General features: G+C 38.6%; 51 protein-coding genes and 1 other RNA gene (2 of these 52 only partly in view). 23 read left to right on the plus strand and 29 right to left on the minus strand.

The window, feature by feature from the left end; genetic code table 11:
- The 8 genes from rbsK to xseB form a co-directional block, all read right to left on the minus strand.
- Positions 1 to 750: the 5' portion of a ribokinase gene (gene rbsK, locus JEP71_RS07270; protein ID WP_198625999.1), read on the minus strand. It extends 177 nt beyond the left edge of the window; the window shows 750 of its 927 coding nt (coding positions 1–750); its start codon is at positions 748 to 750; its stop codon lies off the left edge, out of view.
- Between the two features lie 78 nt (positions 751 to 828).
- Entirely contained in the window at positions 829 to 1,719 is an 891-nt protein-coding gene (gene rbsB / locus JEP71_RS07275) for a ribose ABC transporter substrate-binding protein RbsB (protein ID WP_196735402.1), read from the minus strand.
- A 42-nt stretch (positions 1,720 to 1,761) separates the two neighbouring features.
- Complete coding sequence (gene rbsC, locus JEP71_RS07280) at positions 1,762 to 2,727, minus strand: ribose ABC transporter permease (RefSeq protein WP_069368591.1); 966 nt, start codon at positions 2,725 to 2,727, stop codon at positions 1,762 to 1,764.
- A gap of 1 nt (position 2,728) precedes the next feature.
- Positions 2,729 to 4,237: a ribose ABC transporter ATP-binding protein RbsA gene (gene rbsA, locus JEP71_RS07285; protein WP_198626001.1), complete on the minus strand. Its 1,509-nt coding sequence runs from the start codon at positions 4,235 to 4,237 to the stop codon at positions 2,729 to 2,731.
- Positions 4,238 to 4,244: 7 nt separating this feature from the next.
- Positions 4,245 to 4,664 (minus strand): D-ribose pyranase, encoded by a 420-nt coding sequence (gene rbsD, locus JEP71_RS07290; RefSeq protein WP_198619348.1) that lies wholly within the window; start codon positions 4,662 to 4,664, stop codon positions 4,245 to 4,247.
- A gap of 350 nt (positions 4,665 to 5,014) precedes the next feature.
- Entirely contained in the window at positions 5,015 to 6,880 is a 1,866-nt protein-coding gene (dxs, locus tag JEP71_RS07295) for a 1-deoxy-D-xylulose-5-phosphate synthase (RefSeq protein WP_198619349.1), read from the minus strand.
- A 66-nt stretch (positions 6,881 to 6,946) separates the two neighbouring features.
- Positions 6,947 to 7,870, minus strand: a complete 924-nt coding sequence (gene ispA, locus JEP71_RS07300; RefSeq protein ID WP_198619350.1) for a (2E,6E)-farnesyl diphosphate synthase — start codon at positions 7,868 to 7,870, stop codon at positions 6,947 to 6,949.
- Complete coding sequence (gene xseB, locus JEP71_RS07305; RefSeq protein WP_023580876.1) at positions 7,871 to 8,134, minus strand: exodeoxyribonuclease VII small subunit; 264 nt, start codon at positions 8,132 to 8,134, stop codon at positions 7,871 to 7,873. It abuts the gene before it with no gap.
- Between the two features lie 201 nt (positions 8,135 to 8,335).
- Here xseB and thiI point away from each other — a divergent pair, with 201 nt between their 5' ends.
- Positions 8,336 to 9,787 carry a tRNA uracil 4-sulfurtransferase ThiI gene (gene thiI, locus JEP71_RS07310; RefSeq protein ID WP_109371728.1) on the plus strand — a complete coding sequence of 484 codons (1,452 nt, stop codon included), beginning with the start codon at positions 8,336 to 8,338 and terminating at the stop codon, positions 9,785 to 9,787.
- 73 nt (positions 9,788 to 9,860) lie between these two features.
- Here the strand turns inward: thiI and JEP71_RS07315 are convergent, their stop codons facing one another.
- The 4 genes from JEP71_RS07315 to panE form a co-directional block, all read right to left on the minus strand.
- A complete protein-coding gene (locus tag JEP71_RS07315) occupies positions 9,861 to 10,241 on the minus strand; it encodes a type II toxin-antitoxin system YafO family toxin (protein WP_198626003.1) in 381 nt (126 codons plus the stop codon).
- 6 nt (positions 10,242 to 10,247) lie between these two features.
- Positions 10,248 to 10,829 (minus strand): hypothetical protein, encoded by a 582-nt coding sequence (locus tag JEP71_RS07320; RefSeq protein WP_198626005.1) that lies wholly within the window; start codon positions 10,827 to 10,829, stop codon positions 10,248 to 10,250.
- Between the two features lie 181 nt (positions 10,830 to 11,010).
- Positions 11,011 to 11,628: a protein deglycase YajL gene (yajL, locus tag JEP71_RS07325; RefSeq protein ID WP_160229993.1), complete on the minus strand. Its 618-nt coding sequence runs from the start codon at positions 11,626 to 11,628 to the stop codon at positions 11,011 to 11,013.
- Positions 11,597 to 12,517 (minus strand): 2-dehydropantoate 2-reductase, encoded by a 921-nt coding sequence (panE, locus tag JEP71_RS07330; RefSeq protein WP_198619351.1) that lies wholly within the window; start codon positions 12,515 to 12,517, stop codon positions 11,597 to 11,599. Before panE ends, yajL begins: the two co-directional genes overlap by 32 nt.
- A 225-nt stretch (positions 12,518 to 12,742) precedes the next feature.
- Here panE and JEP71_RS07335 point away from each other — a divergent pair, with 225 nt between their 5' ends.
- Entirely contained in the window at positions 12,743 to 13,234 is a 492-nt protein-coding gene (locus JEP71_RS07335) for a YajQ family cyclic di-GMP-binding protein (RefSeq protein WP_109371718.1), read from the plus strand.
- Positions 13,235 to 13,305: 71 nt separating this feature from the next.
- On the opposite strand, the gene JEP71_RS07340 is transcribed toward JEP71_RS07335, so the two are convergent.
- The 7 genes from JEP71_RS07340 to JEP71_RS07370 form a co-directional block, all read right to left on the minus strand.
- Positions 13,306 to 14,676, minus strand: a complete 1,371-nt coding sequence (locus JEP71_RS07340) for an MFS transporter (RefSeq protein ID WP_198626007.1) — start codon at positions 14,674 to 14,676, stop codon at positions 13,306 to 13,308.
- A 174-nt stretch (positions 14,677 to 14,850) separates the two neighbouring features.
- Complete coding sequence (cyoE, locus tag JEP71_RS07345; protein ID WP_100159245.1) at positions 14,851 to 15,735, minus strand: heme o synthase; 885 nt, start codon at positions 15,733 to 15,735, stop codon at positions 14,851 to 14,853.
- 11 nt (positions 15,736 to 15,746) lie between these two features.
- Complete coding sequence (locus JEP71_RS07350; RefSeq protein WP_006535101.1) at positions 15,747 to 16,079, minus strand: cytochrome o ubiquinol oxidase subunit IV; 333 nt, start codon at positions 16,077 to 16,079, stop codon at positions 15,747 to 15,749.
- Complete coding sequence (locus JEP71_RS07355; RefSeq protein WP_036932890.1) at positions 16,079 to 16,690, minus strand: cytochrome o ubiquinol oxidase subunit III; 612 nt, start codon at positions 16,688 to 16,690, stop codon at positions 16,079 to 16,081. The genes JEP71_RS07350 and JEP71_RS07355 overlap by 1 nt, the downstream gene beginning before the upstream one ends.
- A complete protein-coding gene (cyoB, locus tag JEP71_RS07360; RefSeq protein WP_198619353.1) occupies positions 16,690 to 18,672 on the minus strand; it encodes a cytochrome o ubiquinol oxidase subunit I in 1,983 nt (660 codons plus the stop codon). Before cyoB ends, JEP71_RS07355 begins: the two co-directional genes overlap by 1 nt.
- A gap of 4 nt (positions 18,673 to 18,676) precedes the next feature.
- Complete coding sequence (gene cyoA, locus JEP71_RS07365) at positions 18,677 to 19,627, minus strand: cytochrome o ubiquinol oxidase subunit II (RefSeq protein ID WP_109371710.1); 951 nt, start codon at positions 19,625 to 19,627, stop codon at positions 18,677 to 18,679.
- A gap of 495 nt (positions 19,628 to 20,122) precedes the next feature.
- On the minus strand, positions 20,123 to 20,896 hold the full coding sequence (locus JEP71_RS07370) for a nucleoside-specific channel-forming Tsx family protein (protein WP_442958806.1): 774 nt from the start codon (positions 20,894 to 20,896) through the stop codon (positions 20,123 to 20,125).
- 352 nt (positions 20,897 to 21,248) lie between these two features.
- Here JEP71_RS07370 and dbpA point away from each other — a divergent pair, with 352 nt between their 5' ends.
- Positions 21,249 to 22,622: an ATP-dependent RNA helicase DbpA gene (dbpA, locus tag JEP71_RS07375; RefSeq protein ID WP_198626011.1), complete on the plus strand. Its 1,374-nt coding sequence runs from the start codon at positions 21,249 to 21,251 to the stop codon at positions 22,620 to 22,622.
- Between the two features lie 107 nt (positions 22,623 to 22,729).
- Here dbpA and ampG read toward each other — a convergent pair whose 3' ends face one another.
- Both ampG and JEP71_RS07385 read right to left on the minus strand, forming a co-directional pair.
- Positions 22,730 to 24,250, minus strand: coding sequence for a muropeptide MFS transporter AmpG (ampG, locus tag JEP71_RS07380; protein WP_198626013.1), 1,521 nt, complete (start codon positions 24,248 to 24,250; stop codon positions 22,730 to 22,732).
- 56 nt (positions 24,251 to 24,306) lie between these two features.
- Entirely contained in the window at positions 24,307 to 24,885 is a 579-nt protein-coding gene (locus tag JEP71_RS07385) for a YajG family lipoprotein (protein WP_198619357.1), read from the minus strand.
- Between the two features lie 340 nt (positions 24,886 to 25,225).
- On the opposite strand from JEP71_RS07385, the gene bolA reads away from it, so the two are divergent.
- From bolA to JEP71_RS07430, 9 genes are all read left to right on the plus strand, one after another.
- The gene (gene bolA, locus JEP71_RS07390) at positions 25,226 to 25,540 is read left to right on the plus strand and encodes a transcriptional regulator BolA (RefSeq protein WP_109371700.1); all 315 of its coding nucleotides are present in this window, start codon (positions 25,226 to 25,228) and stop codon (positions 25,538 to 25,540) included.
- A gap of 321 nt (positions 25,541 to 25,861) precedes the next feature.
- Positions 25,862 to 27,166, plus strand: a complete 1,305-nt coding sequence (gene tig, locus JEP71_RS07395) for a trigger factor (protein ID WP_023580863.1) — start codon at positions 25,862 to 25,864, stop codon at positions 27,164 to 27,166.
- A gap of 257 nt (positions 27,167 to 27,423) precedes the next feature.
- Positions 27,424 to 28,047 carry an ATP-dependent Clp endopeptidase proteolytic subunit ClpP gene (gene clpP / locus JEP71_RS07400; protein WP_100159251.1) on the plus strand — a complete coding sequence of 208 codons (624 nt, stop codon included), beginning with the start codon at positions 27,424 to 27,426 and terminating at the stop codon, positions 28,045 to 28,047.
- A 146-nt stretch (positions 28,048 to 28,193) separates the two neighbouring features.
- A complete protein-coding gene (gene clpX, locus JEP71_RS07405; protein ID WP_023580862.1) occupies positions 28,194 to 29,465 on the plus strand; it encodes an ATP-dependent protease ATP-binding subunit ClpX in 1,272 nt (423 codons plus the stop codon).
- A gap of 259 nt (positions 29,466 to 29,724) precedes the next feature.
- Positions 29,725 to 32,085, plus strand: a complete 2,361-nt coding sequence (gene lon / locus JEP71_RS07410) for an endopeptidase La (RefSeq protein WP_198619358.1) — start codon at positions 29,725 to 29,727, stop codon at positions 32,083 to 32,085.
- A gap of 214 nt (positions 32,086 to 32,299) precedes the next feature.
- Complete coding sequence (gene hupB, locus JEP71_RS07415; protein ID WP_036911695.1) at positions 32,300 to 32,575, plus strand: nucleoid-associated protein HU-beta; 276 nt, start codon at positions 32,300 to 32,302, stop codon at positions 32,573 to 32,575.
- A gap of 476 nt (positions 32,576 to 33,051) precedes the next feature.
- Complete coding sequence (ppiD, locus tag JEP71_RS07420; RefSeq protein WP_198619359.1) at positions 33,052 to 34,929, plus strand: peptidylprolyl isomerase; 1,878 nt, start codon at positions 33,052 to 33,054, stop codon at positions 34,927 to 34,929.
- A gap of 289 nt (positions 34,930 to 35,218) precedes the next feature.
- Entirely contained in the window at positions 35,219 to 35,590 is a 372-nt protein-coding gene (locus JEP71_RS07425; RefSeq protein ID WP_232797552.1) for a ComEA family DNA-binding protein, read from the plus strand.
- A 251-nt stretch (positions 35,591 to 35,841) separates the two neighbouring features.
- Entirely contained in the window at positions 35,842 to 36,246 is a 405-nt protein-coding gene (locus JEP71_RS07430; RefSeq protein WP_099074223.1) for an acyl-CoA thioesterase, read from the plus strand.
- A gap of 149 nt (positions 36,247 to 36,395) precedes the next feature.
- Here JEP71_RS07430 and queC read toward each other — a convergent pair whose 3' ends face one another.
- Positions 36,396 to 37,094 carry a 7-cyano-7-deazaguanine synthase QueC gene (gene queC / locus JEP71_RS07435; RefSeq protein ID WP_198626017.1) on the minus strand — a complete coding sequence of 233 codons (699 nt, stop codon included), beginning with the start codon at positions 37,092 to 37,094 and terminating at the stop codon, positions 36,396 to 36,398.
- A 158-nt stretch (positions 37,095 to 37,252) separates the two neighbouring features.
- Here queC and JEP71_RS07440 point away from each other — a divergent pair, with 158 nt between their 5' ends.
- The 5 genes from JEP71_RS07440 to amtB all read left to right on the plus strand — a co-directional run bounded on the left by JEP71_RS07440 (position 37,253) and on the right by amtB (position 43,177).
- On the plus strand, positions 37,253 to 37,714 hold the full coding sequence (locus tag JEP71_RS07440; RefSeq protein WP_036911686.1) for an Lrp/AsnC family transcriptional regulator: 462 nt from the start codon (positions 37,253 to 37,255) through the stop codon (positions 37,712 to 37,714).
- Positions 37,715 to 37,770: 56 nt separating this feature from the next.
- Positions 37,771 to 39,516 (plus strand): SmdA family multidrug ABC transporter permease/ATP-binding protein, encoded by a 1,746-nt coding sequence (locus tag JEP71_RS07445; protein WP_198626019.1) that lies wholly within the window; start codon positions 37,771 to 37,773, stop codon positions 39,514 to 39,516.
- Positions 39,503 to 41,290, plus strand: a complete 1,788-nt coding sequence (locus JEP71_RS07450) for a SmdB family multidrug efflux ABC transporter permease/ATP-binding protein (protein ID WP_269812633.1) — start codon at positions 39,503 to 39,505, stop codon at positions 41,288 to 41,290. Before JEP71_RS07445 ends, JEP71_RS07450 begins: the two co-directional genes overlap by 14 nt.
- Positions 41,291 to 41,533: 243 nt before the next feature.
- Entirely contained in the window at positions 41,534 to 41,872 is a 339-nt protein-coding gene (glnK, locus tag JEP71_RS07455; protein WP_198626021.1) for a P-II family nitrogen regulator, read from the plus strand.
- Positions 41,873 to 41,884: 12 nt separating this feature from the next.
- Positions 41,885 to 43,177 carry an ammonium transporter AmtB gene (gene amtB, locus JEP71_RS07460; RefSeq protein ID WP_198626023.1) on the plus strand — a complete coding sequence of 431 codons (1,293 nt, stop codon included), beginning with the start codon at positions 41,885 to 41,887 and terminating at the stop codon, positions 43,175 to 43,177.
- A 42-nt stretch (positions 43,178 to 43,219) separates the two neighbouring features.
- Here the strand turns inward: amtB and tesB are convergent, their stop codons facing one another.
- Entirely contained in the window at positions 43,220 to 44,095 is an 876-nt protein-coding gene (gene tesB, locus JEP71_RS07465) for an acyl-CoA thioesterase II (protein WP_100159258.1), read from the minus strand.
- A gap of 322 nt (positions 44,096 to 44,417) precedes the next feature.
- Here tesB and ffs point away from each other — a divergent pair.
- Positions 44,418 to 44,514, plus strand: an RNA gene (gene ffs / locus JEP71_RS07470) — signal recognition particle sRNA small type.
- Between the two features lie 391 nt (positions 44,515 to 44,905).
- On the opposite strand, the gene JEP71_RS07475 is transcribed toward ffs, so the two are convergent.
- The 4 genes from JEP71_RS07475 to JEP71_RS07490 all read right to left on the minus strand — a co-directional run bounded on the left by JEP71_RS07475 (position 44,906) and on the right by JEP71_RS07490 (position 50,531).
- Entirely contained in the window at positions 44,906 to 45,109 is a 204-nt protein-coding gene (locus JEP71_RS07475; RefSeq protein WP_006535062.1) for an HHA domain-containing protein, read from the minus strand.
- Positions 45,110 to 45,154: 45 nt separating this feature from the next.
- Positions 45,155 to 45,517 (minus strand): Hha toxicity modulator TomB, encoded by a 363-nt coding sequence (gene tomB / locus JEP71_RS07480; protein WP_198619365.1) that lies wholly within the window; start codon positions 45,515 to 45,517, stop codon positions 45,155 to 45,157.
- Positions 45,518 to 46,173: 656 nt separating this feature from the next.
- A complete protein-coding gene (locus tag JEP71_RS07485) occupies positions 46,174 to 49,323 on the minus strand; it encodes an efflux RND transporter permease subunit (RefSeq protein ID WP_198619366.1) in 3,150 nt (1,049 codons plus the stop codon).
- Positions 49,324 to 49,337: 14 nt separating this feature from the next.
- Positions 49,338 to 50,531: an efflux RND transporter periplasmic adaptor subunit gene (locus tag JEP71_RS07490; protein ID WP_198626025.1), complete on the minus strand. Its 1,194-nt coding sequence runs from the start codon at positions 50,529 to 50,531 to the stop codon at positions 49,338 to 49,340.
- Between the two features lie 124 nt (positions 50,532 to 50,655).
- Here JEP71_RS07490 and acrR point away from each other — a divergent pair, with 124 nt between their 5' ends.
- The 3 genes from acrR (at position 50,656) to mscK (ending at position 55,231) form a co-directional block, all read left to right on the plus strand.
- Complete coding sequence (gene acrR, locus JEP71_RS07495; RefSeq protein ID WP_109371675.1) at positions 50,656 to 51,300, plus strand: multidrug efflux transporter transcriptional repressor AcrR; 645 nt, start codon at positions 50,656 to 50,658, stop codon at positions 51,298 to 51,300.
- 28 nt (positions 51,301 to 51,328) lie between these two features.
- Positions 51,329 to 51,682, plus strand: a complete 354-nt coding sequence (locus JEP71_RS07500; RefSeq protein WP_072069368.1) for a DsrE/DsrF/TusD sulfur relay family protein — start codon at positions 51,329 to 51,331, stop codon at positions 51,680 to 51,682.
- 126 nt (positions 51,683 to 51,808) lie between these two features.
- A complete protein-coding gene (mscK, locus tag JEP71_RS07505) occupies positions 51,809 to 55,231 on the plus strand; it encodes a mechanosensitive channel MscK (RefSeq protein WP_198626027.1) in 3,423 nt (1,140 codons plus the stop codon).
- On the opposite strand, the gene rsmS is transcribed toward mscK, so the two are convergent.
- Entirely contained in the window at positions 55,232 to 55,396 is a 165-nt protein-coding gene (rsmS, locus tag JEP71_RS07510) for a pleiotropic regulatory protein RsmS (protein WP_198619369.1), read from the minus strand.
- Between the two features lie 11 nt (positions 55,397 to 55,407).
- Positions 55,408 to 55,950: a primosomal replication protein PriC gene (priC, locus tag JEP71_RS07515; protein ID WP_109371671.1), complete on the minus strand. Its 543-nt coding sequence runs from the start codon at positions 55,948 to 55,950 to the stop codon at positions 55,408 to 55,410.
- Positions 55,951 to 56,087: 137 nt separating this feature from the next.
- On the opposite strand from priC, the gene apt reads away from it, so the two are divergent.
- Both apt and dnaX read left to right on the plus strand, forming a co-directional pair.
- A complete protein-coding gene (gene apt / locus JEP71_RS07520; RefSeq protein ID WP_036911661.1) occupies positions 56,088 to 56,639 on the plus strand; it encodes an adenine phosphoribosyltransferase in 552 nt (183 codons plus the stop codon).
- Positions 56,640 to 56,893: 254 nt separating this feature from the next.
- Positions 56,894 to 57,671 carry the beginning of a DNA polymerase III subunit gamma/tau gene (gene dnaX / locus JEP71_RS07525; protein ID WP_198626028.1) on the plus strand. 1,196 nt of this gene lie beyond the right edge of the window, so the window shows 778 of its 1,974 coding nt (coding positions 1–778); it begins with the start codon at positions 56,894 to 56,896; its stop codon lies beyond the right edge, outside the window.

The raw sequence follows: 57,671 nt of genomic DNA on the forward strand, positions 1-57,671 counted from the left end.
AATGGTATCAACTGCTTCGACACGAAAACTGGGAATTATCATGCCTTTTCCTTGTTCACTAAACCATACGCCACGGCTACCCAAAGTGATAAGCACTTGTTTGATACCTTTACGATGTAAGATTTCAGCAGCTTTTGCTGCACCCGCTTCATCATGCACAGAAACGCCTGTTAATATTTCGGCTTCCGTCTCATTTGGAGTGATAACATCAATAAAACTCAGAAATTCATCAGATAAAGGCACTGCTGGAGCAGGATTTAAAATAACTTTCGTGTGATGTGACTTTGCCAGTTTTGCTGCTTCAAAGACTGTCTCTAATGGTGATTCTAATTGCATCAGTAAGGCATCAGCATGCTCAACAACATGATGATATTGCTGAAAATGTGTTGGCGTTAGTGCGCCATTCGCACCTGCAACGATGCTAATTACGTTTTCACCTTGTTCATTAACAAGGATCATCGCGACACCTGTTGGTATCTGCGGAATAATACTAATTGCATCAATATGAATATTATCTGTTTTCAGTTGAGCTATGATTTCACTACCAATTGCATCATCACCGACACAAGCAATAAAGGTAATATCGGCGCCACTACGACCGCAAGCGACAGCTTGATTTGCACCTTTACCACCAAAGGCTACTTTGTATTGATGACCAATAATGGTTTCACCAGGTTTTGGAAATTGTGAAATATTCATAATGTGGTCAACATTGATGCTACCTAGAACAGCAAGGCGAGGTGTCGTCATAGCCTTTATCCTTGTGAAAACGTGTTTTAATGATTAAAGCCACCACGGAGCAATATCACTCCGTGGTATTTGTTGTTGTTATTTTTTTATAACTAACTCAAGCTCGACAGGGATTGTTGCATCCACTTTCTCGCCTTTGAGAATTTTATCTGCAGTTTGAATGCCGATAATACCAATTTGATCTGGGCGTTGAGCAATGGTTGCACCTAACATGCCACGGTTTACCGCTTTGATCCCATCATCTGTACCATCGAAACCAATCACTAATACATCGGTACGACCAGCAGTTTGTAATGCACGTAATGCACCTAATGCCATTTCATCATTTTGTGCAAAAACAGCTTGAACAGCAGGATACGCAGTTAACAGATTTTGCATCACGTTGAGACCTTTGGTGCGGTCAAAATCAGCGGGTTGGCTTGCAAGTACATTCAGTTTATGGGTATCAACGGCTTGTTTAAAACCTTCACCACGTTCACGAGATGCAGATGTTCCTGTGATCCCTTCTAGTTGAATGACTTTGGCGTCATTAGCGACTTTTTCAGCAATATAATCACCTGCCATTTTACCGCCAAGGCGATTATCTGAAGCAACGTGGCTGACGACTTCACCTTTGTTTGCAACACGATCTAAGGTGATAACTGGGATTTTAGCTTTATTGGCTAAAATAACTGCATTCCCCACAGCATCTGAATCTGTCGGATTAATAAGCATTAAACGTGTGCCTTTTACGGTGAGATCTTGCACGTTAGCAAGCTCTTTCGCTGGGTTGTCCATAGAATCTAGAACAACAAGGTCGTAACCTAATCTATTTGCCTCTTTCTGTGCACTGTCTTTCATTGTGACAAAGAAAGGGTTGTTTAGTGTTGAGATAACAAGCGCGATTGATTCTTTTGCCAATGCGTTAGCGCTGATTGTGGCGCTTAATGCAACAACAGAAAGAAGAGTTGCCATTTTTTTGAGTTTCATAATATAAGTTCCTGTCGGGGTTCGGATTAAGAGAATAGAGAGTTATTTTTTGTTATCTACCAAAACAGCAAGTAAGATGACCACCGCTTTTACTATCATTTGATAGTTTGATGATATTCCTAATAAATTCAGTGCATTATTTAAGAATCCTAGAATAAGTGCACCAATTAATGTACCGATAATACGACCTTTACCGCCTGCAAGACTGGTACCACCGAGAACAACGGCAGCAATCGCATCTAGTTCATAACCATTACCTGCCATTGGTTGTGCTGATGAAAGTCGAGCAACTTCAATGACACTCGCAAGGGCGGCTAATAAACCACATAATGAATAAACGATGATTTTGATTTTATCGACGCTAATACCCGATAAGCGAGTGGCTGATTCATTACCCCCTAGTGCATAGATATAGCGACCTAAACGGGTATGATGTAATAAATACCATGCACTCAAAAAGACAATCATCATGAGCCAAATTGGCGTTGGAATGCCAAATGGGCGACCAATACCAAACCAACTAAACAGATCGGCATTATCACTAAATCCGGTATTAATAGGGCTACCGTCGGTATAGACGCGAGTAACACCGCGCAGTAATAACATCATGACTAACGTAGCAATAAAGGCTTGAACTTTACCTTTAGCAACGATAATTCCTGTTACACCACCAATAGCGGCACCTAATGCCAATGCGCCAACAACAGCAACAAGCGCATTAACATCCGCACCCACCATAGAAGCGGCAACGGCACCTGTTAATGCAAGCAATGAACCAACAGATAAATCGATACCAGATGTTAAAATAACTAGCGTCATTCCAACCGCCATAATGGCGTTAACCGATGTTTGTTGGAGAATGTTGAAAATATTGTTTAAGGTAAAAAAATTAGGGCTGAGTGTGGAAACCACAACAATCAGAAGTAGCAATGCAATCAGCGATTTTTGCTCTAATAGCCAAGCTTTTGAGAACCAACGTTTTGACGCTGGAATTGAATTCGTGCTCATATCAAACTCCTACTTTAGCGTCATATTGTTTACCAACAGCCGCTGCCATTAGCATTTCTTGTGTGACATTGTGAGCGGAAAACTCACCACTAATACGACCTTCATGCATAACCAGAATACGGTCACTCATTCCCATTACCTCAGGCATTTCAGAAGAAATTAAAATGATGCTTAATCCTTCTTGTTTAAATTTATTAATTAACTGATAAATTTCTTTTTTAGCGCCCACATCAACGCCACGAGTGGGTTCATCAAGAATAAGCACTTTAGGGCGAGTCATTAGGCCTCTTGCGATAGCCACTTTTTGTTGATTTCCCCCAGATAAAAAGCCAATCGTTTGATCCATTGAAGGGGTTTTTATATTGAATAATTTAATAAAATCACCGACAGTGAGTTGCTCTTCTTTATGATTAAGCACACCCATACCGCGGCTAAAATAGCGAAGGGCTGTCAGAGACATATTTTCTTTTACCGACATGCCAAGCACTAAACCATCACGCTTTCTATCTTCAGAAATGTAAACAATGCCTTGTTCCAATCCTTCAACCGGCTTTTTGATTTGGCAGGGTTTACCATCTAATTCAACAGTGCCATTGGTTTTAGGTAATGCGCCGTAGATAATTTTCATTAACTCAGTACGACCCGCGCCCATTAATCCAGAAATGCCCAGAATTTCGCTTTCATGTAATGAGAAACTGACATCATGAACATCTTCGCCACTGAGGTTAATGACGTTAAGTTTGGTTTTTCCTTGAGGGATATTAATACGAGGGTATTGGTCTTCTAACTTACGCCCCACCATCATTTCAATCAGAGTGTCTTCTTTTAATGAGGCGACAGGTTTTTCACCAATAAACTGGCCGTCTCGCAGTACAGTCACGTCATCACAAATCTCAAAGATCTCTTTTAGACGATGTGAGATATAAACAATGCCACAACCTTGATCTCTTAGTTCACGAATAACGCTAAATAGAGATTCGGTTTCAGTATCGGTTAACGCATCTGTTGGCTCATCCATGATGATGACTTTTGAGCCAAAGCTAAGAACCTTTGCGATTTCTACCATTTGCTGATCACCAATCGATAATTCAGACACTAAACGGTGACTACTGTAAGCAAGGTTTAATCGGGCTAATAACTTATCAGCCTCTGCATACATTTTCTTCCAATCGATAGCGCCAAAAGCACGAGTAAACTCACGACCTAAGAAGATATTTTCTGCGATGGTTAATTCTGGAATAAGGTTAAGCTCTTGGTGAATAATGCCTATTCCTGCTTCTTGGGAAGATTTGGGACCATTGAAAGCACAGCTTTTGCCTTGATAAATGACTTCACCCGCATCTTTTTTATAGATCCCAGTCAGCACTTTCATTAGTGTTGATTTGCCTGCCCCGTTTTCACCTACGAGTGCCATTACTCTACCGGGATAAATTCGAAGTGTGGCACCTGATAGTGCTTTTACACCAGGGAATGACTTATCAATATCTTTAAGTTCAAGTAAAGGTTCCATATTGCCCTCAAAAAGTCACACCAGAAAACAACACAATATTGGCATAAGGCGTACATTCACCGGTTCTAATAACAGCTTTATTTTCAGTAAGTTGCTTTTTGAATGCTTCATGTGAAACATACATTATTTGAATAGGTTTCTTCTGCTCTTGTTCTAATAAATTGAGATAAGAGAGGATTTCATTAAACAGAGAGGGATTGATGGTTTTAATTTCTTCCGCCAGCATCACCGCTTCGATTTGCATTTCATGGGTAACGGTTTGTAAGACTGACATAAAGTCAGGAATATCTTGAGTGAGAGCAAGATCAATTCGTTCAACAGAGGAGGGAATTGGTAATCCAGCATCTGCAATAGTGATTTTGTCAGTGTGTCCTAAACGTGAAATTACACTCGAAATAGGACTATTAAGTAATACACCTTTTTTCATGTTTCCTCCTCAGCGAAACGTTTCGCTGTCTACATAGTAGAAAAGAAAGGTGGGAAAACAAGTTTGATTTATTCATATTGTGAGCGTGATCGAAACGTTTCGTTGGCAAACAAAAAGAAAGAAAAATCTAACTGATTGAATAAATTAACGCTGAATGGATTCAAGAAGGAAAGAGGTTATTTTCAGTGAATTTCATAAAAATGTGATGATGGACAAGGTTGTAATAAGGGCGACAATATGGGGTGTGGAAATGTAAACCAGTATGATAAAAGTAGATAAATCACAGCCTAGAAATACATTAACCTCTCCTGTGGTTAATTAGGAGAGGTTTTTTAATCATTTTAATTCAATTAGTTAGCTTGATAAGCCTTAATTGATTTCTCAATACCTTCTGCATCTAATCCTAAGTCAGATCTGATCTCTTCTTGTCCACCTTGTGGTACAAACAGATCAGGTATACCTAAGTTTAGGACAGGTATTAAGCAACGTTCTTGCATGAGTAACTCGTTTACGCCACTGCCAGCACCACCCATAATGGCATTTTCTTCTAGCGTTACCAACATATCATGCTGTTCAGCCAGAGAAAGGATAAGTGATTTATCAAGAGGCTTGATAAAACGCATATCAGCCACAGTTGCATCAAGTTTTTCAGCAACTTCTAACGCTTCTGGTAGTAATGTACCAAAGTTTAAAATCGCAATACCTTTGCCTTGGCGACGAATAATACCTTTACCCATAGGTAGTGGACTAAGTGGTTGCAATTGTGCACCAACACTAGAGCCTCTTGGATAGCGTACGGCAACAGGACCATCTTGATAGTGATAACCTGTGTGAAGCATTTGGCGACACTCATTTTCATCACTTGGCGCCATAATGACCATATTAGGAATGCAGCGTAAGAATGAGAGGTCAAAAGCACCTTGGTGAGTTTGACCATCTGCTCCCACAATACCACCACGATCAATAGCAAATAAAACAGGCAGTTTTTGAATGGCAATGTCGTGGATCACTTGGTCGTAAGCGCGTTGTAAGAATGTTGAGTAGATAGCAACAATCGGCTTATAACCCCCAATTGCTAAACCTGCTGCAAAGGTAACGGCATGTTGTTCTGCGATCGCAACATCAAAGTATTGTGAAGGGTATTCCTTTGAGAAACGCACCATACCAGAGCCTTCACGCATAGCTGGGGTAATTGCCATGAGTTTTGGATCGGTTGAGGCTTCTTCACATAACCAGTCACCAAAAATTTTGGAAAATGTAGGTCGTGCATTAGGGCTTTTAGGTAATGTCCCAGTTTGAGGATCAAATTTAGGGACTGCGTGCCAGCTAATTGGATCACGCTCAGCAGGCGCATATCCACGACCTTTTTTAGTCATAATATGCAGAAGCTGAGGGCCTTTTAGATCACGCATGTTAGTTAATGTCTGTACTAATGCAATAACATCGTGGCCATCAACAGGACCGATATAGTTGAAGCCCAACTCTTCAAACATGGTGCCTGGGACAACCATGCCTTTGATATGTTCCTCTGTCTTTTTAAGTAATTCTTTAATGGGTGGAATACCTGAAAAGACTTTTTTTCCACCTTCACGCAAGGTGGTATACAGTTTGCCAGATAACAATTGCGCAAGGTGATTATTCAATGCACCAACGTTTTCTGAAATCGACATCTCATTGTCATTAAGTACAACGAGCATATCTGGTTCAATATCTCCTGCGTGATTCATTGCTTCAAAAGCCATACCCGCAGTAATTGCCCCATCACCGATCACACAAACTGTTTTTCTGTTCAGCTTTTCTTGTTCAGCGGCGACAGCCATACCTAAACCTGCACTGATAGAGGTTGAAGAGTGACCGACACAAAGTTTGTCGTATTCACTCTCTTCTCGCCAAGGGAAGGGGTGTAACCCATTCTTTTGACGGATAGTATCAATGCGGTCACGGCGACCCGTTAAGATCTTATGAGGATAGGCCTGATGACCAACATCCCAAATCAGGTTATCAAAAGGGGTTTTATAGACGTAATGAAGAGCAACCGTTAACTCAATAGCACCTAAACCTGAGGCGAAGTGACCACTTGAGCGGCTGACACTGTTAAGAAGAAATAGCCTTAGCTCATCACAGAGTTTAGGTAAACTCTCTTTTGGTAATAGGCGCAAATCTTCTGGTGTTTCAACCAACGCCAATGTGGGATATTTTTCGATATCAATGCTCATGTGATGCCTATTAATTAATCACTTGTAATAGGGAAAGAACAGGTAAGCTGCTCTCTTTATTTTTTATTAGTTTTTCCGTTCGACGATAAAACTCGCTAATTGTTTAAGCGTGGTTGTATCGTACTCGTATTGCTCAAGAAACGCTAAGGCATCCAGTGCTTCGTTATACAATTCCTGTGCTTTCTTTTGAGCTTGCTCTAATCCAAGGAGGGCTGGATACGTGCTTTTTCCTGACTCTTGGTCGCTACCTTGACGTTTCCCAGTTTCTTCCGTACTGCCAATGACATCTAAAATGTCATCTTGTACTTGAAATGCAAGGCCAATAGAGTGGGCATATTTATCTAGTGCGGGTAATACATCATGGCCTTTTGAGCCAGCACTAAATGCGCCTAAGCGAACAGCTGCACGAATTAATGCACCTGTTTTGTGTAAATGGATTTTTTCAAGAGATGCGAGGTCAATCGATTTATCTTCGGCTTCAAGATCAAGTGCCTGACCGCCACACATACCTGCAAGCCCGCTGGCTGTTGCTAATTCAGAAATCATTGCAACACGATCAGCCATTGCAACATCAGGCATTGGGTTTTTTGCTAAGATCTCAAAGGCGAGTGTTTGTAATGCATCACCCGCTAAAATTGCGTTGGCTTCACCAAATTCAATATGACATGTAGGCTTACCACGACGTAAATCATCATCATCCATCGCAGGCAAATCATCATGAATGAGAGAATAAGCGTGAATACATTCCACTGCGGCGGCTGGTGCATCAAGGTTAAGTGCGGGGACTTTAAACATTTCACCCACTGCATAAACAAGGAAAGGGCGTAAGCGCTTTCCACCTAAAAGAGCACCATAATGCATGGCTTTACCTAGAGGCATGTCAGTGAATGGTAAAGCGGATAGCGCTTGGTTTAATGCATGATCAACACGCTGGTGGGCGGAATCTAATTTCTGACGGAACGCATCCGTACTTGAAGTTGCGTTACTCAATTATTCTGCCTCTTGGATAAAATCATCAGGAGTTGCATTATCGTCTTCTTTTAGAAGAATACGAACACGCTGTTCAGCGTCTTGTAATGTTTTTTGTCCAACACGGGCTAGACGAACGCCATGTTCAAACTCATTAAGCGCTTCTTCTAAAGGGAGTTCACCGGATTCTAAACGGTTTACGATTTGCTCAAGTTCTTGCATAGATGCTTCGAAACTTGGTGCTTGTGCGATGTCTTCGTTAATTGGTGTCGTTTTCTTAGCCATAATATTTTTGATAATAAAGCATGTTAGCGCTGAATAATAGCGATCATCTTACTACAAGTGAGAAGAAAATTTCTTATTCAGTCGATGATTTTTGCGGGTGAGCCCTAAATATTGGTGATATACTTTGTGACTTTTATAAACTCCAGTCAATTAACATCACTGTAGTTTATGTTTCTACTTAATAACCTATGACCATTGACTATGAAGTTTATTATTAAATTATTCCCCGAAATTACGATCAAAAGCCAATCTGTTCGTATACGTTTTATCAAAATTCTCACTAGCAATATTCGTAATGTACTTAATACATTAGGTGATGAAATCACAGTTGTCCGCAATTGGGATAACATTGTTGTTGTGAGTAAAGATGAAAGCAAAAGTGAAGCGGTATGTGATGCATTAACACGTATTCCTGGTATTCATCACTTTTTACAAGTAGAAGAGCATCCGTATACTGATTTACACAATATTTTTGAGCAAACTTTTGCGGCATTTAAGCATTTAGTTGAAAACAAAACATTTTGTGTTCGTGCCAAACGTCGTGGTAAGCACAGTTTTACTTCAAATGAAGTTGAGCGTTATGTTGGTGGTGGTTTTAACCAACACGTTGAAAGCGCAAAAGTGAAATTAACGCGTCCAGATGTCACCATTAATTTAGAAATTGAAGATGACAAACTTATTTTAGTGAATGCGCGCTATGAAGGTATTGGAGGTTTTCCAATTGGTACACAGGAAGATGTTTTATCACTGATCTCTGGTGGTTATGATTCAGGTGTATCAAGCTATATGTTAATGCGTCGTGGTAGCCGAGTTCACTATTGTTTCTTTAACTTAGGTGGTTCTGCCCACGAAATTGGCGTTAAACAAGTTGCTCATTATTTATGGAACCGTTTTGGCCGTTCACATAAAGTGCATTTCGTTGCTGTTGATTTTGAACCTGTTGTCGCAGAAATCTTAGAAAAAGTCGATGATGGTCAAATGGGCGTTGTATTAAAACGTATGATGGTACGTGCCGCATCCCGTGTTGCAGAACGCTATGGTGTCCAAGCGATTGTAACGGGTGAAGCATTAGGCCAAGTTTCTAGCCAAACTTTAACTAACTTACGTTTAATTGATAATGCGACTGATACGTTAATTTTACGCCCTCTTATCACGCATGATAAAGAGAACATTATCAATATTGCTCGCCAAATAGGCACAGAAGATTTTGCTCGTACAATGCCAGAATTTTGTGGTGTTATTTCAAAAAGCCCAACAGTGAAAGCAGTAAAAGCGAAGATCGAAGCGGAAGAAGAGAAGTTTGATTTTTCTATTCTTGATAACGTTGTTGAAAACGCCAAGAATATGGATATTCGTCGTATTGCAGAAGAAACCGTACAGCAAGTTACTGAAGTTGAAATGGTATCTGAATTTGGTGCTAACGATGTTATTTTGGATATCCGCTCACCTGAAGAGCAAGAAACCTCACCATTAAAGATAGACGGTGTTGATGTTAAAGAGTTACCTTTCTATAAATTAAGCACTCAGTTTGGTGATTTAGATAAAGCCAAAACTTATTTGCTCTATTGTGATCGCGGAATGATGAGCCGCTTACAAGCGCTTTATTTGCGTGAACAAGGTTTTGAAAACGTTAAAGTCTATCGTAAAAAATAATACGCTAACGATTTGATCTTACGAATAAAAAAGCCACTGAGAAGTGGCTTTTTGGGTTACTGATAATAGCTTATTAGAAATTATTTTGAAATTCTTCTGCTCTTTTCTCTAATACAGCCAGAAATGATGTTTTTGCTATCTCATGAGCATTGGGCGACATAATAGCAATAATTTGATATCTGTTTGGGTAAAGCCAATGTTGACAGTAAACCAAGTAATGATTTGATTTTCTTTGTATTTGGGATGTCTTTTTATTCCATCCTGGTTCAAGTGGCATTCTAATATGTATTTTAGAAATAAGAGATTGACATAACTTGGCATTATTTTCCCAGCGACCATTGGCACCTAAATAATTAGATAATATATTGTCTTCTTTCCAAAGTTTTAATAAGTGAGCATATTCATTGGCGATAGTTTTATGTTCAATATCAGGATGTATTGATATTTGAGTCATAAAATATCAATTACTATGAAATTTAGGTATATCAAGCCCTAATTTTATATGCTCAGATTGTATTAATCTCTGCATTTCAGCATTAGTTACATTGGGTTTTTTATTTGTTGTTTTTAATGGCTGATGAGTTTGTTCTATAAATGAAACAATCTCAGTTAATACACTTCTATACATTGCTAAAGAGCGACCAAATAAAAGAATGCTTTCTTTTTTTGAGATATCGTTATTTAAAAACGATGCAAGGACATTTTTTATATCAACTAAAGAGGTATCTATATCTTTTATATTTTTATTTATTTGTTCATAAATGTGTTGGCTAATAAATAAATTTTCATGGTTTTCCCATTCTTTTTTTAATCTAGTTAAGTCACTATTGAGTAACTCAGCTAAAGTGCTCATTTTTTCAGTAGCATCATCAATCGGAATAGCAACAAGTTGATTAGATACAGGAGATGCAAAAGAGTATTGAATATTGGGGATCAACGATGATTGTTTATGTCTAAAACTTTCAGCAGGAACAGTGGCTAATCCCATAGAAATTAAAGTAACAAGTTTAGGTAAGTTCTTGCGGTATTGAAGAGTTTTCATTTTGCCACATCCTTTAGAAGTTGGTTCTATTTTAACCTCTCAACACTTATTTTAAAATCTGATATGAAGAAATAACGACTGAAATAGGTCTTAAAAATTAATCCCCAACTAATAAATAATATACCTATTAATAAGATAAATGAATTAGGTGGGGATATTTTGTTATGAGTGTACAGTTTATCTATTTATCCCCAAACCCTGTAAATTCATCTTGATAATTATAAATACCGGGTGGTAATACAAGCTGTTTGGCAACATCTGCTGCAGCTTCTTTGCCTTTTAAGCGTTCGATAATTTTTAGTGCAAAATCGATAGATGTTGCTGGAGCTTGGCTGGTAATTAAGTTAACTCTTTCATCATAATAGACGCGATAATCAACCCATTTTTTCGATGAGATTTTATCTTTTAATGCAGGAAAACCCGTCATATTGCCGATGGGAAAAATATTATGAGATTCAAGGATCATTGCGGGTGCTGCACAAATCGCAGCAACAAGCTTATTCTCACTGTGCATGCGGCGTACTTTCTCAACGACTAAAGGGCTGTCTCTTAATGTTTCAGTACCTTGTAATCCACCGGGTAGAATAATAACGTCATAGTGGTGATCGACAACACGAACTAAGGGGGCATCTGCGACAAGTTTTATGCCTCGTGAACATGTAATTATAAGTTCATCAACATCATCTTCTGCACTTGCAAGCACGACATTAATACCTGCCCTTACCAGCAAATCTGCGGTAGTCACGACTTCAGTTTCTTCACTTCCATTAGCTAGGCAGATGAGCGCTGATATGGTCATAATTGCCTTCCTGTTGTTTAATAAATTGAAAAAGGTGGTTATTTTCTGGCAATACAAGCCCTTGTTCTGAAGCTCGGCGTAATAAATAACCCGTAATATAGTCAATTTCTGTATGGCGTTGATATTTCACATCTTGATACATAGAGGAATAGTTATTTGCCGTTTGTTCTATCGTATCAATAATATAGCCATGAAGATGGGCTTGAGATGTTGGTATAACACCTTCACGTTCCATAACTTGATAAACTTCGTCACATACTTTTTGAATATGTTCAGGATAACGCAATAAATCCCCATTACGGCATTGATAATAAACAGTAAGAGGGTTGATAACACAATTAACAGCAAGTTTTAGCCAACTAATTGTATGAATATCATTGTGCCAAGCGACATCGGGTAAAGCATGATGCAAGGTTTCTGCTAAATAGCTATATTGTTGAGCTACATGGTTTAATGGACCTATATGTGTTATTCCTGTTGCGGTATGAATAACATCTTGTCCTTGTTGATAAGCACCATGAGTAATAATACCTTGTAAAATAGGTCTGATGACTGAGTGTTGTGTTGCTGTTAATTCATCGGCAGTACCCATACCATTATGAATTAATAAAATAGGACATTGTGCAGAAAGATAAGGCAATAGCGCATTAACCGCATCTGAAACTTGCCAAGATTTTAAGCAAACAATTAATAATTCACTCTGTTTTAACCATTCCAGTTGATTAGCGATAATGCGCTGATAAAAAGGCTCGCCATTAATATTATCAACACTCACGTCTAAAAAAGGCTGAGGTATTCTTAGCCAACCTTGTACTTCATGAGATTGACGTGTTAAAGCTGCAACCCAAAGTTTACCAATCGAACCACACCCTAAAACGGTAATTTTCATTGTGCCTCTTTTTGCAAATCGTAATAGCGTAAGGTGGCTACTGACGGTCATTAGACTATTTAGCTAAAATTATAACATTGATTATACTTCTCTGTTTAAAGTATGTTTGCGCTTTACTGTAAGAGGAAATTAAAGGGATAAATTTGTTATTGAATGTGCAATGCTTTTTTGCAACCCTAAAAGAAGCTATTATTCGGGTTGTATTTATTTATTGAGGAAGAAAGAATGCCATCTTTTGATATCGTATCTGAAGTTGACTTACATGAAGTGCGTAATGCGGTGGAAAACGCACAACGTGAACTGACTACTCGTTGGGATTTTCGTAACGTTGAAGCAAGCTTTGAATTAAACGAAAAATCAGAGTCAGTGAAAACGACCAGTGTATCTGAATTTCAGGTTCAACAATTATTAGATATTCTGCGTGAGAAAATGGCAAAAAGAGGGATTGATGGTGCGGTATTAAATATCCCTGAAGAGATGACTCACAGCGGAAAAATGTACAGCGTAGAAGCCACCTTAAAACAAGGTATTGATTCAGCATTAGCGAAGAAAATTGTTAAGCTGATTAAAGATAGTAAATTGAAAGTACAAGCCCAGATCCAAGGCGAGCAAGTGCGTGTTACAGGTAAATCCCGTGATGACTTACAAGCTGTGATGAAATTAGTAAGAGAAGGTGAATTAGGGCAACCTTTCCAATTTAACAACTTCCGTGACTAATTGTTTATCCATTGAGTCATAAAAAAATGCGCTGAAATAAACAGCGCATTTTTATTTGGATTTATTGATATTTAAACAGAAGACACTAAAGATTCTAATGTTGTTCTTGGTGTTTGTTTAGTATCAACCTTGATATAAGCACTCTGTTCATCCGCCATAATCATAACTTCATTAACACCTGGTTGTTGCTTAAATAATTGTTGTAGTTGCTGTTGTTGGCTTGAAGATAGATTTTCAGGTAATTCAACGCGTAAGCTACTGACATAAGAGGGTTGGCGTAATGTTAGGCTCATGAAAAACCAAATAATGCCAATCATTAAACAGCCTAAAAATACAATTTGTGCACTATAATGCTGGTAAAGCCATCCGCCTAAAATTCCGCCCAATGCCACACCTAAAAATTGGCTGGTGGAATAAATTCCCATAGCTGTACCTTTATAACCTGCTGGCGCTTCTTTACTGATTAATGAAGGAAGGAGGGCTTCCATAATATTAAAGCCAATAAAGAAGACCTGAATACCCGCAATAATTAACCACAAGCTAGAGCCTGAAATAATAAGAATTGCCTGAGCCACAATCAGTAAGAAAATACAGAATAAGAACACTTGTTTCATTTTTCGTTTCTTTTCTGCATAGATAATAAAAGGCAATACTGTAATAAAGGCGATAAGCATAGTGACAAGATAAACAATCCAATGTTTCTCTTTTGCTAAGCCAGCTTCACTCATGACAAGAGGAAGCGCAACAAAGGCTGCCATTAATAAAGTATGTAGAGAAAAAATACCGGTATTAAGCTTAAGAAGTTGTGCATCAAATAAGACTTTTTTGACACTGCCACGGACAAAACCAGATTCTCGATTAAGAATATGATGTTCACTGTTCGGTACAGTAAAAAGCGTAATAATAATGCCACCAAAGGCGAGTAGGGCAATGCCCCAAAAAAGACCTTGTAAGCCGAAAATATGCGTTAAAATAGGTCCTAAAACTAAGGCTAAAGCGAACGTTATCCCAAAGCTAATACCAATAAAGGCCATTGCTTTTGTTCTATTTTGTTCCCGCGTTAAATCAGACAATAAAGCCATCACTGCTGCTGAGATAGCTCCCGCTCCTTGTAATGCCCTACCAATAATAATGCCGTAGATATTGTCACTGAGAGCTGCAATCAAACTACCAATAATAAAAATAATTAAGCCGAAAACAATTATCGGTTTTCGGCCGAATTTATCAGAGAAAATACCAAAAGGAATTTGGAATACCGCTTGTGTTAATCCATAAATACCGATGGCTAATCCGATGAGTGATTCTGTTGCGTGTTGTAGTTGAAGCCCATAGGTGGTTAAAACTGGGAGTACCATAAACATGCCAAGCATGCGAAGAGAAAAAACAGTGCCTAGTCCCCATGTTGCTTTGCGCTCTAATGGGGTCATTTTATTATCATTCATGGATTACCTCGTATTACTGATATCCCCATTGTAATGGCATTTCTTAGTGAGGTTAATCAATAAATGGGATACAAAAAAGACAAAACTGTACTGATATTATGTGAAGTCATAAAAGAGATAAAAAAAATACCAGTCAGAAGGCTGACTGGTATTTGGGTTACTTTAGTAAATACATTATCTTAGATACGCAAGAACCGCTTCTGTTGAGCTTGTTGGATCAACAGACATCATTACGCTTAATGAAGTGATTGCGACAATAGAGAAAATAAATAATTTTCGTGCCCACACAATATCATTGGTTGCTTTGTAACCAGATAAAGCCATGCCTAACCACCAAATACTAACGGCTGAAGCTACAATCAGGTATTTATAACCCGCGTAACCGACTAATGTCAGCATTAAGGTTGCAATCATAAACGCCAGAATATAGAGAATGATATGACGTTTAGCTACTGAGATCCCTTTAATCACAGGTAATACAGGGATATTTGCAGCTTGGTAGTCTTTAAAACGGAAAATAGCAATGGCATAAGAGTGAGGCATTTGCCACAAACTAAAGATAAGTAATAGGATTGCCGCGCCTGCATCAAATTCACCGCTAACGGCACAATAACCGATAACAGGCGGTGCAGAGCCAGATAAGCTTCCAATCAGTGTGCCATAAACAGATTTACGCTTCATATAGAGGCTATAAACCCCAACATAAATAATAAAACCGAATACAGCGATAAACATTGCAAGTGGGTTGGCTGCTACATAGAGCAGCACAACACCTGCAATACCTAAAACTGAGGCATAAATCAGGCTAATTTGAGGGTCAATTAATCCTTTAACTAATGGACGATTCTTCGTTCTTTCCATGATACGGTCAATATCACGGTCAATGTAGTTGTTAAAAACACAACCAGAAGCAACGACCAGAGACACCCCAAGTAGAGTCGCGAAAAATAGGGAGTAATCAATCTCACCCTTAGAAGCGAGAAGAAAACCACCTATTACAGAAATTAAATTTCCGAAAATAATTCCTGGTTTGGTGACTTGTAGGTATTGCTTAATCATAGCGACAACTCTTAATCCATCATCATATTGATGTTCAGGTTGTACATAATCCACAACGAGCCTACGACAACAATGCCGATAATAAGCAGTGTGAACAGGAATGCGACGACGTTCCAGCGCTCTTCTGATGACGTATTCATATGCAAGAAGCAGACTAAGTGAACCACAATCTGCACAACTGCCATACCGACAACAGTCCATAGAATTGTTGCTGGTGTCGCTGTTCCTTCCATCACCATCCAAAATGGAATAACGGTGAGGATAACAGACAGAATAAAGCCGATCAGATAAGACTTCATGCTGCCGTGGCTTGCGCCTGAAGGAGAAGTATTTGGATGACTCATTACATCGCTCCCATCAGATAAACTACGGTGAACACACAGATCCAGACAACGTCAAGGAAGTGCCAGAACAGACTTAAACAGCTTAAACGAGTGCGGTTAACTTCAGTTAAACCACGGCGTGATACTTGGATCATCATAATAACAATCCAAATTAAACCCGCAGTTACGTGAAGACCGTGCGTTGAAACTAATGCAAAGAATGCAGATAAGAATGCACTGCGATCTGGGCCATAACCTTCTGCTATTAGCTCATGGAATTCGTAAACTTCCATGATGACGAAACCTAAGCCGAATAAGAAAGTCACAAATAACCATAGATTAACTTGGCTAACGCTACCTTTATTCATGCTCAGCATAGCGAAACCAAAAGTGATACTACTAAATAGCAGTAAGAAGGTTTCAACTAAAACAAACGGTAAGCTAAAAATCTCTTTACCTGAAGGACCATCCGCAATCCCGTTAACAAGCACCGCATAAGTGGCGAATAAGCTGGCAAACAGGATAAGGTCGCTCATTAGGTAGATCCAGAAGCCGAAAACTTTCGTCGCTCCTGCATCGTGGTGCCCATGATGCTCATGGGCGTTTGTGTTATTTACAGTTTGAGTAGACATTATTTCACACCTGCTTTTTTCAGTTCTTCATAATGCTTATTCTCGATAGCTTCAATTTCAGGTACTTGGACATAGTAATCCACATCTGTATCAAAGCTTTTCACGATCCAAGTGACAATCATGCCAGCGAAACCAACGATAGCTAACCACCAGATATGCCAGATCATGGCAAAACCAAGGACTAAGCTAAATGCTGAAATAATCACACCCGCGCCTGTATTTTTAGGCATATGGATAGGTTCGTATTTAGCAGGGCGCTGATAAGCTGTGCCTTTTTCTTTCTGATCCCACCACTCATCACGAGTTTGAACATTAGGTTCAACGGCAAAGTTATAGAACGGAGCAGGTGAAGAAATTGACCATTCCAGAGTACGTCCACCCCATGGATCACCCGTTAAATCACGGTTTTGATCACGGTCACGGATACTCACGTAGATTTGAACAACTTGGCAAGCGATACCGATAGCAATCAGTGCAGCACCACCAGCAGCAACAAGCAGCATTGGGTTAAATTCTGGATTGATATTTTGGCTTAAACGACGAGTCATACCCATAAAGCCAAGAATGTACAGTGGCATAAAGGCCATAAAGAAGCCGATAAACCAGAACCAGAATGCACGGATACCCCATTTTTCATTCAGAGTGAAACCAAATGCTTTAGGGAACCAGTAAGTCATACCAGCGAAACAACCAAATACTACACCACCAATAATGACGTTATGGAAGTGAGCGATTAAGAATAAGCTGTTATGTAAAACGAAGTTTGCACCCGGAACGGCTAACAGAACCCCAGTCATTCCTCCAACAGAGAAGGTGATAAGGAAACCGATAGTCCACAGCATTGGGCTTTTATATTCGATACGACCTTGATACATCGTAAACAGCCAGTTAAAGATTTTAACCCCTGTTGGTATAGCGATGATCATCGTGGCGATACCGAAGAAGGCATTGACGTTGGCGCCAGAGCCCATGGTAAAGAAGTGGTGTAACCAAACGATAAATGACAACACGGTAATAACGACAGTTGCACCAACTAAAGAGGTATAACCGAATAACCGTTTTTTAGAGAATGTTGCTGTAACTTCAGAGAACACACCAAATACTGGCAGAACGAGGATATAAACTTCTGGATGACCCCAAGCCCATACAAGGTTGATGTACATCATCATGTTACCGCCCATATCATTGGTAAAGAAGTGCGTACCAAGATAGCGGTCTAAAGTTAACAGCGTAATAGTGACTGTTAAAATTGGGAATGCAGCAATAATTAGGACGTTAGTACATAAAGCCGCCCAAGAGAATACGGGCATTTTCATCATGCTCATACCCGGTGCACGCATACGCAGGATAGTCGCGAAGAAGTTAACCCCCGTTAGAAGCGTACCAATACCGGATATCTGTAAACTCCATATCCAATAATCGACCCCGACTCCTGGGTTATACTCCAAGCCAGAAAGTGGTGGATAAGCTAACCAACCTGTTTGTGCGAATTCACCAATACCTAAAGAAAGGTTGATTAGTACCACACCAACTACAAAGAACCAGAAGCTCAGTGAGTTAAGGAAAGGGAAGGCCACATCACGAGCACCAATTTGCAAAGGTACAACAAGGTTCATCAGACCCACAACGAAAGGTGTTGCCATGAAGAAAATCATGATAACGCCGTGTGCGGTAAAAATCTGATCATAGTGATGAGGTGGTAAGAAACCCGCTTCACCTGCGGAGGCAAGCGCTTGTTGGCTTCTCATCATAATCGCATCGGCAAAGCCACGGAACATCATGACCATTGCAACAATGATATACATAATACCAATTTTTTTATGGTCAACGCTGGTTAACCATTCGCTCCATAACCATTTCCATTTGCGGAAATAAGTTAAAGCGCCAACAACAGCAAGTCCACCAAGAACAATACCGAGTAAAGTGACTACGATAATGGGTTCATGTAGCGGGACTGCATCGAGAGTTAATTTTCCGAACATGCCTTTATTCCTCTGCTCCTGCATGCGCCGCATGGCTCATGTTCATATTCATTGTTGCATCAGCATGTGCTGTCTGATTGCCACTGGTGTGAGCGCCATGACCTGTGTGACCAAATTTAGAAATGGTCTCTTGGAATAACATTGGCTTCACGCTTGAATAGTAGGTCACTGGATTTTTCTGGCTTGGTTTAGCAAGTTCATTAAATGCAGCGGTCGTATTTAACGTATCTGACGATTGTTTGACTTTTTCAACCCACGCATCGAAACCGGCACGATCAGGTGTCGCAATCGCTGTAAATTTCATATCAGAGAAACCGTGTCCACTATAACTAGCTGACATACCTTGATATTCACCAGGTTCATTAGCAATTAAGTGTAATTTAGTCTGCATTCCTGCCATCGCATAGATTTGTCCACCTAAGCGAGGGATAAAGAATGAGTTCATGACAGAGTCAGAAGTGATTTTGAAATTAACAGGAACATTAGTAGGGAAAGCCAGTTCATTAACTGTTGCAATACCTTGTTCTGGATAGATAAATAACCATTTCCAATCCATTGAAACAACTTCAATGGTGACAGGTTTTTCTGTGGACTCTAATGGTTTGTAAGGATCAAGCTCATGGGTTGTTTTCCATGTAATCGTTGCCAAAATCACAATAATGATAATTGGCACAGTCCAAACGACAAGTTCAATTTTATTTGAGTGAGCCCAGTTTGGGCGATAGGTGGCTTTAGTATTAGATTCACGGTAGCGAAAAGCGAAAACAATCACCATCAGTATTACCGGTATCACAACAATTAACATTAAACCAAGCGCAATGAGGATTAATGTTTTTTGCTCAGCGCCGATAGCGCCTTTGGGATTCATTAACGCCATATCACAGCCACTTAATAGAAGAGCTGCAACTAATAGCGAAAGTGTCCCAATACTTTTTATGTATTTCATAAGTCTCATCCAACGACCCAAATGACAAAGGTTCTATTGTTGTTTCATCAGTATCAGTAAGGACATTTTACGGTAAGGTTGCGACAGTGTAAACAATTGTAATGGTAAGTAAGTGATTGGTTAGTCTTTTGTGTTAATGTGATCACAAGTAATCAAAATATTAAATAAATGTTAATTTAATTATTGCGTATTAACTATAATTTCATAAAGTACCATATTTTTAAAATAAATACATATTTTTACAAATAAAAATGCAGTAAAAAGTGTAAGAAAACGTATTCTGATTAAAAAATAACAAATTAGAGGTCGGAGGAGAGTTGATAGGTAAAATCCTTTTTATATTGATGTTTAATATCTATATTTGATGCTTGTTTGATTTTTTATATGGATAATTAGTGATTTGATGAATATTTATATCCAATGAGAAAGTTTTTCATTAAGTGATAAAAAAAGGTTACAGCGAATAAAAATGCTTTCGCTGTAATAAAAATTAACAATTAACGATCAAAAATTATATTTCAAGCTATATATAATGCCGTCTTGCAGAAAATCTTCGCCTAGCTTTTTATAAGCATAACGATATTGAATACCCGTAGTAATAGAGGTCGTTGGATGCCACCAAAAAGCTAAAGCGCCATTGAACCCATTTTGCCCGCCATTGCCGTAACGCTTATGACGGCTAAATTCCATTTCATGCCAATTGCTAATGCTAAACTTATGATCTCTAATGGAAAAATCATATCCAGCAACCCAACCAACGACGTAGCCATTATTTCCTGAATAATAAGTTTGATCGACATAATGAAGCGCAACGAATGGTTTAAACCATAAATTATCAATTTGTGTGTTATAGCCTAGACCGTAAAGCGTATTAACTTCATGGAAGTTGCCACCGTTCTCTTTTCCTGGAAGTGACCATGTGCCGTAAACATGCCCGTATAAATTAAAAGGACTTTCACCTAAATAAATACGGCTTGTTGCTTTAACGGTATAACGTTGATTATCACCCGGTTGTGTTTTCCGAGGATTAAATGGGTTTTCTAGATCAAAGAAGCCATAAAATTCGCCCCATGAAAAATTGACACCACCTTCAAGCTCTAAATAGGCAAAATCATCTTTATGAGAAGATTTCCCTGTTTTGTGTGTTGTATGAGAAGTCCAATCAAGATAATTGATACTGGTATTAGCGAAGCCACCTAAATAGCTAGCTTGAGCTGATAAAGAAAGTGTACTTGCGATGGTTAATAAAAATGTTTTTTTTATCATTATTAATCTCAATTAAATTTAATGAAATAAGTTCGCGATGAATTTGTTTTTTAATATGTTTTGAAACTATAAACTACTAAATTTAAATTTGTAGATCATAATTTTGAAATTAAGATCTATTTCTAGAATATTAAATTGATAATTAAAAGTAGGAATTTTAGTATTGTTTAGTTTATTTTTATTATTTTATCTTTTTTGAATGGATTGAGCGCTTAATAACTGGTTTTTTTGGCAAGGAAAAAAGAAATTAAAAGAAGAAAGAAAAATATGTAGTAAAAGTCGCGTAAAAATACCTCACGACACAGGAATAAAGGGATAGTATCATTAACCAATATTCGTTTTTATCTTACTTGGAATTTTCATTGTGACCTCATTTGCTGAACTTAACGCACTTCCTACTGAACAACTCGCTAACCTTAATGAATTGGGTTATCTCACTATGACTCCAGTTCAAGAAGCCGCTTTGCCCGCTATTCTTGAAGGAAAAGACGTTCGCGCTCAAGCAAAAACAGGCAGCGGTAAAACAGCTGCTTTTGGTTTGGGGCTTTTGCAACACATTGATGCAAAACAGTTTAATACTCAATCACTTATTTTATGTCCAACGCGAGAACTTGCTGATCAAGTTGCAAATGAGTTACGTCGCCTTGCTCGTTACCTTCCAAATATCAAAGTATTAACGCTGTGTGGTGGCGTTCCATTTAGTATCCAACGTGATTCATTAATACATGCTGCACATATTATTGTTGCAACACCAGGTAGATTGCTTGATCACCTAAAAAAAGAGACTGTCACTTTAGATGATGTGAAAACATTGGTATTAGATGAAGCAGACAGAATGTTGGATATGGGATTTTTTGATGATATCAACGATATTGTTTCTCGTATGCCAACGGAACGTCAAACGTTACTCTTTTCTGCAACTTGGCCAAATGAGATCGCAGCAATTAGCCGTAAAATTCAGCAAAATCCAGTAACTATTGAAATAAACTCTGTTGATGAACTTCCTGCTGTTGAGCAGCAGTTTTATGAAATATCTCGTCATGGAAAAATAGGATTGCTGCAAAAGCTGTTAAGTCGTGAGCAGCCTGCCTCTTGCGTTGTATTTTGTAACACAAAGCGAGATTGCCAAGATGTGTATGAAACACTGACAGAAAGCAACCAAAGTGTGCTTGCTTTACATGGCGATATGGAACAAAGAGAGCGTGACCAAACGCTGATTCGCTTTGCTAATGGGAGTTGTCGTGTATTAGTAGCAACAGATGTTGCAGCTCGTGGACTTGATATTAAAGCGTTAGAAATGGTGATTAACTACGAATTGTCGTGGGATCCTGAAGTGCATGTTCACCGAATTGGCCGTACAGCCAGAGCGGGTGAAAGTGGATTGGCGATTAGCTTTTGTGCACCAGAAGAAATTCAGCGTGCTAACGCTTTAGAAGAGATGCTTCATATGAAGATAAATTGGTTACCAGTACCTACTGGGCTACAAATTACGCCTCTTGAAGCAACAATGGCAACATTATGTATTGATGGTGGTAAAAAAGCCAAAATGCGCCCAGGTGATATTTTAGGCGCATTAACGGGTGATATGGGTTTCAATGGTGCCGATATTGGTAAAATTATGATCAACCCAACACATGCTTATGTTGCTGTGAAACAATCTATTGCAAAACAAGTCTGGAAACAGCTGCAACAAGGTAAAATCAAAGGTAAATCAGTCAAAGTTAGGTTATTTAGATAGTTCAACATTATTTAAATAGTCACTTACTGTTTTCTCTATTAAGAATACAAAAAGGACAGCTTAAGCTGTCCTTTTTTCTGACGAATATAGTGAAGAAAGCAACAAGATTAGTGTGTTGTTTTCTTAAGTGCTAAATAATCTAGGATTGTGCCAAAGACAAGGCTTACCGCACCAACAATAACACCATATAAAAAGAGTGTTGAAGCCCAAGAACTTAATCTATCAGTATCTATTGATTGAATAAAATCGACAGACTGGAACATTTCTAAAGTTGGTAGTGAATTTGTGATCACAAGAATTAAACTACAAAGAAAGAAAAGAACAGTCAGCATCAAACCATAAATAGCAAAACGGTATTGTTTAATAAACAAAGTTCTTCTAAGGAATTCACCTGTTTTTTGCGTATAAATAAGTGTGTTTTTCGAAATCAACAGCAAGATAAGACCGGGTACAGAAGCAACAATAGAAAAAAGGTAAAATGCTTCCCAACCATGGCTTTCAACATACCAGCCTGCAACTGGGCCAACATAAACACGACCAATCGCAGAGAGAGCCGAGAGCAACGCAAATTGTGTTGCTGAAAAGGAGAGATGACAAAGCGTCATTAAGAGGGCAACAAATGCTGCTGTTCCCATACCGCCACAGATATTTTCAAATGCAACTACTGCACCCATGCTATAAATACTTTGCTCAGAAATAGCTAAATACCAATAACCGATATTTGAACCGCCTTGCAAAATACCAAAAATCATCAGTGCTTTAAATAAACTCCAACGGCGCATTAATAAACCACCTAGTAATGCCCCAACAATCGTGGCGGCAAGCCCAAGTGTTTTATTCACTAATCCTACTTCACCAGCATCAAATCCAGCACCGCGGATCAGAAAAGTAGTACTTAAACTAAGGGCAAAGGCATCACCCATTTTATACAGCACAATAAGCAGTAAAATTAGCCAAGCATTATTACGAGAGAAGAACTCATATAAAGGTTCAATAACAGCTTCATAGAGTGTACGTGGCGGCTTTACGGCGGTTTCTGGCTCTTGGGCAAGTAATGTGGCAATAATACCAATACCCATTAAGGCAGCCATTAACCAGTACATGTTTTGCCAGCCAATATATTTATCCGCTAACCAAAGCGCCATTCCTCCAGAAACAAGCATTGCTATGCGATAGCCTAATACAGAAACTGCAGCACCAGTACCACGCTCATCGGCTTTTAAAATATCGGTTTTATAGGCATCAAAAACAATGTCTTGTGAAGCGGAACAAAAGGCAACAATGACAGCTAAAGAGGCAAGCCACCATAAATGGTCGTTAGGATTTAAAAAGCCCATCCCTGCAATACCAAGCACTAACCCTATTTGAGTGAGCAACATCCATCCTCGGCGTCGACCAAGAAAAGATGGGGTATAGCGATCCATAAAGGGTGACCAGAGGAATTTAAAAACATAGGCTTGTCCCACCAATGAGAAAAAACCAATGGTTTTTAAATCGATATCTTCTACTGTCATCCAAGCTTGTAATGTACCCGCTGTGAGTGCCAGAGGTAATCCAGAAGTAAAGCCAAGTAATAGAAGAATAAATGATTTATACCAAGTGGTTTGTTTGAAGGTGGGCTGAACCATGCAAAAATTCCTTTCAACGACCTGTTTGAGATAACAGGTCGTTTATTCTAATAAAATTAACGGGCGTTAGATTTGATAAATTGACTGACTGAAGCGTCTTTTGCCATATCGCTAACGAGTTCACTTAAGACATTGTTAATCGCTGCGGCAATTTTCTCATTAGTTGCACCAAATGGACCTTGAACATTGTAGCTAGTACGGAATGTTTTGGTATTAGAACTGCCATTCGGTAAGGTGACGATAACTGAAATATCCGCTTTTGCACTGATATTATGACGAACACTTCCTTCACCCACATCTGCACTGAGTTTATTGATAACAATAATCACATCAGCAGAAGCAGGAGAACCCATCATAAAACCACGCGCTGCCATTTGCTTTTGTAGAACTTCTTGCATTAAAAATGCAATGTCACGAGATGGAACAAGGATATCTAATTTACCGTTACGGTTGATTTCCGCTAGATTTTTTGATGCACGTTTGTCTTGGCTTGAAATATTCAGTGAAATAGGGCGCATCGTAGGGTCAGCCGCAGGAACTGACATCGTGGGCTCAATAGATAATTTGTTACTAGGAGTTGCACAACCTGAAAGCAGTGTTAATGCAAAAACAGCACAGAGTAAATTTTTAATCATGAGGTAATCTCGGTTAAATATGTCTGTTGTGTTAACAAGTAGAATAGGCTTCAAACTTTAGCCTATCATACCACTGCTGGTAGGTTGCTAATATCCCCTTAACGAACGAAATTATCTGATTTTATCAATTGATTTTATTTCAAATTACTCTCATTTTTGCTCATGTATTTGACAATATTCGGTCAATGGTTTTACTCAAGATGAAAAATAAGCGATTATCATCAGCAAAATTAAAAAGAATAAGCCCATCATTTTGTATTGATAACGACTAAATCGATATAGTCTGGTTGACTTGTTTTTGGTTTGCCGTGGTATAAAGGCTAGAGTATTAGGGGCAGAGATGATCCGTGATGATATTGAGAATAAGCTGATTTCACGCTTTTCACCGCATTTTTTACAAGTAATAAACGAAAGCCATCGCCATAATGTGCCCGAAGGCTCTGAAAGCCACTTTAAAGTCATTATCGTTTGTGATGATTTTAATGAGAAACGTAGTGTTTCGCGCCATCGTGATGTGTACCAAACATTAGCTCATGAAATGGAAAATGGTGTTCATGCATTAGCATTACACACTTTTACTTTGAGCGAATGGAATGAACAGCAGGATAAAGCATTGCGTTCTCCTGGGTGTCGTGGCGGAAGCCAAGAAGATTAACAACCTTATCGTTAATCGTGAGTAAATAGATCCTAAGATGCGTATTTTTTGTTCTTTATAGAGGGAAAAAGGGGTGAGTTGCTCGATTTTATGAAAAAATTGAGGAATAAAACGGCTCTTTCTCGACTCAACCCCTCTAGATCGTTATAATGTCGCGTCTAATTTTCAGTAAGGTTTCGGGATGCTTCTGATATCAGGGATCCTCGTTTTTTTAAATGTGGCGGCCCCGGTTCTGAAAGGAAAATAAACCTAAACATGTCAATATCATGTTAGTTTCCTTTAAAGTAGACCGAGCACTAAAACTTATTTTGAGGTAACAAGATGCAAGTTTCTGTTGAAACGACTCAAGGCCTAGGGCGTCGTGTCACAATCACCGTACCAGCCGCTGATATCCAAACTGCTGTAGACAGTGAACTGAAAAAAGCTGCTAAAACTGTTCGCATTGATGGTTTCCGTAAAGGTCACGTTCCAATGTCAATGGTTAAACAGCGTTACGGTATGTCAGTGCTGAATGATGTTCTGGGTGATCTGATGCAGCGTAATTTCATTAACGCTATCATCGAAAACAAAGTAAACCCAGTTGGCGCGCCTGACTACAAACCAGAGCAATACAAAGAAGGTGAAGACTTTGTTTACTCTGTAGAATTCGAAGTTTTCCCAGAAATCGAACTGAAAGATCTGGAAAGCATTGAAGTTGTAAAACCTGTTGTTACTGTTAAAGACGAAGACGTTGATAACATGTTAGAAACACTGCGTAAGCAACAAGCAGAGTGGAAAGACAAAGACGGCGAAGTTGCAGCAGAAGATCGCGTAACTGTTGATTTCAACGGTTCTATTGACGGTGAAGAATTTGAAGGCGGAAAAGCTGAAGATTTCGTACTGGCAATGGGTCAAGGTCGTATGATCCCAGGTTTCGAAGAAGGCGTTATCGGTCATAAAGCTGGCGAAGAATTCACAATTGATGTGACTTTCCCAGAAGATTACCACGCTGAAAACCTGAAAGGTAAAAAAGCACAATTCGCTATCAACCTGAAAAAAGTTGAAGAGCGTGAACTGCCAGAATTAACTGAAGAGTTCATCAAGCGTTTTGGTATTGCTGATGGTTCTGTTGATGGTTTACGTGCTGAAGTACGTAAAAACATGGAACGAGAACTGAAAAATGCAATCCGTACTCGTGTTAAATCACAAGTTATCGATGGCTTAGTTAAAGCAAACGAAGTTGACGTACCAGCAGCCGCTGTTGACAGTGAAATCGAAGTTCTGCAACGTCAAGCAGCTCAACGTTTTGGTGGCGACGAGAAACAAGCTCTGCAATTACCTCGTGAACTGTTCGAAGAACAAGCTAAACGTCGTGTAATCGTTGGATTACTGTTAGGTGAAGTGATCAATAGTAATGAACTGAAAGCAGAAGACGACCGTGTGAATGCACTGATCGACGAAATGGCTTCAGCTTATGAAGATCCATCAGAAGTTGTTGAGTTCTACAACAAGAACGAACAACTGATGAATAACATCCGTAATCTTGCGTTAGAAGAGCAAGCGGTAGAAAAAATCTTAGCAAATGCTAAAGTAACTGAAAAAGAAACTAACTTCACTGAACTGATGAACGAAGTTCAAATGGGTTAATTCTTAACCGCGAATATCGGTTTTAAGCAAAAACCCGTGGTTTTTACCACGGGTTTTTTTCAGTTTGTATATATTTATCAAATTTTGCCTTGAAATTTGAGCGATTATCTCCAGATAATTCTATATTCTCTTTATCACTCCTCGCGAGGCGCCTTGAATGTCTTGTGAGAGATTAGATCATTAGAAATGGTCATGATCAATTATCTCAAGTAAAATTGTTGTCATTGGCACCAATAAGAATGCAATAGGAGACAGACATGTCATTTAACGACACACAGGAACAATTCGCACCTAATATGGCTCTGGTGCCGATGGTTATAGAGCAAACTTCGCGAGGAGAGCGTTCTTACGACATTTACTCACGTTTATTAAAAGAACGTATTATTTTCCTGACTGGCCAAGTTGAAGATCACATGGCTAATCTTATCGTTGCTCAAATGCTATTTTTAGAAGCAGAAAACCCAGAGAAAGACATCAACCTGTATATCAACTCACCAGGTGGCGTGATTACCGCGGGTATGTCTATTTATGACACCATGCAGTATATCAAAGCAGATGTGAGCACCATTTGTATGGGACAGGCGTGTTCAATGGGCGCTTTCTTATTATCTGCTGGTGCGAAAGGTAAACGTATTTGCTTACCTAACTCTCGTGTGATGATCCACCAACCATTAGGTGGTTTCCAAGGTCAAGCAACAGATATTCAAATTCATGCTCAAGAAATTTTGAAAGTAAAATCCCGTATGAATGAGCTAATGGCTCAACATACAGGTAAATCTATTGAAGAAATAGAAAGAGACACTGAGCGTGATCGTTTCTTATCCGCTAACGAAGCGTTAGAATACGGATTAGTGGATAAAGTCTATACTCAACGTAGCTAATCATTACACGTTGTAATAGCAATTGAATTAACACGTTTCCTTTGTTATAGAATCGCGCAAAGGAAACGGCTATTAATATCTCTATGTAAAAAGTCTTTCTTCTTCTTATTAATTGAATAAGAAGAATAACTAAGTGAGGTTGACTGATGACAGATAAGCGCAAAGATAGCTCAGGGAAGCTTCTGTATTGCTCTTTCTGCGGTAAAAGCCAGCATGAAGTAAAAAAATTGATCGCTGGTCCGTCGGTTTATATCTGTGATGAATGTGTCGATCTTTGTGTTGATATCATTCGTGAGGAAATAAAAGAACTGGCGCCTCATCATGAACGCAGTGAATTGCCAACGCCACATGAAATCCGTAAGCACCTTGATGACTATGTTATCGGTCAGGAATTGGCTAAAAAAGTTTTGGCTGTTGCCGTTTATAACCACTATAAACGTCTGCGTAATGGCGATAAAGCCAATGGTGTTGAGCTGGGAAAAAGTAATATTTTGCTGATTGGTCCTACTGGTAGCGGTAAAACGTTATTAGCAGAAACATTAGCACGCTACCTTGATGTTCCTTTTACTATGGCAGATGCCACAACGCTGACAGAAGCGGGTTATGTGGGTGAAGATGTTGAAAACATCATTCAAAAACTGCTACAAAAATGCGATTACGATGTGCAAAAAGCACAACGTGGTATTGTTTATATTGATGAAATTGACAAGATCACCCGTAAATCTGAAAACCCATCAATCACTCGTGATGTGTCTGGTGAAGGTGTACAGCAAGCATTATTGAAATTAGTTGAAGGCACTGTGGCTTCTGTGCCTCCTCAAGGCGGGCGTAAGCACCCACAACAAGAGTTTTTACAAGTTGATACTTCTAAAATCCTCTTTATTTGTGGTGGTGCATTTGCTGGGCTCGATAAAGTTGTCGCACAACGTTTAAATACACATTCAGGTATCGGTTTTGGTGCAGAAGTTAAAAGCCAAAAAGAGAAAGCTAGCGAAGGTGAATTATTAGCTCAAGTTGAGCCAGAGGATCTGATTAAATTTGGTCTTATCCCTGAATTTATTGGTCGTTTACCTGTTGTTGCAACACTCGGCGAATTAAACGAAGAAGCATTAATCCAAATCTTACAAGAACCTAAGAATGCACTGACTAAGCAATATCAGGCATTATTTAAATTAGAAGGTGTAGATTTAGAATTTCGTAAGGAAGCGCTGACTGCGATTGCGAAAAAAGCCATGGTACGTAAAACAGGTGCGCGTGGTTTACGTTCGATTGTTGAAGCAGCATTACTTGATACGATGTATGACCTTCCTTCATTTGAAAATGCAGAAAAAGTGGTCATTGATGAAGGCGTTATTAATGGAAAATCTGAGCCACTGATTATTTATAGTCAGCTAGAAAACCAAGCGTCTGGTGAATAATACATCGTAATTTGGCAATGTCTCTTGTCTGACATTATCTAGTTTTCTCTCAAAATAAGAGGGAAATTTAAGATAAGGCGCGCCAACGCAATAAAAATGAGGGAATTTTCCCTCATTTTGTTTTTTTAATGGGTAAGGCTATTGAATGTCAGAAAAGTGCCCTTATATATTTTGACAATCCGTGGAATTAATTTTATTTGGTGACATGCGAATAAAATTACCTGTAAAAGCGTTAAGCTAAAAACGAAGAGAGAGCTCTATGAATCCTGAGCGTCCAGAACGTATTGAAATACCTGTATTGCCATTACGTGATGTCGTTGTATATCCGCATATGGTGATCCCGTTGTTCGTTGGTCGTGAAAAATCTATTCATTGCTTAGAAGCTGCGATGAACGACAACAAACAAATTATGCTGGTTGCGCAGAAAGATGCATCTACTGACGAACCAGGTGTTAATGATCTTTTTTCTGTTGGTACAGTTGCGTCTGTTTTACAGATGCTAAAACTGCCTGATGGAACAGTGAAAGTGCTTGTTGAAGGTATTCGTCGTGCCAAAATTACGACGTTATCTGACAATGGTGAATACTTTCAGGCGAAAGCAGAATACCTTGAAACGCCAGCCGTTGATGAGCGCGAACAGGAAGTCTTAAATCGTACAACGATTAATCAGTTTGAAGGTTATATCAAGCTGAATAAAAAAATTCCGCCAGAGGTATTGACCTCATTACATGCTATCGAAGAATCAGCGAAATTAGCAGACACCATTGCTTCTCATATGCCGCTGAAATTAAAAGATAAGCAAGCTGTACTTGAAATGTCTGATGTCACAGAACGCCTTGAATATTTAATGGCAATGATGGAATCAGAAATCGATCTGCTACAAGTTGAAAAACGCATTCGTAACCGCGTTAAAAAGCAGATGGAAAAGAGTCAGCGTGAGTATTATCTCAATGAACAAATGAAAGCTATTCAAAAAGAATTAGGTGAGATGGATGATGCACCTGATGAAATGGAATCGCTGAAACGTAAAATCGACGCTGCTAAAATGCCAAAAGAGGCAAAAGAAAAGACAGAAGCGGAACTTCAGAAATTAAAAATGATGTCGCCAATGTCAGCAGAAGCCACGGTTGTGCGTAGCTATATTGATTGGATGGTTCAAGTTCCTTGGAATAGCCGTAGCAAAGTTAAAAAAGACTTAGTGAAAGCACAAGAAGTTCTTGATACTGACCATTACGGTTTAGAACGTGTTAAAGAGCGTATCCTTGAATATCTCGCGGTACAGTCTCGTGTTAGCAAAATTAAAGGGCCAATCCTGTGTTTAGTAGGGCCTCCAGGTGTGGGTAAAACCTCGCTGGGTCAATCTATTGCTAAAGCAACTGGCCGTAAATATGTTCGTATGGCGTTAGGTGGTGTGCGTGATGAAGCTGAAATCCGTGGTCACCGTCGTACTTACATCGGTTCTATGCCAGGCAAATTAATTCAGAAAATGGCGAAAGTTGGCGTTAAAAACCCTCTTTTTCTGTTAGATGAAATTGATAAAATGTCATCAGACATGCGAGGCGATCCGGCTTCTGCACTGTTAGAGGTGTTAGATCCAGAACAAAACATCGCATTTAACGACCATTATCTGGAAGTTGATTACGATCTGTCTGATGTGATGTTCGTGGCGACATCTAACTCCATGAATATACCGGCACCGTTGTTAGATCGTATGGAAGTTATTCGTTTATCAGGTTATACCGAAGACGAAAAACTGAATATTGCTAAGCAACATTTGTTACCAAAACAGATTGAACGTAATGCGTTAAAACCAAGTGAGCTGACAATCCATGACAGCGCAATTATGGGCATTATTCGTTATTACACGCGTGAAGCGGGTGTACGTAGTTTAGAGCGTGAAATTTCTAAATTATGCCGTAAAGCAGTAAAACAACTGCTAATGGATAGCACAATCAAACATATTGAGATTAACGAAGATAATCTCAAAGACTACTTAGGTGTTCGTAAAGTTGATTACGGTCGTGCTGACACAGAAAACCGAGTAGGGATGGTAACAGGACTTGCATGGACAGAAGTTGGTGGTGATTTACTGACTATTGAAACAGCAAGTGTACCAGGTAAGGGTAAGCTGACATTCACCGGCTCTTTAGGTGAAGTAATGCAAGAGTCTATTCAAGCGGCAATGACGGTAGTTCGTGCTCGTGCGGATAAACTTGGTATTAATAGCGATTTCTATGAAAAACGTGATATACACGTACACGTTCCTGAAGGCGCAACACCAAAAGATGGTCCAAGTGCAGGTATCGCAATGTGCACTGCATTGGTATCAAGCCTAACAGGTAATCCTGTGCGTTCTGATGTTGCAATGACGGGCGAAATTACGTTACGCGGACATGTCTTGCCAATTGGCGGACTGAAAGAAAAGTTACTTGCTGCACATCGTGGTGGAATTAAGACAGTTCTTATCCCTGATGAAAATAAACGTGATTTAGAAGAAATTCCTGAAAATATTGTTGCTGACCTGGATATTCACCCGGTGAAAACAATTGAGGAAGTTTTATCGCTAGCCCTGCAAAACTCGCCGTTTGGCATGGAAGTTGTGACTGATAAATCACACTAAAGAGTGATATTAGTCATAAATAATAGCTAAAAAAAAGGCTGGATAAGTAATAAAAGCTTGCCAGCCTTTTTTTGTGTCGCTAATTTAATGGGGATTTTAATTAAAAATGCTGTTTTATCGGTCTTGCTATATCTAAAAAGGCTTGATATAACGACGTTTGCAAAATTTGCCATTAATGGTGAAAAATAACGCATAAAATTATGGGGATGAAAGCGTGAATAAAACTCAACTGATCGACAAAATTGCTGCAAATGCAGATATCTCAAAAGCGGCAGCAGGTCGTGTTGTAGATGCTCTGGTTGCTTCTATCACTGAATCTTTACAAAAAGGTGATGATGTAGCATTAGTAGGTTTCGGTACTTTCACTGTACGTGATCGTGCAGCTCGTACAGGCCGTAACCCACAAACAGGTAAAGAAATTCAAATTGAAGCTGCAAAAGTTCCTGCATTCCGTGCAGGTAAAGGCTTAAAAGACGCAGTTAATCAATAATAGTTGAACTTATTTTCTGCCAATTTGTTATTAGCTTAACGTTATGGGTAAACAGAAAACGACTCAATTAAAAAATGAAGCGCATCTTTTTGAGATGCGCTTTTCTTTTTTAGGTTATAAATCACGATTAAACCTTGTATTCTCTGGCGATAAGACGTGAAACTGAAGTAGTCATTTGATAGAATGACGCGTTGTTCTATAACTGAAATAGACAACAATGAATGATTCAGTGGTGAGTTAAATGGTTATCGTAATCAATGAATCAAATAATGCTGTTTAGTTTTTTCTTAGTTATAGAAAGTGCGTGTTAAGACTGCGCATTAATACGGGACTGGCTGTTTTTAATGATTGTCGCGTGTCGTGACATTTTGATATTAAGCCAGCATGGGCATATTATCTTTTCGCTGTGCTCAAAATAGTCGTGTAACACCCATAAAAAATAATTTTTATTTCACCAAACGGAGCCTCGTCTCGTTATGATGGACAACATTCGTTCCACTGCTAATAATCCATTTATAAAGATATTATTAGCTGTGATCATCCTCTCCTTCGTCCTAACTGGTGTGGGCGGATATCTCTTTAGTTCAGGCGTTAATGATGCAGCTGAAGTTAACGGATATAAAATTAGCCGTTCTCAATTAGAGCAAACTTATCAGCAACGTCGTGCTCAATTACAACAAGATATGGGTGAAAATTTTGCTGCTCTTGCTTCATCAGAAGAAGGTCAGAAACTTATTCGCCAACAAGCGCTTGATTTACTGATCAACCAAGCATTACTTGATCAATTTGCACAAAATCTGGGTATTTCAGCCGGTGATCAGCAAATTAGAGATGCCATTTTTGCACTTCCTTACTTTCAAACTGACGGCAAATTTGACAATAAAAAATATGTCGATTTATTGAAAGGCAATAATATTGATGCAGATGCTTTTGCAGAAGGTATTCGTCAAAACCTTATTAATCAGCAATTAAAATTTTCTATCCAAGGTACGGATTTTGCCTTAGATAGCGAAGTTAAAGAATTTGCGGGATTAATGCTACAAAGCCGTAATGTACGTTTAGCATCATTAGACATTCAGCCATTCCTTGAAAAAGAAACGGCATCTGATGAAGAAGTGAAAGCGTTCTATGAGCAAAATAACCAAATGTTCATCGCGCCAGAGCAATTTAAAATTAGCTATATCCAATTAAATGCTCAAAAAGATTTTAATAAGATCAACATTACTGATGAAGAAGCAAAGGCTTACTACGATAGTAATATTGATGAGTTCACGGCAGCAGGACAGAAACAGTACAGCATCTTAGTCTTAGCTGATGAAGCAGCAGCTAAAGCGGCAGAAGACGAGCTGAAAAAAGGTGCTGATTTTGTTTCGTTAGTGAAAGAAAAATCTATTGATAGTTTCTCTAAGAAACAAAATGGTTCTTTAGGTTGGATAACTATTGGACAAGAGTTACCAGAGCTTGCTAATGCAAGTTTGACAGAAAAAGGTCAAATCTCTGAACCTGTTAAAATCAGCAATGGCTACGCAATTTTCCGCCTTGATGATGTCAAACAATCTGTTGTAAAACCATTTGATGAAGTGAAAACAGATTTACTGGCAAAAATGCGTGAAAACAAAGCAATTGATGATTTCTTCGCATTACAACAAAAAGTGAGCCAAGCTGCATCTAATGACAACGACACATTAGCTCCTGCTGCAAATGCGGGCAACGTGACCGTGGTTAATACTGATTGGTTTGATGAAAATACGGTTCCTGCACCATTAAATAATGAAAAACTCACTCAGTTAATTTTTGGTGGTTCATTAGTGGATGAAAATGGCCCAACAGGCATGAATTCAGACATGGTGACGTTAGGTAATGACAGTGCATTTATCGTGCGTGTAGAAGGTTACAAGCCTTCAGCAACCCAACCATTAGACAAAGTACGTGATCAAGTTGTTATGCTGGTTAAACAGCAAAAAGCATCGCAAGCAATGAATGCAGAAGCCCAAAAACTTTTAGCTGCATTAAAAGAAGGTAAAGGCGAAGAAGCACTGAAAGCTGCTAACATTTCGTTTGGTAGTGAAGAAAGCATTGTTCACTCATCTGCAACAGATGTAGTACAAACCGCGATTTTCTCTATGCCAAAGCCAGCTGAAGGCAAAAAAGAGTATGGTATGACTAATGTACCAGGTACTAAAGTTGTCCTTATTCAATTAGATAGCGTAACAGACGGCAAACCAACATCTGAACAGTTAGAGTTTATGACTAATCTCTATCGTGCTCAGATGGGCGAAGAAGCGTTACAACTCATATTACGTGACCTAAAAGATAACGCTAAAATTGAAATTTTTGATAAAGATTATCAATAATCGAATTTGAGTTATTGCATTGAAAACCCAGCATAAAGCTGGGTTTTTTTATGGTTACTATTCTTGATCATTGAAGTAAATGCTTCGCTTTTCGAAAAATTCATATTTGAGAGCAAGCCCGACAATTTCTTGTAATGTTTCTTTTATTCATTTTTATTTTTCCTGCCTTCTCGTAGTTCTCTTTTTATACAATTGATGATTTATCAGTATATTGGCATTCTTTTTCTGCATTCAGAAATCTCTGTTTGCTATTGAATTTAAAATTATTGAATAAAAGGAAATTATGATTATGAAAATGGATAAAAAAATGTTGTCAGGTTTTATGGCTTCTATCTGTCTTGCCTTGGGATTAGGGCTTTCTCCTCTCTCTTATGCAGAAGAAACACCTGCTTCAACACCAACAGTTTCTATTGAAACTCACTCATCTGTTGCTCGTGATGCTAAAGAAAACAAAGCCAGTGCAGAAGGTAAAGTTAATTTAAATACAGCAACAGTAGATGAACTAATGGGATTAAAAGGGATCGGAAAAGCGAAAGCGCAAGCCATTATTGATTACCGCGAACAGTTAGGGCGTTTTACCTCTATTGATGAACTTGAAAAAGTTTTTGGAATTGGTATGAAGTTAGTTGATCAAAATCGTGATTTTATCGTTATTAATTAAGGTATTCATTCTTATACGATGTTGAGTATAAGTGATAGCAGAAACGTGAATACTGATTGAAAATCTCCGTGTTTCTCTTTGATTTTTATTTTGATAAGAGAAACACGTTTTCTTAGCGTTTTCTTTGTTAAAAGAAAACAAGATAAACCTATATCAGAAATTACTAAATTTATTTTCTTGGCTATATTTATGGTATCGCAAAAAAACTTTATAAAAAGTTTATTAGAATAATCAAGAGGTAATAAATTGATATGAGTACGTTAATTAAAGTTTATGGCTTTCATTTAGATGTTTTTGAACATGTGAATAATGCGCGTTACCTTGAGTTTTTAGAACAAGCTCGATGGGATTGGATTGAGCAACATTTAGATTTTGATTGGTTTAAGCGCAATGGCTTGGCATTAGTGGTTGCTAATATCAATATCAATTATCGCTTACCTGCAAGTTTAGGTGATGAGCTACTTATTGATTGTGATGTTGCTGAAGTGGGAATTAAAAGTGGCGTACTTTCTCAAAAGATTGTGAGAAAAAAAGACGGTGCGCTTATCTCTGATGCATTAATTACTTTTGTTCTTGTTGATATCAATACCAAAAAAGCACTGACATTAACAGAACAGTTAAGAGAGAAGCTTGAATATGTACGCCAATCTTCCTAATACACAAAGAGAGTATTAGAGAGCTCTTATTAAATGCTTTCAGGCTAATCTAAGATAATTTAATGCAGTGATAATAATTGATGAATTATCACTGCATAAGTGAATAGAATGGCAGGTAGCAGTGATAATTAATAAGGTAATTCCAATGATTATTTAAGACCCACTTTCTGTTTCATTGTCTGCATAATTGGTGTTTTATCGGCTAAGTAGGTGTTTAATCCGCGTTGTCTTAAATGACAAGCTGCGCATTCACCACAGCCATCCCCCTGAATACCGTTATAGCAAGTTAAAGTTTCATGACGAACGAAATCTAACTTTTTATAGTAATCAGCGAGAGCCCACGTTTCGGCTTTATCTAGCCACATTAATGGCGTGATAAATTGAATATCACGAGCAATACCTAAGCTGACAGCATGATTCAGAGCTTTTACAAATTCATCACGACAATCAGGGTAACCAGAAAAATCTGTCTCACAAACACCAGTGATGACACTCTCTGCACCAATTTGATAAGCGTAAATTGTAGCCAAAGTGAGGAAAAGGATATTTCTACCTGGTACGAAGGTACTAGGAATATCACTTTCTTCACTTTCTTTGAAATCAGGAACAGGAATATTGTCTCGAGTTAAGCTACTGATGGCGAGTTCGTTGAGTAAACTTACATCTAAAACTTTATGAGCGGTTGCACCTAGTAATTGACTAACTTTTTGTGCTACCTCAATTTCTTCTTTATGGCGTTGCCCATAATTAAATGTAATGCAATGTACTTCATCGTACTCTTCCAACGCTTGAATAAGGCAGGTTGTCGAATCTTGTCCACCACTAAAGACAACGACCGTTTTTTTCATCAGAATACTCCTGAATATTGAATTTCTATAAGGATTAGTACGCATAAAAGTACATATATTATGGCAATTTATTACCGATTTATCATTAGATGATTACTCTTATAGTAAGGGGCAGGTTATCATTATTTTTTGTAGGGGCATATTTTGAAGGAGTATCTATGTTAGATAAGATTGACCGTAAACTATTAGCGCTGTTACAGGAAGATTCAAGCCTCTCACTGAATACTTTGGCTGAGGCTGTTAACCTAACCTCAACACCTTGCTGGAAACGATTGAAAAGACTAGAGGATGAAGGGTATATTCGTAAGCGCGTTGCGCTGCTTGATAGTGAAAAAATCGGGCTAGGTCTAACCGTTATTGTTATGATTAGAACACAGCAACATAATAGCGAATGGTACGAACAGTTTGTTTCATTTGTTAAGCAAATGCCAGAAGTACTGACATTCTATCGAATGGCGGGTGAGTGTGATTATCTAATGCATGTTGAAGTAGTAGACATGAAAAGTTACGACCTATTTTATAAGCGTATGGTTAATGGCGTACCGGGTCTTATTGATGTGACTTCTAACTTCGCAATGGAAAAAATTAAATACACAACGGCAATGCCGATACCTGAATAAGGTTCATCTTTACCAACTGGCACTTTTATTTTTTGTATAACCTTAGGATTTAAGGCGTGGCTCTATTTTCACAGCTCAGTTGGTATTTTCTCAGTGAATGGCGTCGTTATGTAGGTGCCATTTTCTTATTGATGGTTATCGCAGTATTACAGGTGATCCCTCCAAAGATTGTTGGGATCATTGTGGATGGTGTCGATAACCATAGTCTGACGTTTAGCCAAGTGATCAACTGGATTGGCGTGATGGTATTAATTGCCCTCGCGGTTTATCTTTTACGTTATTTTTGGCGTCTTTGGTTATTTGGTGCATCTTATCAATTAGCAATAAAACTGCGGATGCAAATTTATCAACAACTTAATCAACAATCTTCTTCATTTTATCATCGTTATCGCACAGGCGATTTAATTGCACGTACCACCAATGATGTTGATAAAGTGGTTTTTGCTGCGGGTGAAGGTGTACTGACCTTAGTGGACTCTATGGTTATGGGGCTTGCTGTGCTTGTCATGATGAGTATTCAGTTAAGTTGGGAACTGACGCTGATTTCATTATTACCTATGCCAATCATGGCAATTTTGATTAAGCGATATGGCGATAAATTACATAGTCGCTTTAAAACCGCACAGGCACTTTTCTCTTCACTTAATAATCAAGCACAAGAAAGCTTGAGTAGTATTCGTATGATCAAATCATTCGGACTAGAGCAACAGCATGCCTCCCGTTTTGATGATGTGGCAAAAGAAACTGGACGACAAAATATGCGCGTTGCAAGAATTGATGCGCTATTTGATCCTACTATTTTTATGGCTATTGGTTTTGCTAATTTACTCGCTGTTGCTGGTGGCAGCTATTTTGTTATTAATGGCAGAATGACATTGGGTGAATTAACCAGCTTTGTGATGTATTTGGGGCAAATGATCTGGCCAATGCTGGCTTTAGCATGGATGTTCAATATTGTTGAGCGTGGCAGTGCTGCTTATAGTCGAATTAATAGTTTATTGGATGAAAAACTCGATATGGTTGATGGTGAATTATCACCAAAGCAAGGTCGAGGAGTCTTATCTGTTAATATCAAACATTTCCAATATCCCGAACAAACGACACAAACACTGAAAAACATTCATTTCACATTATCACCGGGTGAAATGCTAGGTATTTGTGGTGTGACAGGAAGTGGTAAAAGTACATTACTTAGTGCCATTCAACGACTTTACGATGTCACTGAAGGTGAAATTTGTTTTCAATCAGTTCCTATTTATCAATTGAAACTAGATGAATGGCGAGCACGATTGGCTGTTGTTAATCAAACCCCCTTCTTATTTTCAGACACCATCGCGGGAAATATTGCCTTAGGTCGTCCTGATGCGACAAAAGAAGAAATAGAGTCTGTTGCGAAATTGGCAAATATTCACGAGGATATTTTACGCTTACCTGAAGGGTATCAAACACAGGTAGGTGAAAAAGGTGTGATGTTATCTGGTGGACAAAAACAGCGTATTTCTATTGCCCGAGCACTATTATTGGATGCCGAAATTTTATTATTAGATGACGCATTATCTGCTGTTGATGGACAAACTGAATATCAAATCCTACAAAATTTGTCACAATGGCGAAAAGATAGAACATTAATTATCAGCGCTCATCGCTTATCTGCATTAGTTGGTGCTACGAATATCTTAGTCTTAAAACAAGGTGAGATTATAGAGCAAGGTACACATCAGCAATTAATTTCAATACCAGGTTGGTATCAAGATATGTACCATTATCAGCAATTAGAGGCCGCGCTGGATGACGATGAATAAAAATAAATCCGTTAAAGCGCTATTGCCTACATTAAAGCGTCTTTTGACTTATGGTAAAACCTACCGAAAATCAATGGCATGGGGTGTCATTATGTTGTGGGTAGCCGCCGTTGCAGAAGTGGGGGGACCATTAATTGTTGGCTATTTTATTGATGCAAAAGTTGCCACGAATAATGTGGAATTAATGTCATCATTAGGTCTAGCATTGGCTTTTATTCTTTTGCAGGTGATCGCCGCTACACTTCACTATTATCAGGCCATTGTGTTTAATCATGCCGCTGTTGGGGTTGTACAACAATTACGTACTGATGTAATGAGTGCGGCTCTAAAACAGCCATTAAGTGCTTTTGATAATCAGCCTGTGGGGCAGTTAATTTCTCGTGTAACAAATGATACAGAGACGATTAAAGATTTGTTCGTGAACGTTTTGCCGACATTATTCCGAGCAATTGCTTTAGTGGTTGTAATGCTGATAGCTATGTTTTTATTAGAATGGCAAATGGCGCTTGTTGCAATGATGATATTTCCTGCGGTGATAGGTGTGATGATGCTTTATCAGCGACTAAGCACGCCAATAGTTCGCAATGTGCGCCACTTTTTAGCCAATATAAATGATGGTTTCCACGAAGTTATCAATGGCATGTCAGTTATTCAGCAATTTAGGCAGCAAGCTCGATTTGGTGAAAGAATGTCAGATGACAGTTGGCAACATTACCAAGCACGTATGAAAGCGTTAAAACTGGATGGTCTGTTATTACGTCCTTTATTAAGTATGCTCTCTGCGTTGGTTCTGTGTGGCTTATTAATGTTGTTTGGGTATCAGGGCAGTGCAGTTATTGGTGTTGGGGTTATTTATGCGTTTATTAGTTATTTAGGTCGATTAAATGAACCCTTGATCACATTGACATCTCAGCAATCGATTTTGCAACAGGCGGTAGTCTCTGGTGAGCGTGTTTTTGAACTGATGGATGCGCCTTTACAGCACTACGGTTCATCATCACATTCCATCACTCAAGGTAATATCGATGTTAACTCTCTTTGGTTTGCGTATCGTGATGAGCAATGGGTATTAAAAGATATCAATTTAACTATTCCTGCTCGTCATTTTGTCGCATTCGTTGGGCATACAGGGAGTGGCAAAAGCACTCTAGCAAGTTTATTAATGGGAAATTACCCTTGGCAAAAAGGAAATATCCATTTAGATGGGCAACCTTTAGAGGACTATTCTCATACTGCATTACGCAGTGGTATTGCAATGGTGCAGCAAGATCCCGTTTTATTATCAGGTTCACTGCATGACAACATTACGTTAGGGCGTGAATGTGATGAGTCACATTTATGGCAGGTATTAGAAACAGTTCAACTTGATCAATGGGCTAAAGCCTTACCTGAAGGACTACAAACAGAACTCGGTGAGCAAGGTAGCCGCTTATCCGCTGGACAAAAACAATTACTTGCATTGGCGCGTGTATTATTAATACCTCCTCGTATTCTTATTTTGGACGAGGCAACAGCAAATATTGATTCAGGAACAGAACAAGCCATACAGAAGGCGTTAAAAGTAGTTAGGGAAAAAACAACACTGATTGTTATTGCTCATCGACTTTCCACTATTATTGAAGCCAATGAGATTGTGGTGCTTCATCGTGGTGCAATTGTTGAACAGGGTGATCATGCTAAGTTACTTTCACAAAAAGGTCGATATTATAATATGTATCAATTACAGCAAGTCAGAGAGTCTTTACAAGAACAAGAACCTGTTGAAGTAGAATAATAACCTTAAATAAAAAATATAATTTTAGAGGGCACATCATCTTTATGTATGTGTCTTTTTTTATTTCCTCATTATCTCGCTTTTATCAAAATAGCAGCCGTATTTTTGCACCAACTCGGTGAGTTTTTTCATTTTAACTATTTCAATAATTAAATTTCTATTTAAATATCAATTGATTAAATAATGGCATGCCTTTTGCTTTTCTATATTTGCTTGGTTCTTTCAAATATCGACGAGGTTTATATGAAATATATCATCGCCATTATTAAGCCATTTAAATTAGAAGAGGTAAGAGAGTCGCTTTCTGAGTTAGGTATAAAGGGAATGACAATCAGTGAAGTCAAAGGTTATGGACGACAAAAAGGGCATGCAGAGCTTTATAGAGGCGCAGAATACGAAGTTAATTTTCTCCCCAAAGTAAAAATAGAACTCGCTATTTGCGATGAGCAACTTGAGTCAGTTATGCAAGTGATTATGCAAGCGACTGATACAGGGAAGGTAGGAGATGGAAAAATTTTTGTTTTGGAATTATTGCAGGCAGTCCGTATTCGTACTGGCGAGTCTGGTGATGAAGCACTTTAAAGGAGATATTCGATGAAACGCTTACTTTCTTTGTTATTAATGTTAGTGCTTACACACTTTTCTTCATCTGTATTTGCGACTGAAACAGTGATTGTTGATAAAGCTGATAACGGTTTTATGTTGATATGTACTGCTTTGGTCTTTTTTATGACTATACCTGGTATTGCTCTGTTCTATGGCGGCTTATTAAGAGGGAAAAACGTACTTTCTTTGATCACGCAAGTGATGATGATCTTCAGTGTTGTAGTTATTTTTTGGGTTATATTTGGCTACAGTCTGGCATTTACCGCAGGTAATAAAATTTGGGGTGGGTGGTCACTTACTTTTTTGAATAACGTATCACTAGATTCACTCTCTGGTTCAATTAATCAGTATGTACATATTGCTTTTCAAGGATCTTTTGCTGTTATCACTGTTGCATTGATTGTTGGTGCATTAGGCGAGCGAGTCCGTTTTTCCGCACTGCTTATTTTCACGGTTATTTGGTTTACGTTTTCTTATATCCCTATTGCGCATATGGTATGGGGAGAAGGTGGTTGGTTAATCGATGATGGTGCATTAGATTTTGCAGGGGGAACTGTCGTGCATATTAATGCGGCTATTGCGGCTCTTGTTGGTGCTTACTTACTTGGTAAGCGACGTGATAGTCAGCATACAGCGCTTAAACCTCATAATTTACCAATGGTCTTCACAGGCACCGCGGTACTTTATATTGGTTGGTTTGGTTTTAATGCAGGCTCTGCTGGTAGTGCAAATGCGATTGCGGCTTTAGCATTTCTAAATACAGTAATTGCAACCGCAGGCGCTGTACTTTCTTGGACGGCATCAGAATGGATCACCAGAGGAAAACCTTCCATGCTAGGGAGTTGTTCTGGTTGTATTGCTGGATTAGTGGCGATTACACCTGCTGCTGGCACGGTCGGAGTGATGGGGGCTTTATTTATCGGTGTAATGGGGGGCATTATCGGGCTTTGGGGCGTTGTTGTTTTAAAGCGCTGGCTAAAAGCGGATGATGTTTGTGATGTTTTCGGTATCCACGGTACTTGTGGTATTGCAGGTTGCTTATTAACCGGGGTGTTTACGGCTTCATTCTTAGGTGGAGTGGGATATAGCGATGGTATGACACTCAGTAAACAAGTTTTAATTCAATTAATGAGTGTTGTGATCACCGTGATTTGGTCTGGTGTTGTCGCTTATATAAGTTTTAAAATCGCTGATAAGCTGGTGGGTTTACGTGTTTCAGAAGAGGAAGAGCATGATGGATTAGATTTAACAACTCATGGTGAAAGAGCTTATCAACAATAATTGTCTATTCCCCCTCGTTTGAGGGGGGAATATGCCAAGATATTATTTTGAATGTTTAGTACGTTTTTGGCGAATAACCCCTTCTTGAACAGAAGAGGCTACTAGTTGACCATTTGTATTAAAGAATTTACCTCTCACAAATCCTCTACCGCCTGATGCTGAAGGGCTTTCAATTACATAAAGTAACCAATCATCTACACGGAATGGGCGATGAAACCACATAGAATGGTCAATCGTAGCGACCTGCAGACTTGTATCCATAAAACCTAAGCCATAAGGTTGGAGAGCGGTTGGTAAAAAATCAAAATCAGAAACATAACCAAGCAAGTATTGATGCAAGAAAGGATCTGATGGCATTTCACCACGACTACGATACCAAACATAGCGTTCAGCAGGCGCTTTAGAGTAGCCAAAAGGGCTAAAATATTGCACTGGACGCGCTTCAAAAGGTGTTTCTCGTAGTGCTAAAGATTTAATCGGCTCGGGTAATTTGGGTGCTAATTTCTTTAAAATCTCATGTTGTGAGATAAGTTCATTTGGAAAAGGAACATCAGGCATTATATCTTGATGTTCAAAACCTTCTTCAAATTCTTGAAAAGAAACGGTCATATAAAAAATAGGTTTACCATGCTGAATAGCGCTGACTCTACGAGTACTAAATGAACCGCCATCACGGATAAATTCCACATCATAAACAATAGGCTTATGGCTATCACCAGGACGTAAAAAGTAGCTATGAAATGAGTTGATATAGCGGTTATCTGCAATAGTCTGTTTTGCAGCGTATAGTGCTTGTCCTACAACTTGCCCACCAAAAACTTGAGGTAATCCTAGATCTTCGCTTTGACCTCTAAATAGACCTTCTTCTATTTTTTCAAGTGCCATCAAATTGATGAGATCTTTCAATGCTTGACTCATAGTGTACCTGTATCATTAGATCTGGTTATTTTTTATAAAGTTGATTATATACAATCCTAAGAAGATAAAAAATAATCTCCCTTTTTATCTTAGATAGCAATTTAATGATAAATAAACAGAGTTGATGAGATTATGATTTATCCACTTATTGAATACTCTCTGATGAATTTATGGGAGGCAAAAAGAGCGTTAAAAGCAATTGAATAATCAGCGAGTGTAGATTTGGGTAATTAATCATCACTTAGGCTCACTTTCCTTGCTATTTGGATCAGTTTAAAACATAATGCGTGACGTCTTAGCAATAAGACAATCTATGGGGTCTTGTTGGTTCTCCCGCAACGCTAACTTGTTAACTCGGTCAGGTCCGGAAGGAAGCAGCCATGGCAGGTGTCGTGTGTGCCGGGATGTCGCTGGCAAGGCCCCACCCAATTTTTAGCCTTTCATAATATCTAATCTTTCATAATTATTATCTTCTAAGATTGTTATTTCCCCTTATATTTTTACTCTCCATACGTGTTTTTTGAGCGCTGTTTTCTTTGGATTTAAGAGTCAATATTATTGAATAGAAAATAGTATGCTTAATGTATCAATTTATTATTGGAAAATTTACGGTCGTATTTATAAATGAAAGGAATATTTGAGTAAAGCAGTGCAGTCATGCCGTAATAAGTCAACGGCATGATGGTGTGTAATCATTCTACTGATAAGAAAACGTGAATAAAACGATATCTAAATTAAGAACTAATAACCCTACTACTATAAAAAATAAAAATAGCAAAAATAAAACTAAGGCAATTAAATAGAATTAGATTATCTTACAAATTTCCAAACAGACGCTGGAATTTTATCATATAACTTATTCATTGTGAGTTCTGCTAAACGGTGGTCTGCTGCTGAATAAAACAGCTCCAGTTCATCATCAGAGAGTTCATATTTGTTTTTTTCAATCACACGTTCTAATGTTTCGATTGAAGTACATTTTCTTAAACGCATTAGATAGTCTGTCTTAGTCATGTTGTCTTTTCTCTATTATTAAAATAAAACTATAGATAATTAAAATTACTTAATATAACTTTTTGGGTTTTTGGCAATGAGAGCTAAAAGTGACTGGTTTAACTCTTTCCAATTATTGATATCTGAGTAAGAAATTGATGTATTACCAAATAAACGATAAGTCTCTTCAAGGTACTCTTCTATAAGCGTATTAATTACATGTTTATCTGGGTGTTTAATCTTAAATTTCCAACTAAAGTCCATAATGTGTTCAATTAGAACATTAAGGTCAACGCTTTTTGTGCTACTCAGATCGTTGTGCCAAATTGTGCTTCCTTTATCTAATGAGCCTAAAGCTTGCTGTAATAGCTCTTCGCACAAAAACGACAATTCGGCTAAATCTACTTTTTCTGGTGAATATTCGTCCATAACATATCGTAATTGAATTAATAGAAAATATTCATTAATAATGATAAATACTTAAAGTTGAACTTATTAACGGTATACATCACATAATTCATTAATGGATTAATAAAAAACATAAACTTGAAAATGAGTGTTTATATTTACTCGTATGCTAAAAGAGTTTAATAATTATATTTATTATTTCTAACAAAGTAATAGCATATCGAAAGACAACACTAAACACTCAATTGCACACGAATGAGTTTAAAACTTATACAATAAGTATTTCTTTGCTTAATATAGCACTATTATTGCATAAGTCACTATCTGAACAACAGAATTTTGTCTATTTTCGTAAAAATCAAGAAACCCCGATTAAAGAGCATTTCTCTTAACTTGGTGATTTTATTTGTTTTTATTATATTTTAAATGTTTAAGCGTGTAAATGAGGCATAATTATCGTTGTTATTTATAAATAACAGAACTGCTTAATTTTGACAAAAAGTCATATATAAGAAAAAAAATAAAATGAATTTATTGATTAAAGAGATATTTTCTAAAAATAATATAATGAGATAAGTTTTCATTTAAAACAGTGTATCAATAGATATTGCATCAATAGATAAAGAAAAAGGTCGCTTTCGCGACCTTTTTGGCATTACTACTCAAATTCATTCAAATTAGTGTGAATGATTTGGATGCTCTAAATCTTCATTTTTCTTCGCAAATCGTCTACGGATCACGACGAAGAAAATAGGAACAAAGTAGATAGCAAGAGAGGTTGCGGCAATCATACCACCGAATACACCTGTACCTACTGAGTTCTGAGCACCAGAACCTGCACCGTTACTTAATACTAGAGGAATAACCCCTAACATAAAGGCAAGTGAAGTCATTAGAATTGGACGTAGACGCATTCTAACAGAGTCTAACGTTGCTTCTATGAGTCCTTTACCTTCTTTCTCCATCAAGTCTTTGGCGAATTCAACAATCAAGATTGCGTTTTTCGCCGATAACCCAATGGTTGTTAAGAGCCCAACCTTAAAGTAAACGTCGTTTTCAAGACCTCTTATTGATGTTAATGCAAGAGCACCAATAACACCCAGTGGAACGACTAACATAACGGAGAATGGTACTGACCAGCTCTCATAAAGAGCAGCAAGACAAAGGAATACAACTATCAAGGAAATGGTATACAGCGCAGGCGCTTGGTTACCAGATAAACGTTCTTGATATGACATTCCTGTCCATTCATAACCGATACCGCTTGGTAGTTTACTTGCGAGATCTTCCATCATAAGCATTGCATCACCACTACTTTGGCCTGGTGTTGCACTACCTTGAATTTGAACTGCTGGTAAACCGTTATAACGCTCTAAACGAGGAGAGCCGTATAACCAAGGATCTTTACTTGTATCAATGAACGATGAGAATGGAACCATCTGACCGACATTGTTACGAACATAAAGATTACCGATATCTTGTGGCAACATACGGTATTGTGATTCAGCTTGAACGTAAACTTTCTTAACACGACCACGGTCGATAAAGTCGTTTACATAGCTACCACCAAACATCGTACCTAATGTTGAATAGATATCACTGATTGCAACACCTTGAGCTTGTGCTTTTTCTAGGTCGATATACAGACGATACTGTGAAGTATCTTCCTGACCATTAGGACGCACACCCGTTAACATTTGAGGCTGTTGCGCTGCCATTCCTAGTAATTGATTTCGAGCTTCCATGAGTTTTTCGTGACCGAGGTTAGCTTTATCCACTAACTCGAATTCGAAACCACCCGCAGAGCCTAACTCAACAATCGCTGGAATGTTAAATGAGTAAACAAAGGCTTCCTTAATTTGGGATAATGCCTTATTGGCACGTCCTACAATTGCGGGAACTTTGTCTTCATCTGCTTTTCGTTCATCCCAATCATTCAATACAACGAAGACCAGACCCATATTTTGGCCTTGACCACCGAAGCCGAAGCCACTTACGGTAAAGACCGATTTAACGAGTTCTTTCTCATCAGTATTGAAGTAGTCGTTTACTCTTTCTAGTACGTCTTGTGTTTGTTCTTGTGTTGAACCCGCAGGCAACTGAACCATTGTCAGTAATACACCTTGGTCTTCTTCAGGTAAGAACGATGCTGGTAAGCGAATAAACATTAACGCCATACCTGCGACTAATAAAACGTAAATTAGTAAGTAACGACCTGTACCACGAAGAGTACGGGATACACTGTCAGTATAGTGGTGGCTACTCTTTTCAAAGGTACGGTTAAACCAACCAAAGAAACCTGTTTGCACACCGTGACTGCCTTTCGGTACAGGTTTTAACATCGTTGCACAAAGTGCTGGTGTTAAAATCAACGCAACGAAAACAGACAGAACCATTGCTGATACGATGGTGATAGAGAACTGGCGATAGATTGCACCTGTTGAACCACCAAAGAATGCCATTGGAATAAATACCGCAGAAAGTACTAGGGCGATACCGACTAGCGCACTTTGGATTTGTCCCATGGATTTACGTGTTGCTTCTTTAGGCGATAAGCCTTCTTCTTGCATAACACGCTCGACGTTTTCTACCACAACGATGGCATCATCCACCAGAAGCCCGATGGCAAGTACCATCGCGAACATCGTTAAGGTATTTATCGAATAACCAAACGCCGAAAGTATGGCGAAGGTTCCTAACAATACAACGGGTACTGCAATTGTTGGGATTAACGTAGCACGGAAGTTCTGTAAGAACAGATACATTACTACGAATACCAGCATAATTGCTTCAATCAGCGTTTTTACCACTTCGAAAATAGAGATCTTAACGAATGGCGTTGTATCGTAAGGATAAACAACTTCTAATCCCGCAGGGAAGAATGGCTCCATTTCAGCCAATGCTGCACGTACCGCGGTTGCTGTATCTAATGCGTTAGCACCTGTTGCTAATTTAATACCAATACCAGAAGCGGGTAGGCCATTAAAGCGAGCAATAGTGCTGTAGCTTTCAGCACCCATTTCAACTATACCAAGATCTTTTAGCTTAACCTGTGAACCGTCGGTGTTAACCTTCATCAGGATATCGCCAAATTGCTCTGCGGTATTGAGTCGAGTTTGAGCAATAATAGATACGTTTAAACGCTGGCCAGGAACGGGAGGTGTACCCCCTAATTGACCTGCGGCCACTTGGTTATTCTGTGCTCTAATCGCACCGATAACATCAAGTGTGGTCATGTTGTATTTCACCAGTTTATCTGGGTCTAACCAAATACGCATCGCGTATTGAGTACCAAATAACTGGGTTTCACCCACGCCGGTTACACGGCTTAATGGGTCTTTAATCGTTGCACCCACATAGTCTGCGATATCATCTTGTGACATTGAGCCGTCATTTGAGATGAAACCCGCAACCATCAAGAATGAACTTGAGGATTTATCAACACTAATCCCTTGTTGTTGCACTTCCTGAGGTAATAACGGCATGGCAAGTTGCAGTTTATTCTGCACCTGTACTTGCGCGATATCAGGATCAGTACCTGCTTCAAAGGTCAGAGTGATATTCATCATACCAGCTGAGTCACTGGTCGCAGACATATACACCATGTTATCGATACCATTCATATTCTGTTCGATAACTTGGGTAACAGTATTCTGCACAGTGGTGGCGTCAGCACCAGGATAAACCGCAGAGATAGAAATCGCTGGCGGTGCAATCGTTGGATACTGGGCAACAGGCAGTTTGATGAGTGCCAGAAGACCTGCGAGCATGGTAATTATCGCAATTACCCACGCAAATATCGGTCTATCTATAAAAAACTTAGGCATGGATCACCGACTCCTTATTGAGGATTCTTAGCTGGCTCAGTTTGTTCAGGTGATGGCTTCGCATCTAAATTCTCTTCTTGAGCCGTTACTGTCATTTTTGGTTTTGCTTTTTGCAATCCAGAAACGATAACGCGCTCACCAGCCTGAACACCACTATTAACGAGCCATTTATTACCAACAGCTTGTGACACTTCAATGGTACGAACTTCAACAACATTGTCTTTATTTACAACCATTGTTGTCGCTTCACCACGCGCTGTACGAATAACGGCTTGTTGTGGGATCAAAACTGCATTTTGACGAATACCATTCTCTAACTTAGTACGAACAAACATACCTGGTAGTAATTCCCCATTCGGGTTAGGTACGATAGCGCGCATTGTAATTGAGCCTGTTGTTTCATCAACAGTCACATCAGAAAATTCTAAATGCCCTTTCTGTGCGTAAGCTTGCCCATTCGTCAGTGTTAAATGAACAACAGGTTTACCTTGTTCTTGACGAATAATGCCGCTTTCAATTTCATTTTTTAATTTCAGATAATCTTCGCTCGATTGTGTCACATCGACATAAATCGGATCGATTTGCTGAATTGTTGTCAGTGCAACTTGTTGACCTTGGGCGACTAAAGCGCCTTCAGTTACGGTTGATTTGCCTGAACGACCTGAAATTGGTGATGTTACTTTGGTGTATTCAAGATTGATTTTTGCGCTTGTCACTGCTGCTTCTGCTGCTTTAACTGCGGCAGCCGCTTGTGCATATTGTGATGTTGCGGCATCAAAATCTTGTTTACTGACGTAATTTGTACCTAGTAGCGGTTTATAACGCTCTACAGTGAGGCGAGCAATTTCAGCATTTGCTTTCGCTTTTGATAATTCAGCTTGCGCACTATTTAACGTTGCGTCAAAAAGAGCTGGGTCGATTTGATACAGTGATGTACCTGCTTCTACATAGCTACCTTCTGTATAGTTACGCTTTAAAATAATGCCGCTAACTTGAGGGCGAACCTCAGCAATACGGAAGGCTGATGTACGACCTGGTAAATCAGTAGTGATTGTCAGAGCTTGCGCTCCTAACGTCACAACACCTACAGCGGGTGCAGGAGGTGGACCTCCAGCAGACTGTTTAGCTTTGTCGTCACATCCAGCAAGAACCAAGCTGCCTGATAGCACTAACAGAGCCAGAGGCAAAACCCCTCTGTTTTTTCGCATAAGAAAACCTCTATTCAAACGTTGTTTCCCGGGATAAAAATAATTAAGTTGATGATTGATTGCGATGTATAGTACAAACATACATGAATGTATGTAAATTAACTTCAGTCAAAATCGAGGATTAATGGCACGAAAAACTAAACGGCAGGCACAAGAAACAAAACAGCAGATTATTGATGCTGCACTTAGGCTGTTTACTGTGCAAGGCGTTTCTGCCACATCACTTTCAGATATTGCAGCCGCGGCAGGTGTTACCCGTGGCGCAATATATTGGCACTTTAAAAATAAAGTGGATTTATTTACTGAAGCGTGCGAACTCACCGACTTAAAAATAGAATCTTTAGAAATAGAGTATCAATCAAAATACCCAGATGATCCACTATTTGTATTAAGAGAATTGCTTATTTACATATTGACATCAATTGTCGAAGATCCCAAACATAATGCACTTTTAGAAATATATTTCCATAAATGCGAATTTGTCGGTGAAATGACACCAATTGTTGAAATTCGCAGAGAATTGTGTGCAGCGGATCACTCTAGAATAGAACAGTCTTTATCTCGTTGTATTGAAAAAAAACAGCTTCCTACGGACCTTAATTTAAGAAGAGCCGCCATTATGTTAAGAGCCATGATGACAGGTCTTGCCGAAAATTGGTTATTTTCACCAGAAAGTTTTTCTATCAAAGATGAAAGTCAATATTTGGTTGATAGCTTTATTGATATGATAAAGCACAGTGCAAATATGAGAATATCTGCGACCTCTTAATTTATTTTTAAACAAAAGGAAGACATTCATGAGTAAGGTGTTAGTTATTGCTAATGGTGCAGCTTATGGCAATGAATCATTATTTAACGCACTGCGTTTATCGATTACATTAAAAGAACAGCATCCAGAAACTCAATTAAATATTTTTTTAATGTCTGATGCTGTGACTGGGGCTTTAGCTCGTCAACAACCTAAAGAAGGCTACAACTTACAGCAAATGCTGGAAATTTTAACAGCGCAAAATGTGCCTGTTAAGTTATGTAAAACCTGTACAGACACCCGTGGTATCAGTGATTTACCACTTGTTGATGGTGCAGAATTAGGAACTTTAGTTGATTTAGCGCAGTGGACACTAGATGCCGATAAAATCCTGACTTTCTGATCACTATTTCGTTTTCTCAGGCGAGAAACATCCCAAGCAACTTGTTCTGTTTACACTGCCAATTTAAAGCAATTGGATTATACTAAGAGACAGTTTTTCAATATTAATTGAACAAGTTGCTTAACCATGTGTACAAAAACTCTTTTTTCTCAATTTAATAGTCAAATAAAGACGGTTATTACAGCCTCGATTATTGTCTTTATTCTTTGGAGCCTTTCCATTACCGCTGTTTTAGCCGCGGTATCGAGTAATTTACCGACTCAAGAAAGCATTCAAAACCAGCTTAATTTATTAAATAAGCGCAGTGAGTTAAGTGCAGAAGATAAATTAACTATTGCTGATCTCGAGCAATCGCTTTTATTACTTGATGATATTCAACAATTAGAAAAAAAATCGACAAGCTACAATAAAACAGTCGATCAATTACCAGAAAAATTGCGTAGTACTCAATATCAACTCGATCAATTAAAACAAAAAGTCGCTAATAAAGAAGCTGACGATTATAAAAAATCATTAGAGGCTTTACCGCTTGCAACATTAGAATCTCAACTTGAAACGGTATTACAGTCATTACAAAAATCTCAAGATGATTTAGCCAACTACAGTAATGAGCTTATTGTATTACAAACACAACCTGAAAGGGCGCAATCTGTTTTATTTAGCAATTCAGAAAGACTGCAACAAATAAGAACCTTGTTGAATAAAAGCAGTGCTGATAAAGCACAAATGCGTACTTCGGCAGTGCAACTGTTGCAATTAGAACAATATTATCTTCAACAACAAAATAATTTTCAAAAGCGAACTCTCCAATCAAATGTGCAACTGCAAAGCTTATTGCAACTACAGCGAGATTATAGTTCTGCTTATATCGACCTTTCACAAGAGCATGCTCAATTACTTCAGGATGCTATCAATGATAAACGCTTAGATAGCTCAGAGGAAACTGCCAAAGAAGCTCAAAGTACAGGGCTTGAGAATCAGATCATTAATAATGATCCATTTTATTTGGCACAAACAGAAATCAATAAACAGCTTAGCGATAAGTTGATTGTTACCACGCAAAATAATAATGATTTAAATCGCCATAGCTTACTAGTCAAGAATCGCTTAGATAGAGCTATTCAATCTGAACGTAATTTAAAAGAACAAATTGATGTGCTTAAAGGCAGTTTATTGCTGTCACGTATTCTTTTTGAAGAACAAGTTGATTTACCCGATGGTATATTTATTAATAACCTGCCTGATAAAATTGCCGATCTGCGATTAGAACAATTTGAAATAAACAAGCAACGTGATCAAATTATTCAACCTAATATTTATATTGATCAGTTGATGAAAGAGTATCAATCAACACATCCTGAAACTGCTGATGCTAATGCGCAAAAAGAGTTACGCAATGCTTTGGAACTATTAGTTGATGCTCGTAGAGAACTGCTCGATAAACTGAATAACCAATTAGGTAATCAAATTTCGGGTTCGATTAATCTCCAAATGGATCAGCAACAATTACGCAGCGTGGTAAGTTCACTCGAAAACACATTGGCTCAGCAAATTTTCTGGGTAAGCAGTAATAAGCCGATTAACCTTAATTGGTTTGCAGTATTTCCGACTCAAGCGGTTGCCGAATTTCAAGGTTTTAAACTTAACTGGTCAAATGAAAATCTGTTGATCGGGGCTAAGAAATCACTTCCTGTACTTATTGCACTTATTTCGTTCAGTTTGTTGATTATTTGGCAACGTAAAAAGCTAGATATGCAATTTGAAAAACTGAATGCGGATATTAATAAGCTTAATAAAGACTCACAACTGCATACGCCATTAGCATTAGGGATTGTATTTATAAAAACATTACCCCTTTCTTGTATTGTATTAGCAATAGGGTATTGGCTAATTAATAGCTTTAATGTTCAGCAAGAATTTATTTGGTCTTTTGCATGGCAATTTGCGGTATTTTGGCTGATGTTTGAATGGTCTTATCGCTTAATGTCTGACAATGGTGTTGCAGTAAAACATTTTAAAATTCCTCTCGAACGCGTTCAGCAAAATCGTAAACGTTTATTACGATTATCACTGCCAATGTTGCCAATTATTCTGCTTTCAGCTTATGGCATTAATAATCCATTGCTGTTGGTGGGGGATGTCATTGGGCAATTGGTTGCGATTATTTCATTATTTGGTATTAGTTTATGTGCGTTGCCATTTTGCCGTGAAATGTGGCAAGAAAAGGGCAATCATGTTGTTAGAACGGTCGTCATTACCTTATTAACGTTTTCCCCCCTTATTTTAATGGGATTGGTTATTTTTGGTTATTACTACACCGCATTGCGTTTAGCAAATCGTTGGATTGATAGCTTATATCTACTCATGCTGTGGTTTATTGCTTATCACGCCAGTTTGCGCGGCTTAACTGTTGCGGCTCGACGCCTTGCCTATCGTCGTGCACTTGAGCGTCGACAAGCAATGCTTAAAGAGAAAAAAGAAGGCGAAGATAACAGTCTTGAACCTATTCAAGAACCTCCAATGGATATGGATCAAATCAATCAACAATCATTAAGACTGACAACGATGATCTTATTTATCATCTTTGCGTCTAGTTTCTATGGTATTTGGTCTGATTTTATTACGGTCTTTACCTATTTAGATGGAATAACGCTCTGGAGTTACACTTTGCCGACAGAGCTTGGTAATGTCGTTAAAGCGGTTACTGTTGCCGACCTATTATTGTCTGTTTCTATTATGGCAATTTCTTGGTTTATGACCCGAAATTTACCGGGTTTATTAGAGGTATTAATTTTATCTCGTATAAAACTGCAACAAGGCGCTTCTTACGCGATCACAACCATTTTGACCTACATTATTATTGCTATCGGAACCATCGTATCACTGGGAATATTAGGTGTAGCATGGGAAAAACTGCAATGGTTAGCCGCAGCTTTAACGGTTGGTTTAGGGTTCGGTTTACAAGAAATATTTGCAAACTTTGTGTCTGGCTTAATTATTTTGTTCGAAAGACCCGTCAGAATTGGTGATACGGTTACTATTGGTACTTATTCTGGTACGGTTAGCCGAATTCGTATTAGAGCAACGACAGTGACTGACTTTGATCGCAAAGAAGTGATTATTCCAAATAAAGCGTTTGTAACTGAACGGCTTATTAACTGGACATTATCTGATACGGTGACACGTATTATTATTCAAGTGGGTGTTGCTTATGGATCTGACCTCGATAAGGTCAAAGATATCTTAATGAAGGCCGCTAAAGAGAATGCCAGAGTGATGACTGAACCAGAACCTGTGGTGCTATTTACTGAATTTGGGGCAAGCACCCTGAATCATGATTTGCGTTTTTATGTCAGAACATTAGGTGACAGAAATATTGCAATAGATGAAGTTAACCGCGCTATTGATAAGCTGTGTAATGAAAATAATATCAATATTGCGTTTAACCAACTTGATGTCTATTTGCATAATAAACAAGGTGATGAAGTACAAGAGATAAAACGTCCTCTTGATGGCTCAACACCTGAAGCCAATACGCCTTTTGCTTAATTAAAGGGATGAATGAGTAGATTGTGCCGCTAATTTTTTTTCATAATCTTGGCGCACAATCTCGAGGGCTTCTAGTGCTGTTTTAGGATCAATATGGTGGCTTTCAAGTAAATAGATAAGATCGACTGCCAATTGAACAGACTCTGGTGCGTCTTTTAAACTCATTATCATTCCCTTTAAAATTTATCTTCTTGTTTCTCAATGCTCTTTTCGATAGAGAACAGGGCATTTTTGCAGCGCGCAAGGCGATTTTCAAGAGCGGCAATCTCTTTTTGTAACTCTTGTTGCTTCATAAAGCTCTGTGCTTGCGTTAATGAAAGCTCTCTATCTTGGATCATGGCTTGTAATCGGCGCTCATAATCCTGATGTTGGGCAAGCTTTTGGTATAAATCGACACTTTTTTTTCGTTGAGTAAGCTGGTTCTCTTGCTTTCTTAGTGTTTGTGTCGATAATTCACGAGTTAATGCTTCAATTTGTTGTAGGATTTGTGTGGCCAGAAATTTAACTTGCTGGCTTCGTTGTGCCTCAACACAAGCGATTAACTGGGTAAAATTATCGCGGATCTGTTGCATGTAGCCACCAAGGGAATCACTTCGGCGGTGGAATAGTGTCGTGTCGAAGCAAGGTGCTGCAATTTTTTTGTTTGCAATAGGCGCCACTGTTTCGGCTAGATTGTCTATCTGTTTTTTAAATAAGCTTAAAGGATCAGGTTTATTCATCTGGTTCTTGCCCCTGTTTTGATAAAAACATGAATTGACTTAAAGCAACAAAAAAGAGTTGTTAATTGGCTTTCTGTTGCATTTTAACGGCATATTGCATAGATTCTATCGTTTCGTTTTTTATTATGGCACTGATTATGACTGCTAACGCGCAACAACTGCAATTTATTAAAGACAGTATTGAAACCATTCCTGATTATCCAAAAGAAGGGATATTATTCCGTGATATCACTACATTATTGGATAATCCTGCTGCATATCAGGCAACCATTGATTTATTGGTAGAACACTATCAAGGTCAGGGTATCACTAAAGTTGTGGGTACCGAAGCGCGTGGCTTCCTATTTGGTGCTCCAGTCGCTTTACGCCTAGGTGTTGGTTTTGTTCCTGTTCGTAAAAAAGGTAAATTGCCTCGCGAAACGCTCAGTGAAACTTATGATCTGGAATACGGCACAGATACTTTAGAGATCCACAAAGATAGCATTACGGATCAAGACAAAGTATTAATGGTTGATGATTTACTAGCAACAGGTGGCACCATTGAAGCAACTGCTCGTCTGATCCGCCGTTTAGGTGGTACTGTGACAGAAGCTGCATTCATTATCTGCTTACCTGATTTAGGCGGTATCGAACGCTTAGAAAAACAAGGTGTTCATAGCTTTACACTGGTTGATTTTCCAGGACATTAATATCTTCACTGTTTAGAGAAGAACTAATTAAGTTCTTATCGTAAACACAAGTAAGAGTGCGGGTGTTTATATATCATTTATAATTTTTCTATTTTTATAAATGTATATTGCCCGCACAATTGTTACCTCTTATCTTTACCTTAAATTTCTGCTGGTTCTTTCTCCAATATCTCATTTGTTTCTTACAGATCTCGCTCAATAGGTCGTCCCTGTGTTAGCATAGAGATAAATCTTGTTCAAATTTAGCGGAATCAATGAGCTATCAGGTACTTGCCCGCAAGTGGCGCCCACAAACTTTTAACGATGTTGTTGGTCAACGTCATGTGTTGACTGCTTTAGCTAATGGTCTTGATCATCAGCGACTTCATCACGCCTATCTTTTTTCTGGCACACGAGGTGTCGGAAAAACCACTATTGCCCGATTATTTGCCAAAGGGCTCAATTGTGAAACAGGTATTACGAGTAAACCTTGTGGTCAATGTGCAAATTGCCTTGAAATAGAACAAGGGCGTTTTGTCGATTTAATTGAAATCGATGCTGCATCTCGTACTAAGGTAGAAGATACCCGTGAACTGCTGGACAATGTGCAGTACGCGCCAGCGCGAGGACGCTTTAAAGTCTACTTGATTGATGAAGTTCACATGCTTTCTCGTCACAGTTTTAATGCGCTACTAAAAACATTAGAAGAACCGCCAGAGCACGTTAAATTCTTATTAGCGACGACTGATCCACAAAAATTACCTGTCACGATTTTATCACGTTGCTTGCAATTTCATCTGCGAGCATTAGATATTGACCAAATTGCGACACAACTCGAAAAAGTGCTATCAGCAGAGCATATTGAAAATGATGTAAGAGCGCGTCAACTTATTGCTCGCGCTGCTGATGGCAGTATGCGAGATGCATTAAGCTTAACAGATCAAGCTATCGCAAGTGGTGAAGGTGTTGTCAGTGCAGAAGTGGTTAGCCAAATGCTTGGCACGATTGATGACGCTCAACCATTAGCATTGATTGAAGCGTTAGTAAAAGCGG

The sequence above is a fragment of the Proteus sp. PR00224 genome (assembly GCF_016238105.1).
In the GTDB taxonomy this organism is placed as follows: Bacteria; Pseudomonadota; Gammaproteobacteria; order Enterobacterales; family Enterobacteriaceae; genus Proteus.

Bases quoted from the DNA above. Each gene is read 5' to 3' on its own strand.
- rbsB (WP_196735402.1), bottom strand. From the start codon at position 1,719: ATGAAACTCAAAAAAATGGCAACTCTTCTTTCTGTTGTTGCATTAAGC.
- rbsC (WP_069368591.1), bottom strand. From the start codon at position 2,727: ATGAGCACGAATTCAATTCCAGCGTCAAAACGTTGGTTCTCAAAAGCT.
- rbsA (WP_198626001.1), bottom strand. From the start codon at position 4,237: ATGGAACCTTTACTTGAACTTAAAGATATTGATAAGTCATTCCCTGGT.
- rbsD (WP_198619348.1), bottom strand. From the start codon at position 4,664: ATGAAAAAAGGTGTATTACTTAATAGTCCTATTTCGAGTGTAATTTCA.
- dxs (WP_198619349.1), bottom strand. From the start codon at position 6,880: ATGAGCATTGATATCGAAAAATATCCCACATTGGCGTTGGTTGAAACA.
- xseB (WP_023580876.1), bottom strand. From the start codon at position 8,134: ATGGCTAAGAAAACGACACCAATTAACGAAGACATCGCACAAGCACCA.
- thiI (WP_109371728.1), top strand. From the start codon at position 8,336: ATGAAGTTTATTATTAAATTATTCCCCGAAATTACGATCAAAAGCCAA.
- JEP71_RS07315 (WP_198626003.1), bottom strand. From the start codon at position 10,241: ATGACTCAAATATCAATACATCCTGATATTGAACATAAAACTATCGCC.
- JEP71_RS07320 (WP_198626005.1), bottom strand. From the start codon at position 10,829: ATGAAAACTCTTCAATACCGCAAGAACTTACCTAAACTTGTTACTTTA.
- yajL (WP_160229993.1), bottom strand. From the start codon at position 11,628: ATGACCATATCAGCGCTCATCTGCCTAGCTAATGGAAGTGAAGAAACT.
- panE (WP_198619351.1), bottom strand. From the start codon at position 12,517: ATGAAAATTACCGTTTTAGGGTGTGGTTCGATTGGTAAACTTTGGGTT.
- JEP71_RS07335 (WP_109371718.1), top strand. From the start codon at position 12,743: ATGCCATCTTTTGATATCGTATCTGAAGTTGACTTACATGAAGTGCGT.
- JEP71_RS07340 (WP_198626007.1), bottom strand. From the start codon at position 14,676: ATGAATGATAATAAAATGACCCCATTAGAGCGCAAAGCAACATGGGGA.
- cyoE (WP_100159245.1), bottom strand. From the start codon at position 15,735: ATGATTAAGCAATACCTACAAGTCACCAAACCAGGAATTATTTTCGGA.
- JEP71_RS07350 (WP_006535101.1), bottom strand. From the start codon at position 16,079: ATGAGTCATCCAAATACTTCTCCTTCAGGCGCAAGCCACGGCAGCATG.
- JEP71_RS07355 (WP_036932890.1), bottom strand. From the start codon at position 16,690: ATGTCTACTCAAACTGTAAATAACACAAACGCCCATGAGCATCATGGG.
- cyoB (WP_198619353.1), bottom strand. From the start codon at position 18,672: ATGTTCGGAAAATTAACTCTCGATGCAGTCCCGCTACATGAACCCATT.
- cyoA (WP_109371710.1), bottom strand. From the start codon at position 19,627: ATGAGACTTATGAAATACATAAAAAGTATTGGGACACTTTCGCTATTA.
- ampG (WP_198626013.1), bottom strand. From the start codon at position 24,250: ATGGTTCAGCCCACCTTCAAACAAACCACTTGGTATAAATCATTTATT.
- JEP71_RS07385 (WP_198619357.1), bottom strand. From the start codon at position 24,885: ATGATTAAAAATTTACTCTGTGCTGTTTTTGCATTAACACTGCTTTCA.
- bolA (WP_109371700.1), top strand. From the start codon at position 25,226: ATGATCCGTGATGATATTGAGAATAAGCTGATTTCACGCTTTTCACCG.
- tig (WP_023580863.1), top strand. From the start codon at position 25,862: ATGCAAGTTTCTGTTGAAACGACTCAAGGCCTAGGGCGTCGTGTCACA.
- clpP (WP_100159251.1), top strand. From the start codon at position 27,424: ATGTCATTTAACGACACACAGGAACAATTCGCACCTAATATGGCTCTG.
- clpX (WP_023580862.1), top strand. From the start codon at position 28,194: ATGACAGATAAGCGCAAAGATAGCTCAGGGAAGCTTCTGTATTGCTCT.
- lon (WP_198619358.1), top strand. From the start codon at position 29,725: ATGAATCCTGAGCGTCCAGAACGTATTGAAATACCTGTATTGCCATTA.
- ppiD (WP_198619359.1), top strand. From the start codon at position 33,052: ATGATGGACAACATTCGTTCCACTGCTAATAATCCATTTATAAAGATA.
- JEP71_RS07425 (WP_232797552.1), top strand. From the start codon at position 35,219: ATGAAAATGGATAAAAAAATGTTGTCAGGTTTTATGGCTTCTATCTGT.
- JEP71_RS07430 (WP_099074223.1), top strand. From the start codon at position 35,842: ATGAGTACGTTAATTAAAGTTTATGGCTTTCATTTAGATGTTTTTGAA.
- queC (WP_198626017.1), bottom strand. From the start codon at position 37,094: ATGAAAAAAACGGTCGTTGTCTTTAGTGGTGGACAAGATTCGACAACC.
- JEP71_RS07440 (WP_036911686.1), top strand. From the start codon at position 37,253: ATGTTAGATAAGATTGACCGTAAACTATTAGCGCTGTTACAGGAAGAT.
- JEP71_RS07450 (WP_269812633.1), top strand. From the start codon at position 39,503: ATGACGATGAATAAAAATAAATCCGTTAAAGCGCTATTGCCTACATTA.
- glnK (WP_198626021.1), top strand. From the start codon at position 41,534: ATGAAATATATCATCGCCATTATTAAGCCATTTAAATTAGAAGAGGTA.
- amtB (WP_198626023.1), top strand. From the start codon at position 41,885: ATGAAACGCTTACTTTCTTTGTTATTAATGTTAGTGCTTACACACTTT.
- tesB (WP_100159258.1), bottom strand. From the start codon at position 44,095: ATGAGTCAAGCATTGAAAGATCTCATCAATTTGATGGCACTTGAAAAA.
- JEP71_RS07475 (WP_006535062.1), bottom strand. From the start codon at position 45,109: ATGACTAAGACAGACTATCTAATGCGTTTAAGAAAATGTACTTCAATC.
- tomB (WP_198619365.1), bottom strand. From the start codon at position 45,517: ATGGACGAATATTCACCAGAAAAAGTAGATTTAGCCGAATTGTCGTTT.
- JEP71_RS07485 (WP_198619366.1), bottom strand. From the start codon at position 49,323: ATGCCTAAGTTTTTTATAGATAGACCGATATTTGCGTGGGTAATTGCG.
- JEP71_RS07490 (WP_198626025.1), bottom strand. From the start codon at position 50,531: ATGCGAAAAAACAGAGGGGTTTTGCCTCTGGCTCTGTTAGTGCTATCA.
- acrR (WP_109371675.1), top strand. From the start codon at position 50,656: ATGGCACGAAAAACTAAACGGCAGGCACAAGAAACAAAACAGCAGATT.
- JEP71_RS07500 (WP_072069368.1), top strand. From the start codon at position 51,329: ATGAGTAAGGTGTTAGTTATTGCTAATGGTGCAGCTTATGGCAATGAA.
- mscK (WP_198626027.1), top strand. From the start codon at position 51,809: ATGTGTACAAAAACTCTTTTTTCTCAATTTAATAGTCAAATAAAGACG.
- rsmS (WP_198619369.1), bottom strand. From the start codon at position 55,396: ATGAGTTTAAAAGACGCACCAGAGTCTGTTCAATTGGCAGTCGATCTT.
- priC (WP_109371671.1), bottom strand. From the start codon at position 55,950: ATGAATAAACCTGATCCTTTAAGCTTATTTAAAAAACAGATAGACAAT.
- apt (WP_036911661.1), top strand. From the start codon at position 56,088: ATGACTGCTAACGCGCAACAACTGCAATTTATTAAAGACAGTATTGAA.